The sequence below is a fragment of the Geodermatophilus amargosae genome (assembly GCF_041028265.1).
GTDB lineage: Bacteria > Actinomycetota > Actinomycetes > Mycobacteriales > Geodermatophilaceae > Geodermatophilus > Geodermatophilus amargosae_A.
Map to the genome: position 1 here is coordinate 1 of NZ_JABGCW010000021.1, position 49,405 is coordinate 49,405.

General features: G+C 74.9%; 45 protein-coding genes. 18 read left to right on the forward strand and 27 right to left on the reverse strand.

Annotated elements, in window-relative coordinates; all coding sequences use genetic code 11:
- On the forward strand, window positions 1–1,224 hold a 1,224-nt coding region (locus tag HLV61_RS21380), incomplete at its 5' end, for a DUF349 domain-containing protein (protein WP_369259135.1).
- A 73-nt stretch (window positions 1,225–1,297) separates the two neighbouring features.
- Here HLV61_RS21380 and miaB read toward each other — a convergent pair.
- The gene (miaB, locus tag HLV61_RS21385; RefSeq protein ID WP_369259137.1) at window positions 1,298–2,749 is read right to left on the reverse strand and encodes a tRNA (N6-isopentenyl adenosine(37)-C2)-methylthiotransferase MiaB; all 1,452 of its coding nucleotides are present in this window, start codon (window positions 2,747–2,749) and stop codon (window positions 1,298–1,300) included.
- Between the two features lie 135 nt (window positions 2,750–2,884).
- Here miaB and HLV61_RS21390 point away from each other — a divergent pair, with 135 nt between their 5' ends.
- The 5 genes from HLV61_RS21390 (at window position 2,885) to HLV61_RS21410 (ending at window position 6,887) form a co-directional block, all read left to right on the forward strand.
- On the forward strand, window positions 2,885–3,640 hold the full coding sequence (locus tag HLV61_RS21390) for an amino acid ABC transporter ATP-binding protein (protein WP_369259139.1): 756 nt from the start codon (window positions 2,885–2,887) through the stop codon (window positions 3,638–3,640).
- Between the two features lie 23 nt (window positions 3,641–3,663).
- The gene (locus tag HLV61_RS21395; RefSeq protein WP_369259141.1) at window positions 3,664–4,554 is read left to right on the forward strand and encodes a glutamate ABC transporter substrate-binding protein; all 891 of its coding nucleotides are present in this window, start codon (window positions 3,664–3,666) and stop codon (window positions 4,552–4,554) included.
- A gap of 82 nt (window positions 4,555–4,636) precedes the next feature.
- On the forward strand, window positions 4,637–5,287 hold the full coding sequence (locus HLV61_RS21400; RefSeq protein WP_369259143.1) for an amino acid ABC transporter permease: 651 nt from the start codon (window positions 4,637–4,639) through the stop codon (window positions 5,285–5,287).
- Window positions 5,284–6,189: an amino acid ABC transporter permease gene (locus HLV61_RS21405; protein WP_369259145.1), complete on the forward strand. Its 906-nt coding sequence runs from the start codon at window positions 5,284–5,286 to the stop codon at window positions 6,187–6,189. Before HLV61_RS21400 ends, HLV61_RS21405 begins: the two co-directional genes overlap by 4 nt.
- A gap of 119 nt (window positions 6,190–6,308) precedes the next feature.
- Window positions 6,309–6,887 (forward strand): hypothetical protein, encoded by a 579-nt coding sequence (locus HLV61_RS21410; RefSeq protein WP_369259147.1) that lies wholly within the window; start codon window positions 6,309–6,311, stop codon window positions 6,885–6,887.
- A 9-nt stretch (window positions 6,888–6,896) separates the two neighbouring features.
- Here the strand turns inward: HLV61_RS21410 and HLV61_RS21415 are convergent, their stop codons facing one another.
- The 8 genes from HLV61_RS21415 to HLV61_RS21450 all read right to left on the reverse strand — a co-directional run bounded on the left by HLV61_RS21415 (window position 6,897) and on the right by HLV61_RS21450 (window position 13,552).
- Window positions 6,897–7,586: an MBL fold metallo-hydrolase gene (locus HLV61_RS21415; RefSeq protein ID WP_369259149.1), complete on the reverse strand. Its 690-nt coding sequence runs from the start codon at window positions 7,584–7,586 to the stop codon at window positions 6,897–6,899.
- Between the two features lie 78 nt (window positions 7,587–7,664).
- Window positions 7,665–8,225, reverse strand: coding sequence for a regulatory protein RecX (locus HLV61_RS21420; RefSeq protein WP_369259150.1), 561 nt, complete (start codon window positions 8,223–8,225; stop codon window positions 7,665–7,667).
- 182 nt (window positions 8,226–8,407) lie between these two features.
- Window positions 8,408–9,439 carry a recombinase RecA gene (gene recA, locus HLV61_RS21425; protein WP_369259152.1) on the reverse strand — a complete coding sequence of 344 codons (1,032 nt, stop codon included), beginning with the start codon at window positions 9,437–9,439 and terminating at the stop codon, window positions 8,408–8,410.
- 193 nt (window positions 9,440–9,632) lie between these two features.
- On the reverse strand, window positions 9,633–9,827 hold the full coding sequence (locus tag HLV61_RS21430; protein ID WP_369259153.1) for a DUF3046 domain-containing protein: 195 nt from the start codon (window positions 9,825–9,827) through the stop codon (window positions 9,633–9,635).
- 10 nt (window positions 9,828–9,837) lie between these two features.
- On the reverse strand, window positions 9,838–10,494 hold the full coding sequence (locus tag HLV61_RS21435) for a hypothetical protein (RefSeq protein ID WP_369259155.1): 657 nt from the start codon (window positions 10,492–10,494) through the stop codon (window positions 9,838–9,840).
- Complete coding sequence (locus HLV61_RS21440; protein ID WP_369259157.1) at window positions 10,491–10,940, reverse strand: MarR family winged helix-turn-helix transcriptional regulator; 450 nt, start codon at window positions 10,938–10,940, stop codon at window positions 10,491–10,493. The genes HLV61_RS21435 and HLV61_RS21440 overlap by 4 nt, the downstream gene beginning before the upstream one ends.
- 193 nt (window positions 10,941–11,133) lie before the next feature.
- Window positions 11,134–12,399: an MFS transporter gene (locus HLV61_RS21445; RefSeq protein ID WP_369259159.1), complete on the reverse strand. Its 1,266-nt coding sequence runs from the start codon at window positions 12,397–12,399 to the stop codon at window positions 11,134–11,136.
- A 7-nt stretch (window positions 12,400–12,406) separates the two neighbouring features.
- On the reverse strand, window positions 12,407–13,552 hold the full coding sequence (locus tag HLV61_RS21450) for an acyl-CoA dehydrogenase family protein (RefSeq protein WP_369259161.1): 1,146 nt from the start codon (window positions 13,550–13,552) through the stop codon (window positions 12,407–12,409).
- Between the two features lie 82 nt (window positions 13,553–13,634).
- On the opposite strand from HLV61_RS21450, the gene HLV61_RS21455 reads away from it, so the two are divergent.
- The 3 genes from HLV61_RS21455 (at window position 13,635) to HLV61_RS23230 (ending at window position 19,658) form a co-directional block, all read left to right on the forward strand.
- A complete protein-coding gene (locus HLV61_RS21455) occupies window positions 13,635–14,051 on the forward strand; it encodes a VOC family protein (RefSeq protein ID WP_369259163.1) in 417 nt (138 codons plus the stop codon).
- A 58-nt stretch (window positions 14,052–14,109) separates the two neighbouring features.
- Complete coding sequence (locus tag HLV61_RS21460; RefSeq protein ID WP_369259165.1) at window positions 14,110–18,705, forward strand: ATP-dependent helicase; 4,596 nt, start codon at window positions 14,110–14,112, stop codon at window positions 18,703–18,705.
- A 110-nt stretch (window positions 18,706–18,815) separates the two neighbouring features.
- A complete protein-coding gene (locus HLV61_RS23230; protein ID WP_440285246.1) occupies window positions 18,816–19,658 on the forward strand; it encodes a cold shock domain-containing protein in 843 nt (280 codons plus the stop codon).
- 114 nt (window positions 19,659–19,772) lie between these two features.
- Here HLV61_RS23230 and HLV61_RS21480 read toward each other — a convergent pair whose 3' ends face one another.
- On the reverse strand, window positions 19,773–20,357 hold the full coding sequence (locus HLV61_RS21480; protein ID WP_369259166.1) for an antibiotic biosynthesis monooxygenase: 585 nt from the start codon (window positions 20,355–20,357) through the stop codon (window positions 19,773–19,775).
- Window positions 20,358–20,455: 98 nt separating this feature from the next.
- Between HLV61_RS21480 and HLV61_RS21485 the strand changes: the two genes are divergently transcribed.
- Window positions 20,456–21,310: a DNA-formamidopyrimidine glycosylase family protein gene (locus HLV61_RS21485; protein ID WP_369259168.1), complete on the forward strand. Its 855-nt coding sequence runs from the start codon at window positions 20,456–20,458 to the stop codon at window positions 21,308–21,310.
- Between the two features lie 103 nt (window positions 21,311–21,413).
- Here the strand turns inward: HLV61_RS21485 and HLV61_RS21490 are convergent, their stop codons facing one another.
- Window positions 21,414–22,244, reverse strand: a complete 831-nt coding sequence (locus tag HLV61_RS21490; protein ID WP_369259170.1) for a PspA/IM30 family protein — start codon at window positions 22,242–22,244, stop codon at window positions 21,414–21,416.
- 191 nt (window positions 22,245–22,435) lie between these two features.
- On the opposite strand from HLV61_RS21490, the gene HLV61_RS21495 reads away from it, so the two are divergent.
- The gene (locus HLV61_RS21495) at window positions 22,436–23,452 is read left to right on the forward strand and encodes a carbohydrate kinase family protein (RefSeq protein WP_369259172.1); all 1,017 of its coding nucleotides are present in this window, start codon (window positions 22,436–22,438) and stop codon (window positions 23,450–23,452) included.
- Here the strand turns inward: HLV61_RS21495 and HLV61_RS21500 are convergent.
- The 10 genes from HLV61_RS21500 to HLV61_RS21545 form a co-directional block, all read right to left on the reverse strand.
- Window positions 23,449–25,092, reverse strand: a complete 1,644-nt coding sequence (locus HLV61_RS21500; protein ID WP_369259174.1) for a glycoside hydrolase family 13 protein — start codon at window positions 25,090–25,092, stop codon at window positions 23,449–23,451. The two genes, HLV61_RS21495 and HLV61_RS21500, sit on opposite strands and share 4 nt — an antisense overlap.
- An 11-nt stretch (window positions 25,093–25,103) precedes the next feature.
- Window positions 25,104–26,441, reverse strand: a complete 1,338-nt coding sequence (locus HLV61_RS21505; protein WP_369259175.1) for an ABC transporter ATP-binding protein — start codon at window positions 26,439–26,441, stop codon at window positions 25,104–25,106.
- Window positions 26,442–26,489: 48 nt separating this feature from the next.
- The gene (locus HLV61_RS21510) at window positions 26,490–27,323 is read right to left on the reverse strand and encodes a carbohydrate ABC transporter permease (RefSeq protein ID WP_369259177.1); all 834 of its coding nucleotides are present in this window, start codon (window positions 27,321–27,323) and stop codon (window positions 26,490–26,492) included.
- Window positions 27,323–28,285 (reverse strand): carbohydrate ABC transporter permease, encoded by a 963-nt coding sequence (locus HLV61_RS21515; protein ID WP_369259179.1) that lies wholly within the window; start codon window positions 28,283–28,285, stop codon window positions 27,323–27,325. Before HLV61_RS21515 ends, HLV61_RS21510 begins: the two co-directional genes overlap by 1 nt.
- A complete protein-coding gene (locus tag HLV61_RS21520; RefSeq protein ID WP_369259181.1) occupies window positions 28,282–29,532 on the reverse strand; it encodes an extracellular solute-binding protein in 1,251 nt (416 codons plus the stop codon). Before HLV61_RS21520 ends, HLV61_RS21515 begins: the two co-directional genes overlap by 4 nt.
- Window positions 29,533–29,754: 222 nt before the next feature.
- Window positions 29,755–30,984: a DUF4032 domain-containing protein gene (locus HLV61_RS21525; RefSeq protein ID WP_369259183.1), complete on the reverse strand. Its 1,230-nt coding sequence runs from the start codon at window positions 30,982–30,984 to the stop codon at window positions 29,755–29,757.
- 156 nt (window positions 30,985–31,140) lie between these two features.
- Entirely contained in the window at window positions 31,141–31,617 is a 477-nt protein-coding gene (locus HLV61_RS23235) for a helix-turn-helix domain-containing protein (RefSeq protein WP_440285251.1), read from the reverse strand.
- 218 nt (window positions 31,618–31,835) lie between these two features.
- A complete protein-coding gene (pgsA, locus tag HLV61_RS21535) occupies window positions 31,836–32,498 on the reverse strand; it encodes a CDP-diacylglycerol--glycerol-3-phosphate 3-phosphatidyltransferase (protein ID WP_369259185.1) in 663 nt (220 codons plus the stop codon).
- A 7-nt stretch (window positions 32,499–32,505) separates the two neighbouring features.
- Window positions 32,506–33,975: a MiaB/RimO family radical SAM methylthiotransferase gene (locus tag HLV61_RS21540; RefSeq protein ID WP_369259187.1), complete on the reverse strand. Its 1,470-nt coding sequence runs from the start codon at window positions 33,973–33,975 to the stop codon at window positions 32,506–32,508.
- Between the two features lie 68 nt (window positions 33,976–34,043).
- The gene (locus HLV61_RS21545; RefSeq protein ID WP_369259189.1) at window positions 34,044–36,608 is read right to left on the reverse strand and encodes a DNA translocase FtsK; all 2,565 of its coding nucleotides are present in this window, start codon (window positions 36,606–36,608) and stop codon (window positions 34,044–34,046) included.
- Between the two features lie 73 nt (window positions 36,609–36,681).
- Here HLV61_RS21545 and HLV61_RS21550 point away from each other — a divergent pair, with 73 nt between their 5' ends.
- The 3 genes from HLV61_RS21550 to HLV61_RS21560 all read left to right on the forward strand — a co-directional run bounded on the left by HLV61_RS21550 (window position 36,682) and on the right by HLV61_RS21560 (window position 39,917).
- Window positions 36,682–38,625: an alpha/beta hydrolase family protein gene (locus HLV61_RS21550; protein ID WP_369259190.1), complete on the forward strand. Its 1,944-nt coding sequence runs from the start codon at window positions 36,682–36,684 to the stop codon at window positions 38,623–38,625.
- A 69-nt stretch (window positions 38,626–38,694) separates the two neighbouring features.
- Window positions 38,695–39,219, forward strand: coding sequence for a sigma-70 family RNA polymerase sigma factor (locus tag HLV61_RS21555; RefSeq protein WP_369259192.1), 525 nt, complete (start codon window positions 38,695–38,697; stop codon window positions 39,217–39,219).
- Window positions 39,216–39,917, forward strand: coding sequence for a zf-HC2 domain-containing protein (locus HLV61_RS21560; RefSeq protein ID WP_369259194.1), 702 nt, complete (start codon window positions 39,216–39,218; stop codon window positions 39,915–39,917). Before HLV61_RS21555 ends, HLV61_RS21560 begins: the two co-directional genes overlap by 4 nt.
- A 54-nt stretch (window positions 39,918–39,971) precedes the next feature.
- On the opposite strand, the gene HLV61_RS21565 is transcribed toward HLV61_RS21560, so the two are convergent.
- Window positions 39,972–41,246, reverse strand: a complete 1,275-nt coding sequence (locus tag HLV61_RS21565; protein WP_369259196.1) for a right-handed parallel beta-helix repeat-containing protein — start codon at window positions 41,244–41,246, stop codon at window positions 39,972–39,974.
- Window positions 41,247–41,434: 188 nt separating this feature from the next.
- Here HLV61_RS21565 and HLV61_RS21570 point away from each other — a divergent pair, with 188 nt between their 5' ends.
- Window positions 41,435–42,148: a CHRD domain-containing protein gene (locus HLV61_RS21570; protein WP_369259198.1), complete on the forward strand. Its 714-nt coding sequence runs from the start codon at window positions 41,435–41,437 to the stop codon at window positions 42,146–42,148.
- 2 nt (window positions 42,149–42,150) lie between these two features.
- Window positions 42,151–42,765 (forward strand): class F sortase, encoded by a 615-nt coding sequence (locus HLV61_RS21575; RefSeq protein ID WP_369259200.1) that lies wholly within the window; start codon window positions 42,151–42,153, stop codon window positions 42,763–42,765.
- A 9-nt stretch (window positions 42,766–42,774) separates the two neighbouring features.
- On the opposite strand, the gene HLV61_RS21580 is transcribed toward HLV61_RS21575, so the two are convergent.
- Genes HLV61_RS21580 through HLV61_RS21600 form a run of 5 tightly spaced genes read right to left on the reverse strand, consistent with a single transcriptional unit; the run spans window position 42,775 to window position 47,999 of the window.
- Complete coding sequence (locus tag HLV61_RS21580; RefSeq protein WP_369259202.1) at window positions 42,775–44,487, reverse strand: ribonuclease J; 1,713 nt, start codon at window positions 44,485–44,487, stop codon at window positions 42,775–42,777.
- Window positions 44,488–44,506: 19 nt separating this feature from the next.
- The gene (gene dapA, locus HLV61_RS21585) at window positions 44,507–45,403 is read right to left on the reverse strand and encodes a 4-hydroxy-tetrahydrodipicolinate synthase (protein WP_369259204.1); all 897 of its coding nucleotides are present in this window, start codon (window positions 45,401–45,403) and stop codon (window positions 44,507–44,509) included.
- Between the two features lie 10 nt (window positions 45,404–45,413).
- Window positions 45,414–45,938, reverse strand: a complete 525-nt coding sequence (locus HLV61_RS21590; RefSeq protein ID WP_369259206.1) for a dihydrofolate reductase — start codon at window positions 45,936–45,938, stop codon at window positions 45,414–45,416.
- A 4-nt stretch (window positions 45,939–45,942) separates the two neighbouring features.
- Window positions 45,943–46,755: a thymidylate synthase gene (locus HLV61_RS21595; RefSeq protein WP_369259208.1), complete on the reverse strand. Its 813-nt coding sequence runs from the start codon at window positions 46,753–46,755 to the stop codon at window positions 45,943–45,945.
- A gap of 11 nt (window positions 46,756–46,766) precedes the next feature.
- Window positions 46,767–47,999, reverse strand: a complete 1,233-nt coding sequence (locus tag HLV61_RS21600; RefSeq protein WP_369259210.1) for a winged helix-turn-helix domain-containing protein — start codon at window positions 47,997–47,999, stop codon at window positions 46,767–46,769.
- A 66-nt stretch (window positions 48,000–48,065) separates the two neighbouring features.
- Between HLV61_RS21600 and HLV61_RS21605 the strand changes: the two genes are divergently transcribed.
- Both HLV61_RS21605 and HLV61_RS21610 read left to right on the forward strand, forming a co-directional pair.
- A complete protein-coding gene (locus tag HLV61_RS21605) occupies window positions 48,066–48,650 on the forward strand; it encodes a GNAT family N-acetyltransferase (RefSeq protein WP_369259212.1) in 585 nt (194 codons plus the stop codon).
- Window positions 48,647–49,309 (forward strand): DUF2461 domain-containing protein, encoded by a 663-nt coding sequence (locus tag HLV61_RS21610; RefSeq protein ID WP_369259214.1) that lies wholly within the window; start codon window positions 48,647–48,649, stop codon window positions 49,307–49,309. Before HLV61_RS21605 ends, HLV61_RS21610 begins: the two co-directional genes overlap by 4 nt.
- Window positions 49,310–49,405: the final 96 nt, after the last annotated feature.

The following is a 49,405-nucleotide window of genomic DNA, read 5'->3' on the forward strand; positions in this document are numbered from 1 at the left end:
GCCGGGGTGTCGTCGGACCCCGCGCGGTGGGGGCGGGTCGACGAGGACGGCACGGTCTACGTGCGCACCGCCGACGGCGAGCGCGCGGTCGGCTCCTGGCAGGCCGGTGAGCCCGCCGCGGGCCTGGCGCACTTCGCCCGCCGCTACGACGACCTGGCCACCGAGGTCTCGCTGCTCGAGGCACGGCTCAAGGCGCACACCGGCAACCCCAACGAGCTCAAGGCCAAGGCGCAGGCGCTGGCCGACTCCATCCCGACCGCCACCGCCGTCGGCGACCTCGACGGCCTGGCCGCCCGTGCCCGCGCGATGGTCGGCACGGCCGACTCCGCGGCCGCCGAGTCACGTGCGGAGAAGGCCGCCGCCCGGGCCGCGCAGGTCGCCCGCAAGGAGGCGCTGGCCGCCGAGGCCGAGCAGATCGCCGCGGAGTCGACGTCGTGGAAGGCCTCCGGCGACCGGCTCAAGGCGATCGTCGAGGAGTGGAAGACCATCCGCGGGATCGACCGCAAGACCGACGAGGCGCTGTGGACGCGCTTCGCCGCCGCCCGCGACGCCTTCGGCCGCCGCCGCGGTGCGCACTTCGCCGCCCTCGACGCCCAGCGCGGCGAGGCGCGCGCGGCCAAGCAGGAGCTCATCGCCGAGGCGCAGCGCCTGGCGGCGTCGACCGACTGGGGTCCCACCAGCGCCGCGATGCGCTCGCTCATGGACCGCTGGAAGGCGGTGCCGCGCACCGGCCGCGACGGCGACGACGACCTGTGGAAGCAGTTCCGCGCCGCGCAGGACGTGTTCTTCAGCGCCCGCGCCGAGTCGGACAAGGTGCGCAACTCCGAGCAGCTGGCCAACCAGCAGGCCAAGGAGGAGCTGCTGGCCGAGGCGGAGAAGCTCGACCCCTCGACCGACCTGCGCAGCGCCCAGGCCGCGCTGCGCCGGATCCAGGAGCGCTACGACGCCATCGGCCACGTGCCGCGCGGGGCGATGCGCTCGCTCGAGGACCGCATGCAGGCCGTCGAGCAGAAGGTCCGCGGCGCCTCCGACGCCGGCCGGGTGCGCACCGCGCCGGAGAACCCGATGGTCACCTCGATGCGGGCCGCGGTCACCAAGGCCGAGGAGCAGCTGGCCAAGGCCGAGGCGGCCGGCGACGCCCGCCGGATCGAGGAGGCACGGGCGAACCTCCAGACCCGTCGCGAGTGGCTCGCCGAGGCCGAGAAGACCGCCTCCCGCAGGTGAGGCCGCACACGGCATAGGAAGCGATACGCACGTCCCGGCGCTCAGGACGTGCGTATCGCCTCCGATGCCTCGGTCAGACCGGGGCGCCGATGCGGGGCATGCCGAGGAGGACGCCGGGCGTGGTCGGGCGGGTGCCGGCCTCGTGCGCGTCGCCGGCCCGGGTGCGCCGGTGCGACAGCAGCGGGCCGTCGGCGACCAGGTGGTGCGGCGCGGCCGCCGTGACGACGGTCTCGACGACGTCGCCGGGCCGCACGCCCGCGCCCCCGGCGAAGTGCACCAGCCGGCCGTCGCGGGCGCGGCCGCTCATCCGGCCGGTGCGGGCGTCCTTGCTGCCCTCCCCCGCCGCGGCGAGCAGCTCGACCGTGCGACCGACCTGCGCGCGGTTCTCCGCCCAGCTGATCTCCTCCTGCAGCGCGGTCAGCCGCAGGTAGCGCTCCTGGACGACCTCCTTGGGCAGCTGGCCGTCCATCTCTGCGGCCGGCGTCCCGGGGCGCTTGGAGTACTGGAAGGTGAAGGCGCTGGCGAAGCGTGCCTGCCGCACCACCTCGAGGGTCTGCCGGAAGTCGGCCTCGGTCTCGCCGGGGAAGCCCACGATGACGTCGGTGGTGATCGCGGCGTCGGGCATCGCGGCGCGGACCCGGTCGATGATCCCGAGGTAGCGGTCCTGCCGGTAGCCGCGGCGCATCCGCCGCAGCACGTCGTCGGACCCGCTCTGCAGCGGCATGTGCAGCTGGTGGCAGACCGCCGGCGTCTGCGCCATCGCCTCGATGACGTCGTCGGTGAACTCGCGCGGGTGCGGGCTGGTGAAGCGGATCCGCTCCAGGCCGTCGATCCGGCCGGTGGCGCGCAGCAGGTCGGCGAAGGCGCCGCGGTCGCGGAACTCCACGCCGTAGGCGTTGACGTTCTGGCCGAGCAGGGTCACCTCGAGCACGCCCTGGTCGACCAGCGCCTGCACCTCGGCCAGGATCTCGCCGGGCCGGCGGTCCTTCTCCTTGCCGCGCAGCGCCGGGACGATGCAGAACGTGCACGTGTTGTTGCACCCGACGCTGATCGACACCCAGCCGGCGTAGGCCGAGTCCCGCTTCGCCGGCAGCGTCGACGGGAACACCTCGAGCGCCTCGGCGATCTCCACCTGCGCCTCGGCGTTGTGCCGCGCCCGCTCCAGCAACGCCGGCAGCGAGCCGACGTTGTGCGTGCCGAAGACGACGTCGACCCACGGCGCCCGCGTCACGATCTCGCCGCGGTCCTTCTGCGCCAGGCACCCGCCGACGGCGATCTGCATGCCCGGGTGCGCGTCCTTCACCGGGCGCAGGTGGCCGAGGTTGCCGTAGAGGCGGTTGTCGGCGTTCTCCCGCACCGCGCAGGTGTTGAGGACGACGACGTCGGCGTCCTCCCCCTCGGGAGCGGCGGCGTAGCCGGCGGCCTCGAGCAGCCCGGACAGGCGCTCGGAGTCGTGGACGTTCATCTGGCACCCGTAGGTGCGCACGCGGTAGGTGCGCTGCGGGCTGGCGACCTCGGTTCCCATGGCGCTGACGAGGGTACGGCGCGGCCCCGGTCACCCGCGGTGAGCGGTGCCGGTCACGTGGCGTGACCGGGTTCGTTACTGGTTCGTGATGCCGTCGGGACGTCGTCGTCCCCGCGCGGCCCTAGGGTCCAACGGGTGACCAGCCAGCAGACCGGAGGACCTCTCGTCCAGCTGACCGGCGTCAACAAGTGGTTCGGCGACCTGCACGTGCTGCAGGACATCGACCTCTCGATCGACCGCGGCGAGGTGGTCGTGGTCATCGGCCCGTCCGGGTCGGGCAAGTCGACGCTCTGCCGCACCATCAACCGGCTCGAGTCCATCGAGAAGGGCGAGATCTCGATCGACGGCCAGCGGCTGCCCGAGGAGGGCAAGCAGCTCGCCCGGCTGCGCAGCGACGTCGGGATGGTCTTCCAGAGCTTCAACCTCTTCGCGCACAAGACGATCCTCGAGAACGTCACGCTCGGCCCGACGAAGGTGCGCCGGACGTCGAAGGCCGAGGCCGAGAAGCGCGCCCGCGAGCTCCTCGAGCGCGTCGGCGTCAGCGCGCAGGCCGACAAGTACCCGGCGCAGCTCTCCGGCGGTCAGCAGCAGCGCGTGGCCATCGCCCGCGCCCTGGCCATGGACCCCAAGGTCATGCTCTTCGACGAGCCGACGTCGGCCCTCGACCCCGAGATGATCAACGAGGTCCTCGACGTGATGATCTCCCTCGCGCGCGACGGCATGACGATGATCGTCGTCACCCACGAGATGGGCTTCGCCCGCCGGGCGGCCAACCGGGTGGTGTTCATGGACGGCGGCCGGATCGTCGAGGCCGCCGACCCGGAGACCTTCTTCACCGCCCCGCGCTCGGACCGGGCGCGCGACTTCCTGTCCAAGATCCTCAACCACTGACCCACCCACGGGAGGACACACCCATGCGCACCACCCGCAGGATCGCGGCCTTCGCCGCCCTCGGCCTGACCCTGGCCGCCTGCTCCAGCGAGGCGGGCGAGCAGGCCGCGGAGGAGTCGGCCAGCGCCCCCACCGTCGCCGAGGACGTCGAGTTCCCCGAGGGCTCGACCATGGCCGAGATCGCCGAGGCGGGCACGCTCCGCGTCGGCACGAAGATCGACCAGCCCGGCTTCGGCCTGGCCAACACCGAGGGCACGCCCGAGGGCTTCGACGTCGAGATCGCCAAGATCATCGCCGCGGAGCTGGGCCTGTCGGAGGACCAGATCGAGTTCACCGAGACGGTCTCGGCCAACCGCGAGCCGTTCATCCAGCAGGACCGCGTCGACATCGTCGTCGCGACCTACACGATCAACGACGCCCGCAAGCAGGTCGTCGACTTCGCCGGGCCGTACTACGAGGCCGGGCAGGACATCATGGTCGCGGCGGGCAACCCCGAGGGCATCGAGGGCCCCGAGGACCTGGCCGGCAAGACCGCCTGCTCGGTCGAGGGCTCCACGCCGGCGCAGAACATCCGGGACAACTACCCGGAGGCCCAGCTGACCACCTACGACGTCTACTCCAAGTGCGCCGACGACCTGCGCAACGGCAACGTCCAGGCGGTGACGACGGACAACGTCATCCTCACCGGCCTGGTCGCCGGCAGCGAGGGCGCCTTCGAGCTGGTGGGCAACCCGTTCACCGAGGAGCCCTACGGCATCGGCCTGCAGCTCGGCGACACCGAGTTCCGCAACTTCATCAACGACGTCCTCGAGGAGTCGTTCGAGAACGGCTCGTGGGCCGACGCCTGGGACCGCACCGCCGGTGCGATCACCGGTGAGCCGGCGCCCGAGCCGCCGACGGTCGACCGCTACTGACCGCCCGGACCGTGCGGGGGCCGTCTCCGGCCCCCGCACGGCCCTCTGACGACGCAGACCCGGCGACGCCGGACGGAGGACCATGTCGTTCCTGGCCGAGAACTGGCCCGTCCTGCGGGACGCCTTCCTGACCACGCTGAGCCTGGCCCTCCTCTCGGGCCTGCTCTCCCTGGTCCTGGGCACCGTGCTCGTGGCGATGCGGGTCAGCCCCGTCGCCCCGCTGCGCGGCCTGGCCACCTTCTACGTCGAGGTGTTCCGCAACACCCCGCTGACGGTGGTCTTCTTCTTCCTGGTCTTCGGCATCGTCCAGATCGACCTGTCCTTCCCGAGCCGGTTCATCGCCGCGGTGAGCGCGCTGTCGCTCTACACCGCCGCGTTCGTCGCCGAGGCGCTGCGCTCGGGCATCAACGCGGTCCCGCCCGGCCAGGCGGAGGCCGCCCGTGCCCTGGGCCTGGACTTCCGCCAGACGCTGCGCCAGGTGGTCCTGCCGCAGGCCTTCCGGACGGTCGTGCCGCCGCTGGGCAACGTGTGGATCGCGCTGGCCAAGAACACCTCGATCGCCGCCGGCTTCGCCGTCAGCGACCTCACCGCGGCCCTCACCCGGCTGTCCAACGCCAACGCCGACGAGCTCGCGCTGGTCTTCGCCGCCATCGTGGTCGGCTACCTGGTCATCACGCTACCCTCGGCGGCGCTGTTCCGGCTGCTGGAGCGACGGGTGGCGATCGTCCGATGAGCGCCTCGAGCGTCCTGTTCGACCTCCCCGGCCCGCGGGCCCGGCGCCGCCAGCGGATCGGCTCCGTCATCGGACTGCTGGTCGTCGCCGGCCTGATCGCGCTGGCACTGTGGCGGCTGGGCACCAACGGCCAGCTCGAGGGCTCGCGGTGGGCGATCCTCTTCGACACCCGCACCAACGTGCCGCAGCGGCTGCTGTCGGCCCTGGTGGACACCCTCAAGGTGGCGGCGGTCGGGATGGTCGCGGCCACGGTCCTCGGCGCCCTGCTGGCGGTCGGCCGGCTGTCGGACCACCTCTGGGTGCGGATCCCGGTGACGGTGGTCGTGGAGTTCTTCCGCGCCGTCCCGCTGCTGGTGCTGATCCTCTTCTGCCTGCTGTTCCTGCCGGTCATCGGCATCCCGACCAGCGCCTTCTTCGCCCTGGCGCTCGGGCTGACGCTCTACAACATGGCCGTCCTCAGCGAGATCTTCCGCGCCGGGATCCTGTCGGTTGACCGCGGTCAGCGGGAGGCGGCCTACGCCCTCGGCATGCGCAAGTCGCAGGTCATGGCGCTGGTGCTCGTGCCGCAGGCGGTGCGCCGGATGCTGCCGGTGCTGGTGGCCCAGCTCGTGGTGCTGCTCAAGGACAGCTCGCTGGGCTTCATCGTCGCCTACCCCGAGCTGCTGCGGACCGCGCGCAGCCTGGTCGAGACGCTCAACTTCCAGTTCGGGCCGATCTACACCTTCCAGCTCTACGTGGCGGCCGGCGTCATCTACATCGTGGTGAACGTGCTCCTGTCGTGGCTGGCGCGGGTCGTCGAGCGGCGCACCCAGCGCAGCGCCAAGGCGGCCGCGGTCGACGACGTCGAGCTGCCGGCCGACGTGCAGATGGGTGGCGGCGGCGGGATGGTCACCAAGGTCTGACCCCGCCGCCCACGACCGCACGGACACGGGACGGTCACGGCGCGTCCCGCCCGTACCGCCGCCCGCGCGCACCCCGGCGGGCGGTCATGGCGGGCGGGCCGGCTGCCGAGAGGACCGTCGTGGACACCGCTCTCCGCCCCGTCGTGCCGCCGCTGCCCTCCGTGGTGCGCCTGCCCGACGGTCAGGTCGACGCCGCCCAGGAGTTCGTGAACCGCCTGCGCGCGGCCGCACCCCAGTTCGCGATCGCCGCCGGTGCCGGGTCCGCCGTCGTCCGCGAGGCCGTGCCGCCGGCGCGGCACCGCCGGGCGCGCTGCCGGATCGTCCTGCGGAGCGCCGACGGCGGCGAGCGGGACCTGACCTTCCTCGGCCCGGTCAGCCGGCCGGCCGTGCTGCCCGACCGCACCTTCGAGCAGCAGATCCAGCAGTGGCTGGCCGCCCGGCCCGAGGGCGGGAGCGCCGGCCTGGTCGCCGACGACGAGGCGCCCGACGGCGTCGCCGTGGACCTGACCGCGTGGACGGCACCGGCACCGGCACCGACTCCGGCACCGGCACCGGCTCCCGCATCGACTCCGGGGACGAGCCTGCCGACCCAGGCGATGCCCCTCCTGGTGGCCGGCGGCGCACCTCCTGCGGCGCGCGGGACGACGGCGGCCGGCCTGCCCACCGAGGTCATGACAGCGGTCCCGGTCGCCGGCTGACCGGCCGGTTCAGCCGAAGGGATCGGTGGCCGCGCGCAGCGCGGCGGCCGCACCCCCGGCGAGCGGCCGGCCGTGGCCGGGACAGACCACGTCGGCCTCCAGCGCGGCCAACCGCTGCAGCGAGGTCCAGGCCTGCGCCCGGTCGGTGTTGAACGGGCCCAGGATCAGGTCGCCGCCGGACTCCGCGACCGTGTCGCCGGTCAGCAGGACGCCCGCCTCGGGCAGGTGGACGGCGATGCTGCCCGGCGTGTGGCCCGGGACGCCGAGCACCACCGCTCCCCCGTCGAGCACGTCCCCGTCCCCGGCCGGCTGCACCGGCCGGCAGGCGGGTGCCGGCGACACGTCCGCCGAGGCACGGGTGAAGAGCTCCTCCTCCGCGGGTGTGATCACCGGCTCCGGACCCGGCCGGTCCCGGCGCACCACCGGCGCGTCCGCCGCCCCCACGACCACCGGCGCGCCGTTCCAGGCGTGCACCGCGGCCGCCGAACCGCAGTGGTCGTCGTGGAAGTGGGTCAGCACGACGCGACGCACGTCCTCGCGTCGCAGGCCGAGACCGGTCAGGGCCTCGGCGATCATCGGAGCACTGCCCGGCAGGCCGGTGTCGACCAGGGTGACGCCGGAGTCGTCACGCCAGAGGTAGGCGTTGCTGATGCCGAGCTCCAGCAGGTACAGGCCCGGGACGATCTGCGGAACGCTCATGCCGGGACGCTAGGGCCGCCCGGGTGCCTGCTCCGCGTGTTGTCCGCGCACAGCGCAAACGACGGGCGGCGGGTGCGCTCAGCCGTCCTCGGCGTCCCAGCCGGGCTCGCCGGCGAGGTCGGGGTCCGGGTCGCCCGAGGCCGCCTCGTCGAGGACCTCGCGGACCACCGCGGCGGCCAGGCCGCCGTTGTAGCCCTTGCGGGCCAGCATCCCGATCAGGCGGCGGGTGGCGGTGGCCCGGTCCACCCGGTGCAGCGCCCGGAAGCGCCGCTCGACCAGGTGCCGGGCGGAGGCCCGTTCGTCCTCGTCGTCGACCTGGGCGAGCGCCTGCTCGGCGTCCTCGCCGTCGACGCCCTTGGCGCGCAGTTCCGCCCGCAGCGCCCGGCGGGCCAGGCCCCGGCCGGCCTGCCGGGACGTGACCCAGGCCCGGGCGAAGGCGGCGTCGTCGATGAGGCCGACCTCGCCGAACCGGTCGAGGACGGCGGCTGCGGCGTCCTCGGGGACCCCGCGCCGCTCGAGCAGGTCGGCCAGCTGCTGACGCGTCTTCGCCGCACCGGTCAGCGCCCGCAGGCAGATCGCCCGGGCCACCGACTCCGGATCACCCGGGTCCTCGGCAGCGGCGGCGCGGGGACCGCCCACACCGGGTGCGGCGTCGGGGTCGGCGGCGGGCGGACCGTCCGGGTCAGGGGACGGCCCGGCCCGCCGCCGGGAGCGGCCGGCGCGGTCCCGGGGACCGCGACCACGCCGGCCGGGGAGTCGGTCGGACTGCTCGGGGTGGGCCCACTCGGAGCTCGAGCCGGACCAGCCGGTCACGACGTCGCTCAGAAGTCGGCCGGGTCGGCGGCAGGCGCGTCGACCTGCGGGCCGATGCCGAGCTTCTCCTTGATCTTCTTCTCGATCTCGTCGGCGAGGTCGGGGTTGTCCCGCAGGAAGTTGCGGGCGTTCTCCTTGCCCTGGCCGAGCTGGTCGCCCTCGTACGTGTACCAGGCACCGGACTTGCGGACGAAGCCCTGCTCCACGCCGATGTCGATCAGGCCGCCCTCGCGGCTGAAGCCGGTACCCCAGATGAGGTCGAGCTCCGCCTGCTTGAACGGCGCGGCGACCTTGTTCTTGACGATCTTGACGCGGACCCGGCTGCCGACGGCGTCGGTGCCCTGCTTCAGGGTCTCGATGCGGCGGATGTCGATCCGGACCGAGGCGTAGAACTTCAGCGCGCGGCCACCGGTGGTGACCTCCGGCGAGCCGTAGACGACGCCGACCTTCTCCCGCAGCTGGTTGATGAAGATGCAGGTCGTGCCCGAGTTGCTGAGCGCACCGGTGATCTTGCGCAGGGCCTGGCTCATCAGCCGGGCCTGCAGGCCGACGTGGCTGTCGCCCATCTCGCCCTCGATCTCGGCGCGGGGCACGAGAGCGGCCACGGAGTCGACGACGATGAGGTCGAGCGCGCCGGATCGGATCAGCATGTCGGCGATCTCGAGCGCCTGCTCACCGGTGTCGGGCTGGCTGACCAGGAGCGCGTCGGTGTCGACGCCGATGGCCCGGGCGTACTCCGGGTCGAGCGCGTGCTCGGCGTCGATGAACGCGACGATGCCGCCGGCCGCCTGGGCGTTGGCGACCGCGTGCAGGGCGACCGTGGTCTTGCCCGAGGCCTCCGGGCCGTAGATCTCGACGACGCGGCCCCGCGGCAGGCCGCCGACTCCCAGGGCGATGTCGAGGGCGATCGAGCCGGTCGGGATGACCCTCATGGCGACCTCGGGCGAGTCGCCCAGGCGCATGACGGAACCCTTGCCGAACTGCTTGTCGATCTGGGCGAGGGCCATGTCGAGGGCCTTGTCGCGGTCGAGCGTTGCCATGGAGCTCACCTTCGGGAAGTCGCGTGTCGTGGAGTCGATGCGGTGTCGGAGGCGACGCTAGGCCGGGGGTCTGACACTTTCCGGTGACCGACTCGACCTGTGGAGGGACGACCTCCCTGTGGACCGGCTGCCACTGTAGGGCGAACACGTGTTCGAGTCGAGCGACACGCCGTCACGCCCGACGACGGGCGGCTCAGCGGTCCTTCGGGGGCACCTCGTACTCCTCGCAGATCGCCAGCCACACCCGGCGCACCGGCACGCCCGCGTCGATCGCCTCGACGGCGGAGCGGCCGCCGAGGACGGCGAACACGTGGTCGCGCGCCACGCTGTGCGCCCGCATCGACCCGAACTGGGCCTCCAACCGGGACCAGAACTCCTGCAGGCGCACGTCCCCGACGCTAGCGCGCGTCCCCGTCGGCGCGTGCGGCCCCATCGGTCCGGGCGGCGTGCCCGGCGAGCCCGGCGCGCAGCCGGCGGACCAGGGCCGCAGGGTCGTCGGCGGCCAGCCGCAGCTCGGTCACGGGCTGCCCGTGGGTCCGCGCGAGCGGCAGCACCAGCGGCGTCCGCAGCTCGACGTCGACCTGCGTCGACGCCAGCACCGTCACCGACACCGCGCGCCGCCCGCCCTCCTCCTCGACGACGACCGTGCGCGACCCCTCGACGCTGCGCCGCCGGACCCGCACCGCGGCGATCTCCGCCCACGGGACCGGGACGTCGATGGAGGACCCCGAGCGCACCCGCAGGCCGTCGTCACCGACGCTGTGCGGGTACACCCTCATCGACGCGAGCAGGCCGATCATCCACACCAGGCCGTAGACCCCCACCACGAGCAGTGCGACGCGCGCCGACTGCCACGGCAGGAGCCAGTCGACCAGCGGGATCTCGATCGCCGACAGCACGACGAAGGTCCACAGCACCGGCGTGACCGCCGAGGCGTACGGGAAGGCGTCGGCGCCGGCCGGCACGTCCGGGCGGCGCCGCACCCAGCGCCACAGGCTGCGCCACATCCCGACCTCGAAGGCGACCGCCTTGCGGAGCAGCCCGGCCACGGTCACGACGCCGCTCCGCCCGGGACCAGCGCCCGCAGCCGCTCGAGGACCTCGTCGAGCGCGGACACCAGCCCGTCGAGTCGCTCGGGCGACAGCCCGCCGAAGAGCTGCTCGGCGAGCCCTGCCTGCCCGGCCGCCATCTCGGCCAGCAGCCCCTCGGCGGAGGCGGTCAACGTGACCAGGGTGGCCCGCCGGTCGGTCGGGTGCGGCTCCCGGGTGACCAGGCCGGCCCCGGCCAGCCCGTCGACCAGCCCGGTGACGTTGCGGGCGCTGACCCCGAGCGCGTCGGCGAGGGCCCGCTGCGTGCTCGGGCCGGCGGCGCGCAGCCGCCACAGCAGCGTCGTGCGCGCGACGGTGAGCCCGGCGGCCGTGAGCGACGTCGTCATGTCCCGGCCGAGCAGGACGGTGACCTCGAGGACCCGGTCCAGCGCGGCGATCCTGGGGTCCGTCATCGTGAACCTCCTACACCGTGAAGTTACTTCACGGTATCAGGACGGCTAGGCTCGTGTCGTGTTCCCCAGCACGGGCTCGGCGACCTGGGACGTCGTCCTCGAGATCGGCATCGCGCTGTGCATGCTGGTCACGCTCGTGGTGCTGTGGCGCAACATGCGCGGCCACTGAGCGAGCGGGCCACCGAGCCGACGGTCAGCGCCGGACCCACACCAGCGCCAGCGGGACCACCAGCACCGCCGACACGCCGGCCACCAGGCCGAAGCCGCCGAGGGCCAGCAGCGGCCCGCCGACGGCGCCGGCGACGGCGGCACCCAGCCCCATCAGCAGGTCGGTGCCGCCCTGCGCGGCGGGCCGCACCTCCGCCGGCACCGACTCGGTGACCAGCGTCGAGCCCGCGATCAGCCCGCACGACCAGCCGAGCCCGAGCAGCAGCAGGCCGACGCCCAGCCGCCCGGCGGCCTCGGGCGGGGCGGTGCCCGCGATGCCCGCGGCGGCCAGGAGCAGCAGGCCGCCCGCGGCGACCGTCGCGCGCCGGCCCGCGCGGTCGGCGAGCCATCCGACCAGCGGGCTGAACAGGTACATCCCGGCGACGTGCACGCTGATGACCAGCCCGACCAGCCGCAGCGTCGTCCCGTCGTCGTGCCCCCCGGCGTGCCCCATGTGCACCGGGGTCATCACCATCACGCCGACCATCACCGCGTGGGAGACCACGACGGCGACGACGCCGAGGCGACCGCCGCGGTCGGCCCACACCGCGGCCAGCGCGTCCCGGGTGGCCCGCCGCGGGCGCACCGGTGCCGGGCCGGCGCCGTCGCGCAGCCGCCGGGCCAGCAGCAGCGGGTCCGGGCGCAGCGCGAGCCGCAGCCCGACCGCGACGACGGCGAGCACCGCGGCCGAGAGGACGAACCCGCCGGCGAGCGCGGGCAGCCCCAGCGCGCGGCCCAGGTGGGCGCCGGGCTCGGCGAGGTTGGGTCCGACCACCGAGCCGACCGTCGTCGCCCAGACCACCAGGGACAGCGCCCGGCCGCGCCGCTCCGGAACGGCGAGGTCCGCGGCGGCGTAGCGCGCCTGCAGGCTGCAGGCGGTGGCGGCGCCGAAGGCGAACAGCCCGGCCAGCAGCAGCGGCAGCGACGACAGCGCCGCCGCGACGACGGTGAGCACGGCGCCGCCGACCGCGACGGCGTACCCGGCGGCCAGCCCGACCCGCCGCCCGCCGCGTTCCGACAGCCGCGCGAGCGGGACGGCGAGGACCGCGGCGCCCAGCACGCCCGCCGTCTGCCCCAGCCCCGCCGCGGCGTCGGTGCCGGCGACGTCGCGCGCCAGCAGCCCGCCGACGGTGATCCCGACGGTGACACCCAGCCCGCCGAGGGCGACGGCACCGGACAGGACGCCGACCGTCCGCCGCTGGACCCGCTCGACGTCGAGGACGACACCGGTGGTCCCGGGCCCGGTCGTCACGGCCGGCTCACAGGCCCATGGAGCGGCCGATGATCTCGCGCATGATCTCGTTGGTGCCGCCGTAGATCGACTGCACGCGGGCGTCGCGCCAGGCCTTCGACACCGGGTACTCGTCCATGTAGCCGTAGCCGCCGTGCAGCTGCAGGCACCGGTCGGCGACCTTGTTCTGCAGCTCGCTCGTCCAGTACTTGGCCATCGCCGCGTCGACGGCGGTGAGCTCGCCGGTGCCGAGCTGGCGCACGCACTCGTCGACGAAGGTCCGCGCGATCGTCGTCTCGGTGTGCAGCTCGGCGAGGACGAACCGGCTGTTCTGGAAGCTGCCCACCGGCCGGCCGAAGGCGGTGCGGCCGGTGACGTACTCGCGGGTCTGGGCGAGCACCGTCTCGCAGGCGGCCACCGCGCCCACCGCGATCGACAGCCGCTCCTGCGGCAGGTTCTCCATCAGGTGGGCGAAGCCGCGGTTCTCCGTGCCGAGCAGGTTCTCCGCCGGCACCCTGACCTCGTCGAAGAACAGCTCGGCGGTGTCCTGCGCCTTGAGGCCCACCTTGTCGAGGTTGCGGCCGCGGGTGAAGCCGGGCATGCCCCGCTCGACGACGAGCAGGCTGGTGCCGCGCGAGCCGGGGGCGCCCGGGTCGGTGCGGGCGACCACGATCACCAGGTCGGCGTTGATGCCGTTGGTGATGAACGTCTTGGCGCCGTTCAGCACCCACGAGTCGCCGTCACGGCGCGCGGTGGTGCGGATCGACTGCAGGTCGCTGCCGGTGCCGGGCTCGGTCATGGCGATGGCCGTGATCAACTCGCCGCGGCAGAAGCCGGGCAGCCAGCGCGCCGCCTGCTCCTCGGTGCACAGGTCCCGCAGGTAGGGGGCGACGACGTCGTTGTGCAGGCCGAAGCCCAGGCCGCTGGCGCCGACCCGGGTGACCTCCTCGTCGAGGACGGCGTTGTAGCGGAAGTCGCGGACCCCGCCGCCGCCGAAGCGCTCGTCGACGTCGAAGCCGAGCAGGCCCTGCTCGCCGCCGGAGAGCCACACCTCGCGCGGGACGACGCCGTCGCGCTCCCACTGGCCGTGGAACGGGGCGACGTTCTTCTCCAGCCACGTGCGGACGGTCTGGCGGAGGTCCTCGTGCTCGACCTCGTAGAGCGAGTGGCGCATGCCCGGCAGTGTGCCGCACCGCACTCCCGGGACGGCACTCGTCCGCCGGGCGGGACCGCGGATCCCGCCGCATGCTCGCGCCGTGCCCATCCCCACGCGCTCCTTCGCCCACGTCCGGCTGACCGTCACCGACATCGACCGGTCCCGCGCCTTCTACGACGACGTCTTCGGGCTGCCCGTCGCCTTCGAGGTGCCCGCAGACGCCGACGACGCGACCCGCGAGCAGCTGGCCTTCCTCTACGGCGGCGTCATCTACGCCCTCGGCGACCAACTGCTCGGGCTGCGGCCGGTGAGCGCGGACTCCTTCGACGAGGACCGCACGGGCCTCGACCACGTCAGCTTCGCCGTCGACTCCCGCGCCGACCTCGACGCCGCGGCCGCGATGCTCGACGAGCGGGGCATCGCGCACGGCGGCGTGAAGGACATCGGCGCCGGTGCCATCCTGGAGTTCCGCGACCCCGACGGCATCGCGCTGGAGCTCTTCGCCCGGGCCGGGTGACCGGGCCCGCCATCGGCGCAGGCCAGCGGACTGTCGTACCCGCGGGGACACTGGGACCGTGCCCGCTCTCGACCGGTTCTCCGCGCCCACGCGGGCCTGGTTCACCGGTGCCTTCGCCGAGCCCACGGCCGCCCAGGAGGGTGCCTGGCAGGCGATCAGCGGTGGTGAGCACGCCCTCGTCGTCGCCCCCACGGGGTCGGGCAAGACGCTGGCGGCCTTCCTGTGGTCCCTCGACCGGCTGGCCGGCACGCCGCCGGCCGACGAGAGCCGCCGCTGCCGCGTCCTCTACGTCTCCCCGCTCAAGGCGCTGGCCGTCGACGTCGAACGCAACCTGCGCGCGCCGCTGGCCGGCATCGGGCAGGCGGCGATGCGGCTGGGGCTGCCGCGCCCGGAGACCACCGTCGGCATCCGCTCCGGCGACACCCCGGCCGACGAGCGGCGTGCCTTCACCCGCCGGCCCACCGACATCCTCATCACCACGCCGGAGTCACTGTTCCTGATGCTGACCAGCTCCGCGCGGGAGGCGCTGCGCGGCGTGGAGACGGTGATCGTCGACGAGGTGCACGCCGTCGCCGACAGCAAGCGCGGCGCGCACATGGCCGTCTCCCTCGACCGGCTCGACGAGCTGCTGGACCGGCCCGCGCAGCGGATCGGCCTGTCGGCCACGGTGCGCCCCATCGAGGAGGTCGCCACCTTCCTGGCCGGTGGGCGGCCGGTGCAGGTCGTGCAGCCGACGTCGGTCAAGCAGTGGGACCTCTCGGTGGTCGTGCCGGTCGAGGACATGAGCGCCCTCGGCCAGCCCACCGGTGAGCTGGAGGGCTCGGCGGCCGGCGACCAGCCGCGGACGTCGATCTGGCCGGCGGTCGAGGAGCGGGTGCTCGACCTGGTCGAGGCGCACCGCAGCACCATCGTGTTCGCCAACTCCCGGCGGCTGGCCGAACGGCTGACCAGCCGGCTCAACGAGATGTCCTACGAGCGCACCACCGGCGAGGTCGTGCCCCCGGGCACCAACGCCGCCGCACTCATGGCCCAGGCCGGCTCCGGCGGGGGCACGCCGGAGGGCTGGCAGCCGGTCGCCGCCGCCCACCACGGGTCGGTCTCCCGCGAGCAGCGCGCCGTCGTCGAGGAGGCGCTGAAGTCCGGCCGGCTGCCGGCGGTGGTGGCGACGTCCTCCCTCGAGCTCGGCATCGACATGGGCTCGGTCGACCTCGTCGTCCAGGTCGAGTCGCCGCCCACCGTGGCCGCGGGCCTGCAGCGGGTCGGCCGCGCCGGGCACCAGGTGGGCGCGGTGAGCCGCGGCGTGCTCTTCCCCAAGTACCGCGGCGACCTCGTGCAGTGCGCGCTGGTGGCCGAGCGCATGAAGGCCGGCGCCATCGAGTCGATCCGCTACCTGCGCAACCCGCTCGACGTGCTCGCCCAGCAGATCGTGGCGATCGTGTCGGAGGGCCCGCGCACGGTCGAGGAGGTCGGCGCGCTGCTGCGCCGGTCGGCGCCGTTCTCCGGCCTGCCCGACACCGCGCTGCACGCCGTGCTCGACATGCTGGCCGGCCGCTACCCCTCCGACGCGTTCGCCGAGCTGCGGCCGCGGCTGACCTGGGACCGGGTCACCGACACCCTCACCGCACGCAGCGGCGCCCAGCGGCTGGCGGTCACCAGCGGCGGCACCATCCCCGACCGCGGCCTGTTCGGTGTCTTCCTGGTGGGCGGCGAGGGAGCCGGCGGACGCCGCGTCGGCGAGCTCGACGAGGAGATGGTCTACGAGTCGCGGGTGGGCGACGTCTTCCTGCTCGGCTCCTCGTCGTGGCGGATCGAGGAGATCACCCACGACCGCGTGCTGGTCTCCCCCGCCCCCGGCCAGCCCGGGAAGATGCCGTTCTGGCACGGCGACGCCCCCGGCCGGCCGCTGGAGCTGGGCCGGGCGCTCGGCGCGTTCCTGCGCGAGGTCGGGTCGGCGACCCCGGAGAAGGGGCGCGAGCGGGCGCAGGCCGCCGGTCTCGACGACTGGGGCGCGGCGAACCTGCTCGCCTACCTCGCCGAGCAGAAGGCGGCCACCGGCCACCTCCCCGACGACCGCACGCTGCTGGTCGAGCGGTTCCGCGACGAGCTCGGCGACTGGCGACTCGTCGTGCACTCCCCCTTCGGCGCGCAGGTCAACGCCCCGTGGGCGCTGGTACTGGCCGCGCGGCTGCGGGAGCGCTACGGCGTCGACGTCGCCTCCATGCACTCCGACGACGGCATCGTGCTGCGGCTGCCCGACACCACCGGCGAGCCGCCGGAGGCCGACCTCGCCGTCCTCGACCCCGACGACGTCGAGCGCGAGGTGACCGCCGAGGTCGGCAGCTCCGCGCTGTTCGCCAGCCGGTTCCGCGAGTGCGCCGCCCGCGCGCTGCTGCTCCCCCGCCGCGACCCGCGCCGGCGCACCCCGCTGTGGCAGCAGCGCCAGCGCGCCGCCCAGCTGCTCAGCGTGGCCAGCGAGTTCTCCTCCTTCCCCATCACGCTGGAGGCCGCGCGCGAGGTGCTGCAGGACGTCTACGACGTCCCCGGCCTGGTCGAGCTGATGCGTGACGTCCGCTCCCGCCGGGTGCGCGTGGTCGACGTCCAGACCCAGGCCGCCTCGCCCTTCGCCCAGTCGCTGCTCTTCGGCTACGTCGGGCAGTTCCTGTACGAGGGCGACGCCCCGCTGGCCGAGCGGCGGGCGCAGGCGCTGGCGCTGGACACCGGCCTGCTCGCCGAGCTGCTCGGCCGCTCGGAGCTGCGCGAGCTGCTCGACGCCGAGGCGCTCGCCGAGGTCGAGCGGGAGCTGCAGCGGCTGCCGGCCGAGCGGCACCCCCGCGACGTCGACGGCGCCTCCGACATGCTGCGCGGCCTCGGCGACCTCACGCCCGCCGAGGCGGGCCTGCGCGGGATCCCGGCCGCCTGGCTCGAGGAACTCGTCGCCTCCCGGCGGGCCATCGTCGTGCGGATCGCCGGCGAGGAGCGGCACGTCGCCATCGAGGACGCCGGCCGGCTGCGCGACGCCCTCGGCACCGCCCTGCCCGTCGGGGTGCCCGAGGCGTTCACCGAGCCGGTCGCCGACCCGCTGGGCGACCTGGTCGGCCGCTACGCGCGCACCCACGGCCCGTTCCAGCCGGCCGAGGTCGCCGCGCGGCTCGGCCTCGGCATCGCGGTGGTCACCTCGACGCTGCAGCGGCTGGTGGGCACCGGCCGGCTGGTCACCGGCGAGTTCCGCCCGGGCGGCACCGGCCAGGAGTGGTGCGACGCCGAGGTGCTGCGCTCGGTGCGCCGCCGCAGCCTGGCCAAGCTGCGCCAGGAGGTCGAGCCGGTCCCGATCGGCACGCTGGCCCGCTTCACCCCGTCCTGGCAGTCGGTGGGCAGCCGGATGCGCGGGGTCGACGGCGTCCTCGCCGTCGTCGAGCAGCTGGCCGGCGCGCTGGTGCCGGCCAGCGCGCTGGAGTCGCTGGTGCTCCCCGGCCGGGTGCGCGACTACCGCCCGGCGATGCTCGACGAGCTGACCAGCGCCGGGGAGGTGCTGTGGGCCGGCGCCGGCGGGCTGCCCGGGGGCGACGGGTGGGTGAGCCTGGTGCCCGCCGACCTCGCGCCGCTGCTGCTGCCCGACCCGGTGGAGCTGCCGGAGGAGGGCGGTGTCGCGTTCGCCGTGCTCGAGCAGCTCGGCGCCGGGCAGGCGGTGTTCTTCCGGGGGCTGTCCGACCTCGTCGGCGCCACCGACGACGCCTCGCTGGCCGACGTCGTCTGGGACCTGGTGTGGGCCGGCCTGCTCACCAACGACACGCTCGCCCCGCTGCGCACCCGGCTGTCCGGCGGCGGCACGCACAAGCGGGCACCGGCGCCGCCGCGCGCCCGCGTGGACCGTCCCCGCTACGGCCGCGCCCGCCTCGGCCGCCCGGCGATGCCCACCCGCACCGGCCCGCCCACGGTGGCCGGCCGCTGGTCGCGGCTGCCCGAGCGCGAGGCCAACCCGACCCGGCGCACCACCGCCCGCGCCGAGGCGCTGCTCGAGCGGCACGGTGTGCTCACCCGCGGCGCGGTCATGGCCGAGCAGGTGCCCGGCGGCTTCTCCGCCGTGTACCCGGTGCTGCGGGCGTTCGAGGAGAACAACCGGGCGCGGCGCGGCTACTTCGTCGAGACCCTCGGCGCCGCGCAGTTCGGCACGGTCGGCTCGGTCGACCGGCTGCGTGCCTTTGCCACCCCCGACCGCGCGCCCGAGGGCGCGGTGGTGCTCGCGGCCACCGACCCGGCCAACGTGTACGGCGCCGCCCTCCCCTGGCCCGACCGCACCAGCGCCGCCGACTCCGCCGAGCAGGTGGCCGTCGACGTCGGCGAGGGCACCGGGAGCAGGCGGGCCAGCGGCCACCGCGCCGGGCGCAAGGCCGGTGCACTGGTGGTCCTGGTCGACGGCGAGCTCGTCCTCTACGTCGAGCGCGGCGGCAAGACGCTGCTGTCGTGGACCGAGGACGAGACCACCCTCAAGGAGGCCGCCACCGCACTCTCCGGCGCCGTCGCCGCCGGGGCGCTGGGGCGGATGGTCGTGCAGAAGGCCGACGGCGCCTCCGTGCACGAGGACACCCCCCTGTCGTCCGCGCTGCAGGCGGCCGGGTTCGCCGCCACCCCGCGCGGACTGCGTCTCCGGGGATGAGCCTGCGGGCTCGAGACTGCGGGCACGGGTTCCTGCGGCTGTCCGGCCGGGGACCCCGCGGTCCCGCGTACCGTGGACCGTCGCAGTGACGAGGGATAGAGGGAACTGACATGGCAGCCGGCACGGTCCGCTGGTTCGACGCGGACAAGGGCTTCGGGTTCATCGAGCCGCAGGACGGCGGGGACGACGTCTTCGTCCACTTCTCCGCCATCGAGGACACCGGTGGCTTCCGGACCCTCGAGGAGGGCCAGTCCGTCGACTACGACGCCACCGCCGGCCCGCGCGGCCCCCAGGCCGACCGGGTGCGCCCGGTGGGCGGTGCCCCGCGCGGCCGCCGCGACGACCGGGGTGGCCGCGACGACCGCGGGGACCGGGGTGGCCGCGACGACCGGGGTGGCCGTGGGCGTGCGCCGCGCGGCCTGGTCATCCAGGGCACCGTGACCCGCTTCGACGCCGACCGCGGCTTCGGCTTCATCGTCCCCGAGGACGTGTTCGTGCACGTCTCCGCGGTGGCCCGCGGCGGCGACCTCGAGGAGGGCGACCGCGTCGAGTTCGAGCTGGTCGAGGGCGCCCGCGGGCTGCAGGCGGACTCGGTGCGCCTGCTGCCCTCGATGCCGCGGCGCGGCGGTCCCGACCGCCCCGCGCCCCGCGAGCGCCGTGACGACCGGGGCGGCCGCGACCAGCGCCCCGCCCGCGCGCCCCGCGGCGACTCCGGCGGCGACGCCGGTGGAGACGCCGGTGGGGACGCCGAGGGCACGGTGCAGTGGTTCAACGCGGACAAGGGCTTCGGCTTCATCACCCCGGACGACGGCGGTGAGGACGTCTTCGTGCACTTCTCCGAGATCGCCGACGACGGCGGCTTCCGCGAGCTCCAGGAGGGGCAGCGGGTCGCCTTCTCCCGCACCTCCGGCGCGCGCGGCACCAGCGCCAGCGGCGTCCGCCCGCTGGACTGAGTCAGCGACTGCGGGCCGTCCGCTCCTCGCGGGCGGCCCGCAGCGCCGGCGCGGACGAGCCCCGGCCGGGGTCCGCGCCGCGTGCGCCCGCCCGGGGCGCGACGTCCCCGCGGGTCAGCGGCGGCCGCGCAGCCAGGGGGCGAGCCAGCGCGACAGCCGCGGCATGACCACCTGGCCGAGCAGCACGACCACGATCGTCGCCGACAGCAGCAACCGGGCCGGCAGCGGCCACGAGGCCACGTGCGGGGCCACGAGCAGGTGGAAGGCCAGCGTGATGGCGAAGACCACGGCGATGGTGAGCACGGTGAGCCGCCAGCGCGGGCCCGGCCGCGGCGGGGTGAGCGCGGTGAAGAAGCTGTCCAGGCCGGCGACGCGGGCGTAGTCGGCGCCCTCGGCGAGGTGCTCGACGCGCGTCAGCGCCGCCTGCCGCTCGGCCGAGCGCTCCCAGCGGGCCAGCGACTCGCCGTCGGCGAAGCGGTAGACCAGGTGGTAGCGGGTCGAGCCGGGGCCCGGCCGCAGCAGGCTGGTGCCCAGGTTGCCGGCGAAGCCGGCGGCCAGGCCGAGGACGTCGTCGGCCCAGCACTCGAACGCCTCCCGCTGGTCGGGCCGCACGTCGCGGGCGACGGTCACGGTCACCGGCTCACCGGCCGCGGTCAGGTGCGCGGGGGTGCTGCTGGCGGAGGCGAGACGGCGCTGCACGGGTCCTGCAGCGCCGGGGCGCCGCGCGGGCTTCCCGCCGGCGGCGTGACCTCCCTCGCCTCTCAGCAGCGCAGACGCCCGCGGGGGACACTGGGGACGTGCCCGAGGGAGACACCGTCTGGCTGGCGGCCAACCGGATGAACACCGCGCTGGCCGGGCAGACGCTGCGCCGCGGTGAGCTCCGGGTGCCGCAGCTGGCTGCGACCGACCTGGCGGGCCGCACCGTCGCCGAGGTCGTTCCCCGCGGCAAGCACATGCTGACCCGGTTCACCGACGGCTGGACGCTGCGCACCCACTACCGGATGGACGGCAGCTGGCACATCTACCGCAAGGGCGCGCGGTGGCGCGGCGGGCCGGCGTTCTCGATCCGGGCGATCCTGGCGACCGACCGGTGGGACTGCGTCGGCTACCGGCTGCACGACGTCACGATGGTGCGCACCACGCAGGAGGACACCGTCGTCGGCCACCTCGGCCCCGACGTGCTCGGCCCCGACTGGGACCTCGAGGAGGCCGTGCGCCGGCTCGGGTCGCACCCCGACGAGCAGATCGGCGTCGCGATCCTCGACCAGCGGAACCTGTGCGGGCCGGGCAACCTCTACAAGGTCGAGGGGCTGTTCGTCTGCGGCGTGCACCCGTGGATGCGGGTGGCCGACGTCGCGGACCTCCCCGGGCTGGTCGAGCGGACCCGCGCGCTGATGCTGGCCAACCGCGACCGCCCGGAGCAGAGCACCACCGGCGACCTGCGCCGCGGCCGCGACCACTGGGTCTACGGCCGCAAGGACAAGCCCTGCTACAAGTGCGGCACCGCGATCCTGCGCGGCGACCAGGGGCCGGACCTGCAGGAGCGGATCACCTACTGGTGCCCGTCCTGCCAGGCCACCGACGCGCCCGTCGACCGCCTGGCCCGCACCGGCGAACCCGACCACCCCCGGCCGCTGACCAGCGCCACCTGAGACACCACGGGCCCGGTCCCCACGGAGGTGACCGGGCCCGCTGGTGACGTGCTGGAACGGCCACCCCCCAGGAGCCCGCCTCGAGCGTGGGGGAAGGGTGGTCCTACTGCTGCTCGGGGCGCTGGGCCGGCTGCTCGGTCTTCTCGAACGACGGCGACGACGTCCCCGGGCCGATCGCCCCGGCCGCGCCGGGACCGCTCTCGACGGCGGTCTGCCCGCTCATGCCGGCGCGGATCTGGTCCAGCCGGGAGGCACCGGCGACGTCGAGGGTCGCCTTCTGCACCTCGAGCATGCGGCCCTCGACGGAGGTCTGGGCGAGCTCGGCCTGGCCGAGGGCGTTGGCGTAGCGCGCCTCGATCTTGTCGCGGACCTCCGCCAGGCTCGGCGTGTTGCCCGGCGCCGCGAGCTCGTTGACCTGCCGCATCGAGGCGGCCACGTGCTCCTGCATCTTGGCCTGCTCGAGCTGGCTCATCAGCTTGGTGCGCTCGGCCAGCGTGGTCTGCAGCCGCATCCGGCTCTGCTCGACCGCGCCACGCGCCTGCTCGGCGGCCTGCAGCGCCTCGTCGTGGCTGCGCTTGAGGTCCTCCATCGCCTGCTCGGCGGCCACCAGCTGGGTGGCGAAGGCCTGCGCGGCCTGCTCGTACTCGGCGGCCTTGGGCGCGTCGCCCCGGCCGCGCGACTGGTCGGAGAGCACCAGCGCCTGGCGGGCGGAGGCCTGCAGCTTCTCGACCTCGCCGAGCTGCCGGTTGAGCCGCATCTCCAGCTGCCGCTGGTTGCCGAGGACCGCAGCCGCCTGGTTGGCCAGCGCCTGGTGCCGCTGCTGCTCGGCCTCGATCGCCTGCTGGATCTGGATCTTCGGGTCCGCCCGCTGGTCGATCTGCGCGTTGGCCGACGCGGTCAGGTACCGCCAGAGCTTGACGATCGGGTTGGGCATGGTGGCTCCTCCTGCTCCGGCGCGTGGCGCGCCGCCTCCTGGCCTGCCGACCACCGCGTACGGCGGCGGTCCTCCCCGCCATCGTCCCAGCACGACCGGTGTCCCGGCCAACAGGGACGTCCCCGGTCCGCCCGGCGTCCCCCGTCCGGGGATGCCCGGAGCCGCCCGGCCGGTCCGGCTAGGGTCGCCCGATGGACAGCGCCGTCCCCACGCTCACCGTCCTGGGCGAGCTCGTCGTCGACCTGCTGCCGGTGCCCGGTGCCGACGCCGGACCGGAGGGCACCGCGCCGCAGTACGTCGCGCGGCCGGGCGGCAACGCGCTCAACGTCGCCGTCGCCGCCGGCCGGCTCGGCGCCCCGGTGGCGCTGCTGGCCCGCCTCGGAGGCGGCCCGCTGGCCTCGGCGCTGCGGCGGCACGCCGAGCTCTCCGGCGTCGACACGAGCGGCTTCGTGACGGCCACCGAGCCGGTGAGCCTCGCCGTCGTGGGCCTGGGACCGGACGGGTCGCCGGACTACGGCTTCCACGTCCAGGGCGCCGCCGACTGGCAGTGGACCGACGAGGAGCTGGCCGCCGTCCTGCCCCCGGCGACGGCGGTGCTGCACGTCGGCTCGATCTCGTCGTGGACGCCGCCGGGCAGCGAGGCGATCGCCCGGCTGGCCGAGCGGCTGGCCGGCACCGCGCTGGTGAGCGTCGACCCCAACCTGCGCCCGATGCTCGCCGACGGCCCGGTCGGCGCGGCGCTGGGCAACGACCCCGCGGGGGTGCGCACCCGGCTCGACCGGCTGGTCGCCGTCGCCGACCTGGTCAAGGTCAGCGCCGAGGACCTCGCCTGGCTCGAGCCGGACACCTCCGACCTCGACGGCGCCGCCCGCCGCTGGGCCGACCGCGGGCCGGCGCTGGTGCTGCTCACCGACGGCGGGGCGCCGCTGCGGATCGCCCGCCCCGGCCGGCCGCTGCTGCACCGGGAGCCGCCGCGGGTGACCGTGGTCGACACCGTGGGTGCCGGCGACTCGTTGGCCGCCGGCCTGTTCGCCGGCCTGCTCGCCGCGGGGGTCACCACGCGCGCCGCCCTGGAGGCGCTCCCCGACGAGGACCTGCTCGCCGTGGTCGACGACGCCGCGCTGGTGGCCGCCCTCAACTGCACCCGGGTCGGCGCCGACCCGCCGACCGCCGCCGACCTCGCCACCGCCAAGCGACAGCGGAGCTAGCCGGGCGGCGCCAGCCAGGCCGCGGTGTCCGGCGCGAGCGCATCCCCGGCCGCCTCGCCCACCGCCCCGCTGGCCAGCAGCGGCCGGCCGAGCCCGGCGAGCGGGAGCGGCACCGCGGACAGGTTGACCACGCAGCGCAGTGCCGCCCCGCGGTCGAAGGCCAGGACGTCCGCGCCCAGCTCGAGCCAGGTCAGCGGCTCCTCGCCCAGCAGGTCGCGACGCAGCCGCAGTGCCGCCCGGTACAGCGACAGCGTCGACGACGGGTCCCCGTCCTGCGCCGCGACGGTCAGCGAGGCCCACGACGCCGGCTGCGGCAGCCACGGCGGAACGCCGTCGGGCGCGAACCCGAACGGCGGCCGGTCCCCGGACCACGGCAGCGGCACCCGGCAGCCGTCGCGCCCGCGCGCGGTGTGCCCGGACCGCTCCCACGTCGGGTCCTGCAGCGCCTCGACGGGCAGGTCCTCGACCTCGGGGAGGCCGAGCTCCTCCCCCTGGTAGAGGTAGGCCCCGCCCGGCAGCGCCAGCGTCAGCAGCGCCGCGGCGCGGGCACGGCGCAGTCCGAGGACGGGGTCGGCGGCCGCGGCGTCGTCGAAGCCCATGACGGCCGCGGCGCTGTCCGCGCGGCCGAAGCGGGTGACGTGCCGGGTCTCGTCGTGGCTGGACAGCACCCAGGTGGCCGGGGCGCCGACGGGGGCGAGCGCCGCCAGCGTCCCGTCGACCACCGCGCGCAGCGCCCGGGCGTCCCACGGCGCCTTGAGGTAGTCGAAGTTGAAGGTGGTGTGCAGCTCGTCGGGGCGGACGTAGCGGGCCAGCCGCTCCGGACCGTTGACGACGGCCTCGGAGACGAACAGCCGGTCGCCGTCGTAGGTGTCGCCGATGCGCCGCCAGCGCCGGAAGACCTCGTGCACCTCGTCGACGTCCCAGTGCGGGTTGTCCACCCAGGTGCTGCTGGCGAAGGAGGCGCCGGGCGCGTGCCCGGCGTCGGGCAGTCCGGGCACCTTGGCCAGGGCCGGGGCGGCGTCCACGCGGATGCCGTCGACCCCGCGGTCGAGCCAGGAGCGCACGATCCCGTCGAACTCCTCCCGCACGTCCGCGGAGGTCCAGTCCAGGTCGGGCTGCTCGGGGGCGAACAGGTGCAGGTACCACTGCTCCGGGCCCCCGGGTCCGGTCACCCGCGTCCAGGCCGGTCCGCCGAAGGCGCTGATCCAGTCGTTGGGCGGGTCCTCGCCGCCGGCCCGCCCGTCCCGGAAGAGGTACCGGGACCGCTCGGGCGACCCCGGGCCCGCCGCCAGCGCCGCCCGGAACCACGGGTGCTCGGCCGAGGTGTGGTTGGCGACCAGGTCGACCACCACGCGCAGCCCGAGGGCGTGCGCGTCGTCGAGCAGCGCGTCGACGTCGGCGAGGGTCCCGAAGCGCGGGTCGACGTCGCGGTGGTCGGCGACGTCGTACCCGCCGTCGGCCATCGGCGAGGGGTACCAGGGGGTGACCCACAGCGCGTCCACACCGAGGCCGGCCAGGTACGGCAGCCGGCTGCGCAGGCCGGGGACGTCGCCGAGCCCGTCGCCGTTCCCGTCGGCGAAGCTGCGCAGGTAGACCTCGTAGACCACCGCCGTCCGCCACCACGGACGGCGGTGGTCCACGGGCGGCACGCTCAGGCGGCGCCGGACCGGTGCGCCCCGGACGGCCCCGAGGTCCCGGACGTGCCCGGGGACCCGGAGGCGGGGCCGGACAGCATGCTCGAGCCGACGGTCTGGCCGGTGGCCTGCGCGTGCTCGACCTGCTCCACCCGGTCCTCGGTGGCCATCTGCGTCAGCCGCGCGCCGGCCTCCGCGTCACGGGTGAGGTTCTCACCGGTCTGCGGGTCGAAGACGTGGACCTTCCGGCTGTCGAGCCAGAACTCCGCCTCCCGGCCCTCGCGGATCCGGCTCGTGGAGTCGATCGAGACGATCGCCTGCGTGCGCAGCTCCTCGGAGTCCAGCTCCCGCGAGAGGTCGCGCAGCTGGGCGGTGATCGACTCCGGCGCTTCGTAGGGGATGTAGGCGTACTGCGAGTCCCCCAGCCACTCGGTGACGTCGACCCGGGCGCGGAACACCGACCCGACCGGGCGCTTGGTCTCGTCGACCAGCGACGCGTCCTCGAAGTACTCCGGCCGGATGCCCACCAGCAGCAGGTCCCGGCCGCTGACGGCCGCGACCCGCTTCTCGTCGAGCGTGATCGACCCGAACGGCGTCGAGAGGGCGTTGCCCTCCAGCGTCGCGGGCAGGAAGTTCATCGGCGGCGAGCCGATGAACCCGGCGACGAAGAGGTTGACCGGCTGCTCGTAGAGCTCGCGCGGCGAGGCGACCTGCTGGATCTTGCCCTTGCGCAGGACGCAGACCCGGTCGCCGAGGGTCATCGCCTCGGTCTGGTCGTGGGTGACGTAGACCGTGGTGATGCCCAGCCGGCGCTGCAGGCGGGAGATCTCGGTGCGCATCTGCCCGCGCAGCTTGGCGTCGAGGTTGGACAGCGGCTCGTCGAAGAGGAACGCCTCGGCCTGCCGCACGATCGCCCGGCCCATGGCCACCCGCTGGCGCTGGCCACCGGAGAGGTTGGCCGGCTTGCGCTCCAGGTGCTCCTTGAGCTCGAGGACGTCGGAGGCCTCGTTCACCCGGCGGCGGACCTCGTCGTCGGGCGTCTTGGACAGCCGCAGCGGGAAGGCGATGTTCTCGAACACCGTCATGTGCGGGTAGAGCGCGTAGTTCTGGAAGACCATCGACAGGTTGCGCTCGCGCGGGGCGAGGTCGTTGACCCGCTTGCCGCCGATGACCATGTCGCCGCTGGTGATGTCCTCCAGCCCGACGATCATCCGCAGCAGCGTGGACTTCCCGCAGCCGGACGGGCCGACCAGGATCATGAACTCGCCGTCGGCGATGTCGAGGCTGACGTCGTTCACGGCCGGGTAGCCGTCGCCGTACTGCTTGACGATGTTGCGCATCTCGATGGAGGCCATCAGTTCTCGTCCCCTCTGGACGTCAGTGGAGTGGGGAGCACAGCCGGGTCAGCCCTTGACCGCGCCGTTGGTGAGGCCGGCGACGATGCGCCGCTGGAAGAGCAGGACCAGGACGACGACGGGGATGGTGACGATCACCGCGGCCGCGGCGATGGCCCCCGTCGGGTCCTCGAACTGCGAGGCACCGGTGAACAGACCCAGCGCCGCCGGGACGGGACGGGACGCGTCCGTCGACGTCAGCGAGATGCCGTAGGCGAAGTCGTTCCACGCGATGAAGAAGGCGATGATCGCCGTGGTGAAGACGCCCGGGGCGGCCAGCGGGACGATGACCTTGCGGAACGCCTGCCACGTCGTCGCGCCGTCGACCTGCGCGGCCTGCTCCATCTCCCAGGGGATCTCCCGGAAGAACGCCGACATCGTCCAGATGGAGATCGGCAGCGTCAGCGACAGGTAGGGGATGATCAGCCCGGGCCAGGTGTCGTAGAGCCCGATCTGCCGCCACAGGTTGAACAGCGGCGTGACGATCGAGATGACCGGGAAGATCGCCACCGCCAGCGCGGTGCCGAGGATGAGCTTCTTGCCCGGGAAGTCCAGCCGGGCGATCGCGTAGGCGGCGAACATCGACAGGATGCAGGAGATCGCCGTGGCGATCAGGCAGATCCCGAAGCTGTTGCGCAGCGCCGGCAGGAACAGGTCACTCGCCGAGCCCGTGAGGATCGTCGAGTAGTTCGTCCAGGAGAAGTCGGTCGGCAGGAACTGGCCGTTGGCCACGTCCGACGGCGCCTTGAACGACAGGGAGACGATCCAGGCGATCGGGAACAGGCAGTAGATGACGATGAGGACGCCACCGACCACCCACCAGGCCTTCGACTTCGTCGACATCAGCGCTCACCTCTCGCCTGGGCCAGGTCGACCTTGAAGCCCTTGATGAACAGGAACGCGATCAGCACGACGGCGAGGAACAGCAGCACCGAGACCGCCGATCCCAGACCGATCTCCACCCGCGCGATCGTCTGCCGGTAGGCGAGGAAGGACACCGACTCGGTGCCGTTGGCCCCCGCGGTCATGATGTAGATGCTGTCGAAGACGCGGAACGCGTCCAGGGTGCGGAACAGCAGGGCCACCATGATCGCGGCCTTCATGTTCGGGATGGTCACCTTCCACATGCGCTGCCACCGCGTGGCGCCGTCGACCTTCGCCGCCTCCTGCAGCACCTCGGGCACCTGGGCCAGGCCGGCCAGCAGGAGCAGCGAGATGAACGGCGTCGTCTTCCAGATCTCGGCCAGGCAGATCACGAACAGCGAGGTCCCGGTGCCGCCGAACCAGTCGGTGGTCGACTCGACGCCGGGGAGCCAGGCGAACCAGCTGTTCACGAACCCGGTCGTGATGTTGAAGGCGAACTGCCAGGCGAAGGCCGACACCACGGTGATGACCGCGTACGGGATGAGGATGGCCGCCCGGACGACGGGGCGGATGTTCCGCAGCGCCTTGACCATCACCAGCGCCAGGCCGAAGCCGAGCACCAGCTCGACGGCGACGGTGACCACCGTGATGACCAGGGTGATGAACACCGACTGCCACCACAGCGGGTCGCTGAGGACCACCCAGTAGTTGGCCAGGCCGTTGAACGACCGGTTCTCCGGGTCGGTGAGCCGGTAGCTGAACAGCGAGTAGTAGACGGCCTGCAGGATCGGGTAGGCGGTCACCAGGAGCATGACCACGAACGCCGGCCCGGCCAGCATCCAGCCGAGTTTGCGCTCGGCGCGCGAGCGATCGCTGATGGTCCCGCCGGGTGAGGAGACCGGCTGGGTCTTCTCGACCGGTGGGAGGGTGGTCTGCGTCACAGCAGCTGCTCCCCTCGCAGGACGGCGCTGATGAGGTCCTGGGCCCGCTGGCCCGTCTCGTCGGACGCCGAGGACGGCGGGTGGTACTCACGCTGGAGGCCGCCGGAGACCTCGCTGTAGTAGGGGGTCTGCGGCCGCGGGGCCGCCGCCTCTAGCGACTCCCGGATGGTGTCGGCCATCGGGAAGGCCTCCTGCACCTCCGGGTCGTCGTACACGGCCACCGACGACGCCGGGTTGCCGTTGGTGATCATGTACTCGGCCTGGTTCTCGTCCGAGGTGATGCACTCGGTCGCCTCGTACGCCAGGTCGGCGTTGCGGCTGAAGGCACCCACGCCGATGTTGATGCCGCCGTAGGGCGGCGCGCTCGGAGTGCCCTCTTCCACGGCCGGGTAGAGCGTCCAGCCGTAGTCCTCGGGGACCGAGGCGTCGAGCGTGCCGGCCTCCACGGCGCTGAGGGCGCGGGACCAGACGAACGGCCAGTTGACCATGAACCCGCCGTCCTCGCTCTCGAACTGCGTGGCGCTGGTGTCCTCGCTCGAGGTCGAGAAGGCCGCACCGACGACGCCGGAGCCGGCGACCAGCGCCATGACCTCGGCGGCCCGCTGACCGGGCTCGTCGGTCAGCCCCAGCTGGATCTGGTCGGGGTCGGTGGAGTTCTCGGCGATGACCGAGCCGCCGGCGGACTCGATGAGCGCGTTGAACCAGACGGTCAGCGACTCGGCTCGCCGGCCCTGGGCGCTGACGATCGTGTCGGTGGCCTGGGCGGCCTCGACGATCTGCTCCCAGGTCACCGGCTGGGTCATGTCCAGCCCGGCGGCCTCGGCGACCGACTTGCGGTACCAGAGCAGCTGGGTGTTGGCCCAGAACGGGACGGTGACCAGTTCCTCGTCCCAGGTCGCGCCCTCGATCGAGCTCTGGACGACGCCTTCGGTGACCCGCTCGGCCAGGTCCTCGGGCACCGGGGCGAGGAAGCCCGCCTGCGCGAACTCGGGGATGTAGGGCGGGTCGAGGCTGATGAGGTCGATGGAGGCGTCGTTGGCCGCCAGGCGGCGGACGAGCTGCTCGCGCTGGGCCGAGGACTCACGCGGCAGGATCGACACCGCGATCCGGTAGGCGCCGTCGGACTCCTCGGAGCAGCGTTCGGCGATGGTCGCCTGCCCGCCCGAGTCGGGGTTGATGTACCAGTTCAGGACCGGGGTGGCGGAGTCCTCGCCCCCGCCGCCGCAGGCGGCCAGCGTGGACGCCACGACGAACGCGGTCGCCGCGCTCCCCAGGACGCGCCGCGACCGCCCGCGCCGGGCCCGGCGGGGACGACGTCCTCCGAGCCCCGGGGGCGGTCCTTCTGTTGCGATGGACAAGACCTATCGCCTCCGTTCCGGCGAGCACCGACGATCACCGCGATCCGTACCGTGGCCCACCTCACAGGCGTCCGCAACCCGGGTGTGTCCCGGCCGTGACCTGCGTCCGGCTCAGGGACGCCGGGCGATCATCGACGGGGTGGTGATCTCCGGCGGGGTGCCTGGCAGGACGGTGCTGACGTAGGACCGCGCCGCCCGGGTGGTCCCGACGTCGCGGCCCTCGCGCTCCGACAGGAACCAGCGGTGCTCGAGCACCTCGTGGAACACCTCGGCCGGAGCGAGACGGCCGGCCAGCTCCGGCGGGATGGCGTCGATGACCGGCTGGTAGACCTCGGCCAGCCAGCGCGCGCCGGCCACCGCCTCGGACACCGGCGCACCCGTCTTCTGCTCCAGCCAGGCACGGAAGGTGCGCAGGTCGTTGAGCAGCCGCCGCGCCTGGTTCTCCTGCACCTCGAGGCCGGTGAGCCGCATCAGCTCCCGCCGGTGCTGGCCGGGCGAGGACACCCGGGTCTCGACCCGCAGGCGGGCGCCCTGTTCGGAGGTCACCAGCTCGACCTCGCCGACGTCGAACCCGAGGTCGTTGAGCCGCCGCAGCCGCTCGGCGACGCGGTAGCGCTGCTCATCGGCGCGGAAGACCTCCTCGCGGGTGACCTCCTCCCACAGCCGCTCGTAGCGCACCGGCAGGCTGTCGGCCACCTCGATCGGGTCGACGCCCTCGGGCAGCAGGTCCCCGAACTGCAGGTCGAGCAGCTCGGCGCCCACCCGCTCGCGGGCGAGGTCGAGGTCGTAGTGCCGCTGGCCCCGGCTCAGCGTCGGGTGCCGCTCGGCGGTCTCGGCGTCCACCAGGTGGGCGGCCAGCGCGCCGGCGTCGAGCCGGAACAGCGTGTTCGACAGGGAGCAGTCACCCCAGAAGACCCCGGCGAGGTGCAGCCGCACGAGCAGCACGACCAGGGTGTCCATCAGCTGGTCCACCGACTGCCGCGCGCTGGGCCGGGAGAACAGGTAGCGGTAGGACATCGAGTACTCGAGGTAGCGGGTGACCAGGATGGCGTCCTGCCCGCCGGGCCGGTCCACGCAGATGCCCAGCACCGAGACCGCCGGGAGGCCCTCCGCCTCGAACTCGCCCAGCAGCGCGTACTCGTGCCGGGCCAGGGACTCGGCGATCTCCTTGAGCGCGAAGACCCGGCCCTGCTCGGCGACGAACCGCACGACGTGCCGCGAGATGCCGCGCTGGGGCACCTCGAGCAGCAGGTCCGGGTCCCACTCCTCGAGCGGCTGGTGCCAGGGCAGCGCGAGCAGGCTCGCGCCGTCCGTGCCCGGCGGGCGGAACAGGTACCGCACGGCGATCTCCGTTGGTGGCCGCGACGACCACCCGCGGCTGGGTGGTCCCCCTGTCCCCACCCTCCCACGCCCGCCGGGACGGTGCCGGGCACGCCGCGGCCGGCGCGACCCGGGCCGGCGTGCCCGGGCCGGGACCGGGCGGGGACCTGGAGGGGACTAGGCGGCGAGGGAGACGGCGCTGCCCGCGCGGTGCGCGGCGCGGGTGGTGGCGCCGACCAGCGCGAGCGCCGGCTCGGCGACGGGGGTGGCCGCGTCGGCGGCGTCGGCGGGCTGCTCGGCGGACGTCCCGCCGGAGGACAGGGCGCCGGAGGACAGGGCGCCGGCGGACACGGCACCGGCGGAGGCGTCGTCGACGGGGGCGGCTGCACCACCGGCGGCGGCGAAGTGGCGGACGCGGCCGTCGGGGCCGCGCAGCCCGGAACTCACCTCGGCGAGCAGGTCGGCCAGCTCGACGTCGAGGGCGTCACAGATGGAGGCGAGCAGCTCGGAGGAGGCCTCCTTCTGCCCGCGCTCGACCTCGGAGAGGTAGCCCAGGCTGACCCGGGCGGCACCGGAGACGTCGCGCAGCGTGCGCCGCTGCCGCAGCCGGTGACCGCGCAGGGTCTGCCCCAGCTGGGTGCGCAGCAGCGTCATGGCCGTCTCCTGTCTGGCTGAGGGAAGAGCGGCGGCACCCGCGGGTGCCGTGCGCCCACGGTACGCGGCGCCCTCGCCCGGCACGGGGCCGGCAGGGCCGCGTCCGCTCATGGCGTAACACCCGCGCCGGCCTCGCCGTTCCCGCCCGGTGACGTGCTCGAACGGCCACTCCGGGGCCCGCGCCGAGCGGAGCGGGGTGTGCGGACGGGAGCCCTCGCTCAGGCCGCGGTGTCGGTCCGCGAGCCGGTCGGGCCGGCGGCGCGGCGCGCCGCGGCGGCCCGCATGGCCCGCGCGCTGGTGCGGCGCAGCGCCAGCGCCCGGTAGACGTAGTCGAGCCCGGTGACCAGCGTGAGCACCAGCGCGGCGGCCATGACCCACCACCGGGCGCTGGCCAGGAGGCCGCCCAGCGGCAGGATGTACAGGCCGATGGCCAGCGCCTGGACGACGGTCTTGGCCTTGCCGCCGCGGCTGGCGGCGATGACGCCGTGCCGGATCACCCAGAACCGCAGCAGGGTGACGCCGACCTCGCGCACGATGATCGCCAGCGTCACCCACCAGGGCAGCAGCGCGAGCACCGACAGCGCGACCAGCGCGGTGCCGGTGAGCGCCTTGTCCGCGATCGGGTCGGCCAGCTTGCCGAACTCGGTCACCTGACCGGTGCGCCGCGCGATGATCCCGTCGTAGCGGTCGGTGATGATCGCCGCGCCGAAGAAGACCGTGGCCCACACCCGGCGGCCGTCGTCCATGCCGCCGTCGGAGAGCAGGAGGACGGCGAACACCGGCACCACGGCCAGCCGGAGCACGGTCAGCGCGTTGGGCAGGTTGACCAGCTTCGCCGACTGCGGCGGGGTCGCCGCCGGGTCGGGGACGACGGCGCTCACCGCGACCTCACCGCAGCGCCGGGACCGCGGCGAGCGCGATCTCCGCGGACGACAGGGCGACGAGGTCGACTCCCTCGGTACCGACCACCTCGGCGTCGAGCAGCTGCCCGGGCCGGGCGTCACCGGGCACCCCGCTGACCGTGGTCGTGCCGTCGGCCTCGGGGTCCTGGTGCGCGGCGTGGCCGGCCCAGACGCCACCCTCCCCCGCGGCACGGCCCTGCTCGGCGGAGAGGTCCTCGGTGAGCAGCACCTGCACGCGGTCCCCGACGCGGTCCTCGGCGCGCTGGGCGGTGAGCTCCTCGACCAGGTCGGTGATCCGGCGGACCCGCGCGTCGATCTCGGCCTGGTCGAGCTTGCCCGGCATCCCCATCGCCTCGGTGCCCTCCTCGTCGGAGTAGCCGAACACCCCGACGGCGTCGAGGCGGCCCTCGGTGAGGAAGCGCTCGAGCTCGGCGACGTCGTCCTCGGTCTCCCCCGGGAAGCCGAGGATGACGTTGGTGCGGAACCCCGCCGTGGGCGCGAGCGACCGGGCGCGCGCGATCAGCGCGAGGAAGTCGTCGGTGCCGCCGAAGCGGCGCATCCGGCGCAGCAGGCCCGGCGAGGAGTGCTGGAAGGACAGGTCGAAGTACGGCGCCACGCCGTCGGTCGAGGCGATGACCTCGAGCAGGCCCGGGCGCAGCTCGGCCGGCTGCAGGTAGGCCACCCGCACCCGGGCGAGGCCCTCGACGGCGGCCAGCTGGGGCAGCAGCCGCTCCAGCGAGCGCAGGTCGCCGAGGTCCTTGCCGTAGGAGGTGGAGTTCTCGCTGACCAGCACCAGCTCCGTGACGCCCTGGCCGGCCAGCCACCGCGCCTCGGTGAGCACCTCGGCCGGCGGGCGGGACACGAACGAGCCGCGGAAGGTGGGGATGGCGCAGAAGGCGCAGCGCCGGTCGCAGCCGGAGGCGAGCTTGAGGGCGGCCGAGGGGCCCGACGCCAGCCGGCGGCGCTGCACCCAGCCGTGGCCGGGGATGGCCGGCGCCGCCTCGGCGGTCACGGCGGCGGTGCGGGCGACCGGGCTGATCGGCAGGAGCGTGCGGCGGTCGCGCGGCGAGTGCGGGACCAGCGGCCGGCCGGTCAGGACGTCGTCGAGCCGGTCGCCGATCGCGGCGTAGTCGTCGAAGCCGAGGACGGTGGCCTCGGGCAGCGCGCCGGCCAGCTCGGATCCGTAGCGCTCGGCCATGCACCCCACGGCGACGACCTCGGCACCGCTGTCGGTGGCCGCGAGGATGGCGTCGACCGAGTCCTTCTTCGCCGACTCGATGAACCCGCAGGTGTTGACCAGGACGGCGTCGGCGCCCTCGGGGTCCTCGGGGTCCTCGACCAGCCGGTAGCCGTCGGCGGCCAGCCGGCCGGCCAGCTCCTCGGAGTCGACCTCGTTGCGGGCGCAGCCGAGCGTGACCACGGCCACTGTGCGGGCAGGGCCGGGCGGGGCTGTCACCGGTCCATCGTAGGCGCCGCGCGCCGACCCTCCCTGACTCGGCAGGGTGACCCGGCCGGTCCCCCCGCTCAGCCCTCGCCGCCGGGCAGCGTGCCGCCACGCAGCGTGAACATCACCGACTCCAGCTCGTCGGGCTTGACGAGCACGTCGCGGGCCTTGGAGCCCTCCGACGGGCCGACCACGCCGCGGGTCTCCATGAGGTCCATGAGGCGGCCGGCCTTCGCGAAGCCGACCCGCAGCTTGCGCTGCAGCATCGACGTCGACCCGAACTGGCTGGTCACGACGAGCTCGACGGCCTGGCACAGCAGCTCCAGGTCCCCGCCGATGTCCTCGTCGACCTCTCTCTTCTCCCCGGCGGCAGCAGCAGCGCTGAAGACCTCCTCGCGGTACTCCGGCTCGGCCTGCCGCTTGGTGAACTCGACGACCGCCTCGATCTCGGCGTCGGAGACGTAGGCCCCCTGCAGCCGCTGCGGCTTGCCGGCGCCGATCGGCATGAACAGGGCGTCGCCCATGCCGATCAGCTTCTCCGCGCCGGGCTGGTCGAGGATGACCCGGCTGTCGGTGAGGCTGGAGGTCGAGAACGCCAGCCGCGAGGGCACGTTGGCCTTGATCAGGCCGGTGACGACGTCGACCGAGGGCCGCTGCGTGGCCAGGACCAGGTGGATGCCGGCGGCGCGGGCCTTCTGGGTGATCCGCACGATCGACTCCTCGACGTCGCGCGGGGCCACCATCATCAGGTCGGCGAGCTCGTCGACGATCGCGAGGATGTAGGGGTAGGGGCGGTAGACCCGCTCGCTGCCGGGCGGGGCAGTGATCTCGCCGCGCTCGACCTTGCGGTTGAAGTCGTCGATGTGCCGCACGCCGGTGGCCCGCATGTCCTGGTAGCGCTGCTCCATCTCCTCGACCAGCCAGGCCAGCGCGGTGGCGGCCTTCTTGGGGTCGGTGATGATCGGCGTGATCAGGTGCGGGATGCCGTCGTAGGGCGTGAGCTCGACCATCTTCGGGTCGACCAGGATCATCCGCAGCTGCTCGGGGGCGGCCCTCAGCAGCAGCGACGTCAGCAGCGAGTTGATGCACGAGGACTTGCCGGCACCGGTGGCACCGGCGACCAGCAGGTGGGGCATCTTCGCCAGGTTGGCGGTGACGAAGCCGCCCTCGATGTCCTTGCCGAGCCCGACCACCATGGGGTGCGGGTCCTGCTTGGCGACGTGGGAGCGCATGACGTCGCCGAGACTGACCGTCTCCCGGTCGGCGTTGGGCACCTCGATGCCGACGGCGGACTTGCCCGGGATCGGCGCGAGGATGCGGATGTTGTCGTTGGCGACGGCGTAGGCCAGGTTGCGTGCCAGGGCGGTGATCTTCTCGACCTTGACCGCGTTGCCGAGCTCGACCTCGTAGCGGGTGACCGTCGGCCCGCGGGTGTACCCGGTGACGTCCGCGTCGATCGAGAACTGCTCGAGCACCCCGCGGATGGCGTCGACGACCGCGTTGTTGGCCTGCGACTCCTTGCGCGGCGGCGTGCCCGGCCGCAGCAGCGACACCGACGGCAGCGTGTACTCGCCCTCGACCGGCTCGATGCGCAGCTGCTGGGGCTCGGTGACCGGCTCGAGGTCCTCCGGCGGCACCGTGCGGTCCACGACCGGGGCGCGGCGGGCGGGAGCCGGCGGCGCCGGGGGCTCGACGTGCACCGCCGACAGGACGTCGACGGCCGGGACGTGGTCGATCGGTCCGGTGGCGGTCAGGTCGGGCTGGTCCGCCGACAGCGCCTCGGTCAGCGCCGCGGCCTTGGCACGGCGCGGCCGGACCGGCTCGTCCTCCGGCTCCTCGGCGTCGTCCTCGTCGTGGCCGTCCTCGTCGTAGCCGTCCTCGTCCCACTCCCCGTCGTCGCCGGTGACCCGGTCGACGAGGCCACGCAGCCGCTCGGGCACCTGGTGCAGCGGCGTCGCGGTCAGCACGAGCACCGCGAACACCGCGAGCAGGGACAGCAGGACGACGGCGACGACGGCGCCGAGCCCGGCGGTCAGCGGCGTGCCGACCGCCCAGCCGACGAGGCCGCCGGAGCCGGGCCGGCCGCCCACCGGGTCGGCGGGCGTGCCCACGACGGAGGCGATGCCGAGCACCGCGAGGGTGGCGCACAGCCAGCCGATCGCCAGCCGGCCGCGGGCCTCGGGGCGCGGCGCGCGGCGCAGCAGCCGCAGCGCGACGAGGAACAGCAGCGCGGGCAGCACGACAAGCAGCGAGCCGACCACCCAGCGGACGCCGAGGGCCAGCCCGGCACCCACGGGGCCGATGCCGTCGAACCAGGCCGCGGCGCCGAGGACGACGGCGAGACCGAGGACGGCGAGGCCGGCACCGTCGCGGCGGTGCTCCGGCGCGAGCGGCTCGGCCTCCTCCGGGCGGGCGACCGAGCGGGCCAGTCCCCCGGCCCCGCGGGCGACCAGCGACCAGGTGCCCGCGGCGGCCCGCCAGGCGCCGGCGGCCGCGCCCGAGCCCTGCTTCGGGGCGGGCTTGCGAGCGGGCGGCTTGCGGTTGCCGTTGCGGGGGGCCGGCCGCTTGCCGGCCGCCGTCGACCCGGACCGCCCCTTGGGGGCCGAGCCGGCCGGCCGGCGCGAGGGCGTGGTACGGGCAGGCATGCGTCGACGGTAGCCGTCCCCCTGCGTCCTCCCAGGCAGGCGCGGCGTCGTGTCCCCGGCCTACGGTCGCGGCATGCCGACCTCCTCCCCCGTCCCGTACGGCAGCTGGCCGACCCCCGTCACCTCGGCGCTCGTCGTCCGCGCGGCCGCCCGGCTGGGCGAGGTCGCCGTCGACGGGGACGACGTCTGGTGGTCGGAGTCGCGGCCCGGCGAGGGCGGCCGGTCGGCCCTGGTGCGGCGTTCGGCCGACGGCACGGTCACCGACGTCCTCCCCCCGCCGTGGAACGCCCGCACCCGCGTGCACGAGTACGGCGGGGCGGCGTGGACGGTCGCCGGCGGCACGCTCTGGTTCACGCACTTCGACGACCAGCGGCTGTACCGGCTCTCCCCCGGCGACGACGGCCCGGTCGCCGTCACCCCGGAACCCGGGCTGCCGGCCGGCGTCCGCTGGGCCGACCTGACCCCGGCCGGCGACGGGTCGCTGCTCGCCGTCCGCGAGACGCACACCGCCTCCGGTGCCGCGGCCGACGTCGTCAACGAGGTCGTGCGGCTGGGTCCGGACGGCACCGCCGAGGTGGTGGTGTGCGGCCCGGACTTCGTGTCCGACCCGCGGCCCGGCCCCGCCGGGGAGGTGGCCTGGCTGCAGTGGGACCACCCGGCCATGCCGTGGGACGCCGCGCAGCTGGTGGTCCGCGCCGCCGACGGCACCGAGACGGTGGTGGCCGGCGGACCGGGCGAGTCCGCGGTGCAGCCGACCTGGGACGCCGCCGGCACCCTCTGGTTCTGCTGCGACCGCACCGACGTCTGGGCGCTGTGGCGGTGGCGCCCCGGCGGGGAGGCCGAGCCGGCCCTCGACACCGGCACCGAGATCGCCGGGCCGCAGTGGGTCCTCGGCGCGCGGCGCTTCGTACCGCTCCCCGGCGGCGGGGTGGTGGCGGCGGCCGGCGGGGACGGCGGCGACCGGCTGGTCGTGCTCGCGCCGGACGGGTCGACGCGGGACGTGCCGCTGCCCGGCTGGACGGCGCTGGGCTACCTGACCGCGGCCGGCGACGGCGTCGTGTGCGCGGCCGGGAGCCCCGTGCGCGAGCCGGTGGTCCTGCGCGCGGACCTCTCCGGGCAGGCGGAGGTCCTCCGCCCCGCACGGGATCTCGGGCTGGACCCGGCCTGGTTCTCCGTCCCCGAGGACGTGACCTTCCCGACCGAGGAGCGCGACACCGGCATCGCCGAGGCGCACGCCGTCGTCTACCCGCCCGCCAACCCGGAGGCCACCGCCCCCGACGGCGAGCTGCCGCCGCTGATCGTCATGGTGCACGGCGGCCCGACCTCGGCCCACGCCCGCGGGCTGGACCCGGGGATCCAGTACTTCACCTCCCGCGGCTTCTGCGTCGCGCACGTCGACCACCGCGGCTCCACCGGCCACGGCCGCCGCTACCGCGACGCGCTGCAGGGCCGGTGGGGCGTCGTCGACCTCGACGACGTCGTCGCCTGCGCCCGGCACCTCGCCGACGCCGGGCGCGTGGATCCCGCGCGCATGGCCATCCGCGGCGGCTCGGCCGGCGGCTACACGACGCTGGCCGCGCTCACCCTCCGCCCCGGCGTCTTCACCGCCGGGGCGAGCCACTTCGGGGTGGCCGACCTCGGCGCGCTCGCCGCGGACACGCACAAGTTCGAGTCCCGCTACCTCGACGGGCTCGTGGCGCCGTGGCCCGCCGGGGCCGACGTGTACGCGGAGCGCTCCCCCCTCACGCACGTCGACGCCCTCGACACCCCGCTGGCGGTGTTCCAGGGCGCCGAGGACCGCGTCGTCCCGCCGGAGCAGGCGGAGGTGATGGTGGCGGCGCTGCGGGACAAGGGCGTGCCGCACGCCCACCTGCTCTTCGAGGGCGAGCAGCACGGCTTCCGGCGGGCGGCGAACATCCGGGCCGCGCTCGACGGGGAGCTGTCCTTCTACGCGCAGGTGTGGGGCTTCGACCTCCCGGCGGAGGAGGGGATCGCCCCGATCGAGGTCGTCCGCTGACAGGGTGAACGGCGGCGGCCCCGCCGCCGTACGTCCTGCTGGACCGGGAAGCAGACCTCGGAGGTGGGGATGGCACGGCGGTCACCGGCGCCGGCGCCGCTGGACGTGCGGGCGGCCTACGCCGCGCACGGCGCGGAGCTCTACCGCTTCGCGCTGCGCCAGCTCGGCGACGGCGGCGCGGCGCAGGACGTCGTCCAGGAGGTGTTCCTGCGGGCCTGGCGCGCCTCCGACTCCTACGACCCGCAGTTGGCCAGCCTGCGCACCTGGCTGTTCGCCATCGCGCGCAACGTCGTCGTCGACGAGGCGCGCCGGTTCGCCGTCCGGCCGTGGCAGCGCGAGCTGACCGACGACCCGGCGGCGACACCGCAGGCGGCCGCCGACGACCGGCTGGTGGACGCCTGGGTGGTCGAGGAGGCGCTGCGCCGGATCGGCGCCGAGCACCGCACCGCGATCGTGCAGACGCACCTGCGCGGCCGGCCCCACGGCGAGGTGGCCGCCGAGCTGGGGATCCCGGTCGGCACGTTGCGCAGCCGGGTGTTCTACGGGCTCAAGGCACTGCGCCTGGCCCTCGACGAGATGGGGGTGGAGCCGTGAGCCGGGCCGACGGGGAGCACCGGGAGCTGCGTGAGCTGCTCGGGGCCGCCGCGCTGGGTGCTCTCGAGCCCGCCGAGCAGGACCGGCTGCAGGCCCACCTCGACGGCTGCCCGTCCTGCCGCGCGGAGCTGGCCGAGCTGACCCCGCTGGCCGCGCGGCTGGCCGCGGTCGATCCCGACGCCCTCGACGAGACGCCCACCCCGCCGCCGGGGCTCGGGGCTGCCGTGCTGGCGCGGATCGCCGCGGAGGAGCAGCGCGGCGGCCCGCCCCGGCACCGCGCCACCCCGCTCTCCCGCCGTCGCCGGGCGCTGCGCCCGGTCCTCGCCGGCGCCACGGTCGTGGGCGTGGCCGCCGCCGGCGCGGCGGTCGGCTGGCTGGCCCGGCCGGTGCCCGATCCCCCGCCGCTGGAGCCCGTGTCGGTGCAGGCGGTGGACCCCGGCGTCGAGGCCCGCGCGGACCTGGTGCCGCACACCTGGGGCGTGGAGGTCCGGCTCACCGGTACCGGCTTCGCCGACGGCGAGGTCTACCGGGTGGCGGTCACCGACGACGGCGGCCGCGAGGTGCCGGCCGGGGAGTTCCTCGGCGTCGGCGGTGCGGAGCTGCGGTGCAATCTCAGCTCCGCGGTGCTGCGGGACGACGCCGTCGGCTTCGAGGTCGTCGACGACGACGGCGACGTGGTGGCCCGGTCGGACTTCTGACCGCACGACAGGGGGGCGCCTCCCCGTGGCCGGCGCCCCCCTGCGCTGTGCGGGTCAGGCCTCGCCGGCGACCCGCTGCCCGTCGACGGTGAAGCCGGTGCCGGCGCCGTCCTGGAACACGTCCGGGCCGACCGGGGCGGTGTTGCCGCTGATCCGGGTGCGGGTGACGGTCATGGTCCCGGCCTCGGAGTTCCAGAGGCCGCCGCCCTCGTTGGCCGCGCGGTTGCCGGTGACGGTGCCGCGGTCGATGCGCACGGTGCCGGCGCCGGTGAGGTGCAGGCCGCCGCCGTTGCCCGGGGCCGCGCCGGTGGTGTTGCCGGTCAGCGTGGTGCGCTCGAGCGTCGTCGTCCCGCCGAGGGCCTCGATGCCGCCGCCGGCCCGCCGGGCGTCGTTGCCGTCGACGACGGAGCGGGTGACGGTCAGGGTGCCCGCGTGGGTGAACAGGCCGCCGCCGGAGCCCGCCGCGCCGTTCGCGGAGTTGCCGCGGACCTCGCTGCGGTCGACGGTGAGCGAGCCGCCGTCGTTGAACAGGCCGCCGCCGCCGTTGTCACTCGCCGCGCCGCTGGCGGTGTTGCCGCTGATCGTGCTGCGGCTGACCGTCATGGTGCCGGTGGCGGAGTTCCACAGGCCGCCGCCCTCGGAGGCCGCCGTGTTGCCGGTGACCGTGCTGCGCTCGACGTGCACGGTGCCGGCGCCGGTCAGGTGCAGGCCGCCGCCGTTGCCGGGTGCGGCGCCGGTGCCGTTGGACGACAGGGTCGAGCGGGTGACGGTCGTCGTCGAGCCCGCGAGGGCCTCGATGCCGCCGCCGGCGCGCGTGGCGGTGTTGGCGGTGATCGTGCTGCCCTCGACGACGAGCGTGCCCGCGTTGAGGACGCCGCCGCCGGAGGCCCCGCCGGTGGTGCCCGGGGTGCCGGCGATCCGGCCGCCGGTGACCGTGACGTCCCGCAGGGTCAGCGAGCCGCCCGGCCGGACGTCGAACACCCGGTCCAGGCCCGCCGCGTCGACGGTGGCGCCCCGGCCCTCGAGGACCAGGCGACCGGTGACGTCGAGGTCCCCGGCGGCCGCGGTGTCGTCGGTGCCGGCCAGCGCGAGGCGGTACACGCGGTCGGACAGCACCACCGTGCCCGAGCCGGAGGCGTTGGCCGCCTGCACGGCGGCGCGCAGGGAGCCGGCGCCGGAGTCCCCGGTGGTCGTGACGGCGGTCCCGCCCGGGTGAGGTGCGCCGGAGCCGCCCGGTCCGCCGGCCGCGGCCGGGGTCGCGGCGAGCAGGAGCAGGGCGAAGGCCGACGCGCCGGCCGCGGTGCCGGCGCGCAGGGTCGTGGGTCGCATGGGAGTCCCCTCGATGAGCGGCGCCCGCCAGTCGGGAGCCGCGCACGAGGGGGTACGGCCGTGGCCGGCGTCCCGTTCACGACCGTGGCACCTCTCGTCCGGAGGGGCCCTGCCGCCGCCCCTGAACGGCCGGACCACCGGCGCCGTACCTCCTGGTGACCACCGTCACCACCTGCGAGGAGCACCCCGTGTCCCGATCCCACCACTCCCTGGCCCGCGCCGCGATCGTCACCGGCGTCGCCGGCGCCGTCGCCCTGGTCGGTGCCGGCAGTGCCTCCGCGGAGACCGAGGTGGCCGAGCCGGCCACCTTCACCAGCGCCTTCACGGCGATGGCGACGCCCGCCGCGGTCGTCGACCCCGACGGCGTCCCCACCCCGGGCACGCCGGGCGCCACGGGGACCTTCACGTACCGGATCAACTCCGACCTGGAGATCATCTGCTACGACATCAGCCTCTCCGGGGTGACGCCGCCCTTCCAGAGCCCGGCCAAGACGGCCACGCACGTGCACCAGGCGGCCGCCGGGGAGCCCGGGCCGCCGCGGATCGCGTTCCCGGACCCGGAGGACGACGGCTCGGGCCGGCTGGTGAGCAGTGGCTGCCTGCAGGGGCCGTTCACCACCGGCGTGGTGACCGACGGGGCCGACACCGGCGCCGGTTTCACCCTCGCGCAGATCGAGGCCGACCCGTCGTCCTTCGCCACCGACACCCACACCACCGCCTCACCGGCCGGGGCCGTGCGCGGCCAGCTGACGGCGATCCCCGTCGGCGGCGTCGAGACCGGTGCCGGCGGGACGGCGGAGGACGCCGCGGGCGGAACGGCGCTGCTCTCGGTCGCCGGACTCGGTGCGCTGGCCGTCGCCGGCGGGATCGCGGTGCGCCGCCGCGCGACGACCGGCGCCTGAGGATGCGCCCCGGCCGCGCGCTGGCGCTGGCGGCGACGGCGGCGGTGCTCGCCGGCTGCGCCGCCCCGGGCGCGGCCGGGTCGGCCGCTCCCCCACCGCCTCCCGCACCGGCGGTCCCGTCCGCCCCGGACCCCGGGCCGGGCGGGCCGGTCGTCGTCGACCCGGCCACCGTGCCGGAGCCGGTCGCGGTCTCGGTGCCCGCCATCGGGGTGCGCGGCGACCTCCTCGACCTCGGCGTCCTCCCTGACGGCACGGCCGAGGTGCCCGCCGACTTCGACCGGGTCGGCTGGGTCACCGGCGGAGGCCGGCCGGGGGCGCGCGGTCCGACCGTGCTGCTCGGGCACGTCGACTCCACCGCCGGTCCGGCCGTCTTCTCCGGCCTGCGCGACCTCGGCCCCGGGGACGTCGTCGAGGTGACCGTCGCCGACGGCTCGGTGGCGCGGTACGAGGTCGTCGGCAGCGACCGGTTCCCGAAGGACTCGTTCCCCACCGCGGCCGTCTTCGGGGCCACCTCCGACGACGTGCTCCGGCTGGTGACCTGCACGGGCGCGTTCGACCACGACGCCCGCAGCTACGCCGACAACCTCGTCGTCACCGCCGTCCGCGCCGAGGGGTGAGGGCTCCCCTCACACCTCGAGGACGGTCGGGATGATCATGGGGCGGCGGCGGTAGGTGTCGGACACCCACTTGCCGACGGTCCGGCGGATCGACTGCGACAGCCGGTGGGCGTCCCGCTGACCGTCGGCGAGGTCCCGCTTGAGGTTCGTCTCGACCAGGTGCAGCACCTCGTCGAAGGCGGTGGGGTCGTCGGAGAAGCCGCGGGTGGACAGGTGCACCGGCCGCACGATCGTGCCGGTCGAGGGCTCGATCACCACGGTGAGCGCCACGAAGCCCTCGTCGCCGAGGATCCGCCGCTCCTGCAGCGACTCCTCGCCGACGTCGCCGACGTTGAGCCCGTCGACGTAGACGTTGCCCACCGGCACCGACCCGGTGATCGAGGCCTTGCCGTCGACCAGGTCCACGACGACGCCGTCCTCGGCGAGCAGCACCCGGTCGGCGGCCATGCCGGTCTGCTCGGCCAGCGCGGCGTGCGCGCGCAGGTGGCGCCACTCGCCGTGCACAGGCATGAGGTAGCGGGGCTTGGCCACGTTGAGCAGGGTGCGCAGCTCGCCGGCCGGCGCGTGCCCGGAGACGTGCACCATCGCCGTCTCCTTGTGCACCACGGTGGCGCCCAGCCGCGCCAGCCCGTTGATGACCTTGTAGACGGCGGTCTCGTTGCCGGGCACCAGCGAGGACGCCAGCACGATCGTGTCGCCGGCCACGATGGTGACCTGGTGGTGCTCGCCGCGGGCCATGCGCCCGAGCGCCGACAGCGGCTCGCCCTGCGACCCGGTGCTGATCAGCACGACCTGCTCCGGGGGCATCGCCGTCGCCTCGTCGAGCTTGACCATCAGCCCCGGCGCCACCCGCAGGAGCCCGAGGTCCTGGGCCACGCCCATGTTGCGCACCATCGAGCGGCCGACGAGGGCGACCTTCCGGCCGTGCGTCTCGGCGGCGTCGAGCACCTGCTGGATGCGGTGCACGTGGCTGGCGAAGCTGGAGACGATCAGCCGCTGCGTCGCGCGGCGGAACACGTCCTCGAGCACCGGGCCGATGTTGCGCTCGGGGACGACGAACCCGGGCACCTCGGCGTTGGTGGAGTCGGCCAGCAGCAGGTCGATGCCCTCCAGGCCCAGCCGGGCGAAGGCACCGAGGTCGGTGAGGACGCCGTCGAGCGGCAGCTGGTCCATCTTGAAGTCGCCGGTGTGCACCAGCACGCCCGCGGGCGTGTGGACGGCGACGGCGAGCGCGTCGGGGATCGAGTGGTTCACCGAGATGAACTCGCAGTGGAACGGCCCGGCGAGGTGGTCGTCGCCCGCGGCCACCTCGACCAACGTCGGGACCAGCCGGTGCTCGCGGAGCTTGGCCGCCACCAGGGCGAGGGTGAACCGCGAGCCGACCAGCGGGATGTCCCCGCGCAGCCGCAGCAGGTAGGGGATCGCGCCGATGTGGTCCTCGTGCCCGTGGGTGAGGACGACGGCGACGACGTCGTCGAGGCGGTGCTCGATGATCCCGAAGTCCGGGAGGATCAGGTCGACGCCGGGCTGCTCGGCCTCGGGGAAGAGCACGCCGCAGTCGATGACGAGCAGCTTGCCCTCGAACTCGAGGACGGCCATGTTGCGGCCGATCTCGCCGAGGCCGCCGAGCGCCATGACGCGCAGGCCGCCGGCGGGCAGCGGCGGCGGCGTCGTGAGGTCGAGGTGCGGCTGGCCGGCGGTGCCGGCGGTGCTGACGGTCACGGGGTCGTGCTCACGGGACTCACAGGGAGATGCCTCCGTCGGCGAGGTCGGCGCGCAGCTGCGCGATCTGCTCGGGCGTGGCGTCGACCAGCGGTGGGCGCACGGGGCCCGCGGGCAGCCCCATCTCGCGCAGCGCGGCCTTCGCCAGGATGACGCCCTGGGTGCGGAAGATGCCGGTGTAGACCGGCAGCAGGCTCTCGTTGAGCTCGCGGGCCTTCGCGAGGTCGCCGGACTCGACCGCGGCGATCAGCTCGGCCAGCCTCGGGCCGACGAGGTGCCCGGCGACGCTCACCACGCCGACCGCACCGACCGCCAGCATCGGCAGGTTGAGCATGTCCTCGCCGCAGTAGTAGGCGAGGTCGGTGCGCGCCAGCGTCCAGGCGAGGGCGCCGAAGTCGCCCTTGGCGTCCTTCACCGCGACGATGCGCGGGTGCTCCGCGGCGCGGACCAGCGTCTCGACCTCGATGGGCACCACCGAGCGCGGCGGGATGTCGTAGAGCATCACCGGCAGGTCGGTGGAGTCGGCGACCGAGGTGAAGTGCCGCAGCAGGCCGGCCTGCGGCGGCTTGTTGTAGTAGGGCGTCACGACCAGCAGGCCGTGCGCGCCGAGCCGCTCGGCCCGGCGGGCGTTGTCGATGGTGTGCGCGGTGTCGTTCGTGCCGACCCCCGCGACGACGACCGCGCGGTCGCCCACCGCGTCGAGGACCGACTCCAGGACCGCGGACTGCTCGCCGTCGCTGAGCGTCGGCGCCTCACCGGTCGTGCCGAGCACGACCAGGCCGTCGTGGGCCTGCCGGTCCACCAGGTGCGCGGCCAGTTCCTGGGCCCCCGCGAGGTCGATCGAGCCGTCCTCGGCGAACGGGGTCACCATCGCCGTCAGCACGCGCCCGAAGGGCCGGGCGGGGTCGGTGGTCATGCGGTCGAATCTACCGACCGTCCGCGGGCGCGCCCGGTCCGGCAACGGGCGCGCGCCCGTACTCGGTGACGGCGTAGCGCAGCCCCGTCGCCGAGGTGGCCCACCCGCCCTCCGGCGTGCGGACGACGGGCCGCCATACGGGGTCGAGGACGGGGGCGTGGGTGTCGCCGTCGACGGCCAGGTCGACGGCGGTGACCACCAGCCGGTCGGCGTGCGGGAGGAACGCCGCGTACACCGCGGCGCCGCCGATCACCCAGCAGTCGGGGTGCGCGGCGAGCACCTCCTCCACCGAGCCGGCCCGCTCCGCGCCGTCGTCGCGCCAGGTGGGGTCGCGGGTGAGCACGACGTTGTGCCGGCCGGGCAGCGGGCGGTTGCGCCCGGGCAGCGACTCCCAGGTCCGCCGCCCCATGACGACGGTCGCCCCGGAGGTGAGCTCCTTGAACAGCCGCAGGTCCTCGGGCAGGCGCCAGGGCAGCCGCCCGTCGGCGCCGATGACCCCGCCGTGCGCCTGCGCCCAGATCAGCCGGACGGGCACCCGGTCAGACCGCGACCGCGGCGCGGATGGCCGGGTGCGGGTCGTAGCCGCGCAGCGTGAAGTCCTCGAAGCGGTGGTCGAACAGCGACCGCGCCGGGGCGATCTCCAGCGCCGGGAAGGGCCGGACCTCGCGGGAGAGCTGCTCGCGGACCTGCTCGACGTGGTTGCTGTAGACGTGGCAGTCGCCGCCGACCCAGATGAACTCCCCCGGGCGCAGGCCCGCCTGGGCGGCGACCATCCGGGTGAGCAGCGCGTAGCCGGCGATGTTGAAGGGGACGCCGAGGAACAGGTCGGCGCTGCGCTGGTAGAGCTGGCAGGACAGCCGGCCGTCGTGCACGGCGAACTGGAACAGCGCGTGGCAGGGGGCCAGCGCCATCTCCGGCAGCGCGGCGACGTTCCACGCCGACACCACCATGCGCCGGGAGTCGGGGTCGGTGCGCAGCGTGTCGAGGACGCCCTGCAGCTGGTCGATCGTCCCGCCGTCGGGCGCCGGCCAGGAGCGCCACTGCACGCCGTAGACCGGCCCGAGGTCGCCGGCCGGGTCGGCCCACTCGTCCCAGATGCTGACGCCGTGCTCCTGCAGCCAGCGGACGTTGCCGTCGCCGCGGAGGAACCACAGCAGCTCGACGGCGACCGAGCGGAAGTGCACCTTCTTCGTGGTGACCAGCGGGAACGACGTCGAGAGGTCGTACCGGAGCCGCTCGCCGAAGGTGCTCACCGTGCCGGTGCCCGTGCGGTCGGACTTCGGCGTCCCCGTCTCGAGGACCCGTCGCAGGAGGTCCTCGTACTGCGTGTCGACCGCTCCGGTGCTCCCCACGGCGGCCCAGCCTAGGCGACGTCGGCGCCGGCACCGGCCAGGGCGGCGGGGAGGTCGGCCGCGAGGTCGCCCCGCTCGGCCACGGCGACGGCGTCGAGCTCCAGCCAGCCGGCCATGAGCCGCAGCTCGGCGGCCAGCGCGGCGCGGACCTCGGCGCGGTCGACGCCGTCCTCGGCGTGCGCCGCCTGCACGCGGAGGACGCCGGCCTGCCGGTCGGCCTTGAGGTCGACCCGGGCCACCAGCCGGTCCCCGAGGAGGAACGGCAGCACGTAGTAGCCGTGCACCCGCTGTGCGGCGGGCGTGTAGATCTCCAGGCGGTACCGGAAGCCGAAGAGTCGCTCCACCCGCGGCCGCTCCCACACCAGCGAGTCGAACGGCGACAGCAGGGCGCGGGCGCGGATCCACCGCGGCCGGCGGGCGGCCGGGTCCAGCCAGGCGGGCGCGCCCCACCCGGCCACCTCGACGGGGAGCAGCTGGCCGGCGTCGGCCAGCTCGGCGATCGCCTGGCGGGCCTGGGCCGGGCGCAGCCGGAAGTAGTCGCGCAGGTCGCGCTCGGTGGCCACGCCCAGTGCCCGCGCGGCGGTGCGGACGAGCTCGCGGACGGCGTCGGCGGGCTCGGGCGTCGGCGTCTGCACGACGGCGGCGGGCAGGACCCGCTCGGTGAGGTCGTAGACCCGCTCGAACGACGTCGTCCGCGCCCGTGCCGTGAGGACGCCGGTGTAGAAGAGCCATTCGAGCGCGACCTTGCCGGCGTGCCAGTTCCACATCGACCCGGGCCGGTCGGGACGGGCCTCGCCGAGCTCGCTGGCCCGGACCGGCCCCGCCTCGCGCACCCGGTCGAGCACCTCGGCCACGTAGCCGGGCCGCTCGCGCTGGATGCGGACCATCGACCCCCACGCCTGCTCCTCCGCGGCGGCCATCCGCCAGCGCAGGTACGGGTGCAGCCGGACGGGCAGGAAGGACGCCTCGTGCGCCCAGAACTCGAACAGCTCGTGACGGCGGGCGGTGAAGTCGTCGAGGACCGACCGCCGGTAGGCGCCGAGCCGGCTGAACGCCGGCAGGTAGTGCGAGCGGGAGACGACGTTCACCGAGTCGATCTGGACGACGGCGAGCCGGTCGGTCATCCGCCGCAGCTGCCGGCTGTCGACGACGCCGGCCGGACGCGGGTCGGCGAAGCCCTGCGCGGCCAGCGCGATGCGCCGGGCGAGGGCGGCGGGGAGCCGGTCGGCGACGGGTGCGGGCACGCCGCCGATCCTGCCGTGCACCGCTGACGGTCCGCCTCCCTCGCCCGCCGACCTAGGCTGCCCCGCGTGGACCCCGGCTCCCCCTTCCCGCGCCTGACCGGCACCGCCGACGTGTCGGTGCGCCCGGCGGTCGCCGGGGACGCCGTCGCGGTGGCCCGCGTGCAGGGCGAGACCTGGCGGACGGCCTATCGCGACGTCCTGCCCGCCTCCGTGCTCGAGGCCTGGGACGCCGCGGACGCCGAGGCCGCGTGGTCCGCGGCCATCGCCACCCCGCCCACCCCCGCACACGGCGTCCTCGTGGCCCTCGACGGCAACCGGGTGGTGGGCTTCGCCGCCTACGGGCCGCCGGAGCTCGCTCCGGGCGAGCAGCCCGACCCCGCCGGTCCCACGACCGAGCTCGCCGTCCTGCTGGTCGAGCCCCGGTGGGGACGGCGCGGTCACGGCAGCCGGTTGCTGGCCGCGGTCGCCGACCTGGCCGCCGGCAACGGGACGGCGCGGCTGACCACCTGGGTGGCCGAGGGCGACCGGGTCACCGCGGACTTCCTCGACTCGGCCGGCTGGGGCCCGGACGGCTGGGCACGGACGCTCGACGCCGCGGGCACGCCGCTGCGCGAGCTCCGCTGGCACGCGCTCCTGGGGGGAGAGGGATGACGTTCCAGGGCTTCCCGGACGAGGGCCTGGTGTTCTACGAGGGCCTCGAGGCCGACAACTCGAAGACGTACTGGACCCGCCACCGCGCCGCCTACGACGCCTGCGTGCGGGCGCCGATGCAGGCACTCGTCGACGCACTGGCCGCGGAGTTCGGCCCGGGGAAGCTGTTCCGCCCGTACCGGGACGTGCGCTTCAGCAACGACAAGACGCCGTACAAGACGCACCAGGGCGCGGTCGCGCACCAGGAGGGGCGCGGCGCCGGGGCCTGCTACGTGGAGATCTCCGCCGAGGGGCTGCGGGTGGCCGGGGGTGCGTGGCGGCTGGAGTCCGACCAGGTGGAGCGCTACCGGCGGGCCGTGGCCGACGACGTGCAGGGCCCGCGGCTGCGTGCCGAGGTGGACCGTCTGGCCGCCGCCGGCTGGAGCATCGATGGCGACCGTCTCACGCGGGTCCCCAAGGGCTACGAGGTCGACGACGGCCGTGCCGGCCTGTTGCGTCACCGCTCGTTGCACGCGGGCCGGCTGTTCGAGTACGCCGACTGGCTGCACGGCCCCGAGGCGCTCGAGCGTGTGCGGACGTCGTGGCGGGACCTGACGGCGCTCAACGCCTGGCTCGCCGACAACGTCGGGGCGACGACCAAGGAGGTCCGGCGCCGCTGATCCGCGGATCCGCGCCGTTCTGGTCCGTGTGTTTTCCGGGCATGCGCAGGCAGGGCCCCCACCGGATGGTGGGGGCCCTGTCTGGGAATGGTTGTC

Coding starts and splice junctions, on each gene's coding strand:
- miaB (WP_369259137.1), bottom strand. CDS start 2,749: ATGGGAACCGAGGTCGCCAGCCCGCAGCGCACCTACCGCGTGCGCACC.
- HLV61_RS21395 (WP_369259141.1), top strand. CDS start 3,664: ATGCGCACCACCCGCAGGATCGCGGCCTTCGCCGCCCTCGGCCTGACC.
- HLV61_RS21400 (WP_369259143.1), top strand. CDS start 4,637: ATGTCGTTCCTGGCCGAGAACTGGCCCGTCCTGCGGGACGCCTTCCTG.
- HLV61_RS21405 (WP_369259145.1), top strand. CDS start 5,284: ATGAGCGCCTCGAGCGTCCTGTTCGACCTCCCCGGCCCGCGGGCCCGG.
- HLV61_RS21415 (WP_369259149.1), bottom strand. CDS start 7,586: ATGAGCGTTCCGCAGATCGTCCCGGGCCTGTACCTGCTGGAGCTCGGC.
- recA (WP_369259152.1), bottom strand. CDS start 9,439: ATGGCAACGCTCGACCGCGACAAGGCCCTCGACATGGCCCTCGCCCAG.
- HLV61_RS21440 (WP_369259157.1), bottom strand. CDS start 10,940: ATGACGGACCCCAGGATCGCCGCGCTGGACCGGGTCCTCGAGGTCACC.
- HLV61_RS21450 (WP_369259161.1), bottom strand. CDS start 13,552: ATGCGCCACTCGCTCTACGAGGTCGAGCACGAGGACCTCCGCCAGACC.
- HLV61_RS23230 (WP_440285246.1), top strand. CDS start 18,816: ATGGCAGCCGGCACGGTCCGCTGGTTCGACGCGGACAAGGGCTTCGGG.
- HLV61_RS21490 (WP_369259170.1), bottom strand. CDS start 22,244: ATGCCCAACCCGATCGTCAAGCTCTGGCGGTACCTGACCGCGTCGGCC.
- HLV61_RS21495 (WP_369259172.1), top strand. CDS start 22,436: ATGGACAGCGCCGTCCCCACGCTCACCGTCCTGGGCGAGCTCGTCGTC.
- HLV61_RS21505 (WP_369259175.1), bottom strand. CDS start 26,441: ATGGCCTCCATCGAGATGCGCAACATCGTCAAGCAGTACGGCGACGGC.
- HLV61_RS21510 (WP_369259177.1), bottom strand. CDS start 27,323: ATGTCGACGAAGTCGAAGGCCTGGTGGGTGGTCGGTGGCGTCCTCATC.
- HLV61_RS23235 (WP_440285251.1), bottom strand. CDS start 31,617: ATGACGCTGCTGCGCACCCAGCTGGGGCAGACCCTGCGCGGTCACCGG.
- HLV61_RS21545 (WP_369259189.1), bottom strand. CDS start 36,608: ATGCCTGCCCGTACCACGCCCTCGCGCCGGCCGGCCGGCTCGGCCCCC.
- HLV61_RS21550 (WP_369259190.1), top strand. CDS start 36,682: ATGCCGACCTCCTCCCCCGTCCCGTACGGCAGCTGGCCGACCCCCGTC.
- HLV61_RS21555 (WP_369259192.1), top strand. CDS start 38,695: ATGGCACGGCGGTCACCGGCGCCGGCGCCGCTGGACGTGCGGGCGGCC.
- HLV61_RS21565 (WP_369259196.1), bottom strand. CDS start 41,246: ATGCGACCCACGACCCTGCGCGCCGGCACCGCGGCCGGCGCGTCGGCC.
- HLV61_RS21575 (WP_369259200.1), top strand. CDS start 42,151: ATGCGCCCCGGCCGCGCGCTGGCGCTGGCGGCGACGGCGGCGGTGCTC.
- dapA (WP_369259204.1), bottom strand. CDS start 45,403: ATGACCACCGACCCCGCCCGGCCCTTCGGGCGCGTGCTGACGGCGATG.
- HLV61_RS21610 (WP_369259214.1), top strand. CDS start 48,647: ATGACGTTCCAGGGCTTCCCGGACGAGGGCCTGGTGTTCTACGAGGGC.